Consider the following 45,600-nt stretch of genomic DNA (forward strand, 5'->3'; position numbering starts at 1 on the left):
GAGCACTGGCAGCTGGAAGGCCGCCGCATGTTCTCCGCCGAAAGCATGGCTGCCATCCCGGAACTGGAGGCACTCCCCGCCCTGCAGACCTTCAGCACCTGAGAAGGGCACACGCAGGCCCCAGGTGATCGAGGTTGCAGCGCCCCCCCACAGGGCGCAGCAACCTCGATCGCCGCCCGGGGGCCGGTGCTGTAACCCCAGCGCTGTAAAGACCCCTCACGCTCACAACACACAGCGGCAATCAGATGAGAGGCTTGACAAGTCAATCCTCCCGATTCATCATGGAACAACGAGGTGCATCTGCGCCTCCGGGATGACAGCTCGTCATTCCACCCTGTTCACCCTCTGATCAGGGCATTCGGGCCTCGGGTTTTACACCACGCAAAGGGACTCGGCCTTGCAATGGCTCGGCCTCCCAGACGGTGGCATCGGAAGCGATGCAATCAAACACGGCAGGCTCCAGCACGAAGAAGCCACCGTTGATCCAGCCGCCATCACCCTGAGGTTTTTCCTGAAAGCCAGCGACTCGATCGTCGGCCTCGAGGTTCAACGCGCGCCGTAGCGGCCAGGAGGCTGGACCGCCGTGAGGGTGGCCAACAGGCCGGAGGCGCGATGGGTGGCGATGGCGGCGGCGATGTCCACATCAGAGACACCGTCGCCATAGGTGAAGCAGAAGGTTTCATCGCCCACATAGGGCTGCACCCGCTTCAGGCGGCCGCCAGTCATGGTGGTTTCACCGGTATCCACCAGGGTGACCTCCCAGGGCTCGGCATTTTTTTTCATGCACCTCCATCGAATTGGTGCGCATGTGCAAGTTCACATCACTCATATGCAAGAAGTAATTGGCGAAATGCTCCTTGATCAGATAGCCCTTATAGCCGCAACAAAATACAAACTCGCTGATGCTGGACCCAGCCCCCCCCCCTACAGGATCACGGCTTTCATGGAAGGGCCTACAGGCGTGAGAATTCAGGGGGTAAAGGCTTCAGCCCGTCCTGTTGCGAGGGAAGATTAAGACCAAACTCCCCGCCCAGGCTGAGTGCAGTCGTTGCCCACGATCAGGTGCACGTCCAGGTCATTGGGAACGCCCTTCCGGATCGAGCGGCCCCTCGGCCGCACGGGGTCCTGTCGCACCTTCCTGCTCAAGGATCCGCAACGCCATCGCCATGCGGTCTTGAAGCTGTTTCCAGGTCACCCAGAGAACTATCTGCCATTGAGGTGGAGGTGGCCTGCCTGGACCGCCTGAGCAATCCGTGAATCCCGCGCATTCTCGATGGCTATGTGCGCCATGGTCAGTACTGCCTGTTTCAGGAATGGATCCCTGGGCCTTCGCTGGAGGGGATCCTTCGACTATCTGCGCAAGAAGCAGCGCCTATCCGAATTGCTGCGCCAGGTGCTTGACCTTCTCTCGCTGATTCATCACGCCGGCATCGTTCACGGTGACATCCATCCGGGCAACCTGATCGTGGGGAAGGACAGCGGTCAGCTGTTCCTGGTGGATTTCGCGATGGTCCGCTCCCTGGCCGGTCCCTGTGCCGCCAAGAAGGGGGCCGGCAGGGACAGTGCCTTCCCGACACGGCACCTGGAGACCACCCAGGCGGTGGGTGGTGTGGCGCGCCTGTTCTTCAGTCCCCAGGAGCGGACCAGGTTCGGACACATCTGGCCGGGTGTGGATCTTTACGCTCTCGGAGTCACGGCCCTCTGCCTGCATACGGGGCGTCAGGCTGGAGAGCTTTACAACCAGCTCGACGGCGGTTGGGACCTGGGTGACCTCAGGGCTGATTGAAAGTCCGTCACAAGTGCCCTCGGCAGGGCTGCGACCATTGGGTTTGGTCGGCGGGAATGGATCACTTCTTTGCCAGAACCCTCTCCTGTCCATGGCTCTGCCGACCTGATCAGCTTTCTGCAGGCGATCCCGGAGGGTCGGATGCGCCGAGGGGTGCGCTTCCCTCAATGGTTTCTGCTCCTGGTGGCGGTGCTCGGGATCTTGAGTGGCTGCCAGAGCCTGCGGGACTTGGAGCGCTTTGCCATCCGCCATCACGCGGCGCTGAACCAGGCGTTGGGGCTTGAGCTCAGGCGGCCTCCTACGGATTCCACCTTCCGCTATCTGTTCTTGCAGGTGGATGTGGCCGAGATATGCCGGCAGCTACAGGTCTGGATGCTCGCCCAGATCCCAGGTGGCGCAACGGGTCTTGATCAACTCGTATGCGACGGCAAGACACTTCGCGGTTCGATTGTCCGAACCGACGGCGGTGGCGGTGCCTTCATTGCTCAGGTGACGCTCTACTCCAAGGCTCTCGGAGCGGCGATTGCCCAGGCCACCTATGAAACCCGCGAGAACCACGAGCGTGCGGTTCTGCGGGAGCTGCTCTCCACCATGGATCTCGAGGGCGTCTTGATCCAGGCCGACGCGCTCCACACGCAGAAACCGTTTTTCGGCAGCTCACGGAGCAGGGGGCCGACTTTCTCCTGACGGTAAAAGCGAACCAACGGACCCTGCACCGCCAGATCAGCGAGCACTTCCTCTATTCCCGCAAGATCCCTTTCACTGCAACGGTTTCAGAGCGAGGTCACGGACGAGATACCACTTGGACCCTCAGGGCCAAACAGGCGCCCGAGTTCATTGTCAGCGCCTGGCCTGGTAGCAGCTGGATCGTCGAACTGGTCGTCAGCGGCAAGCGTGACGGCAAGCCCTCCCTCCAGCGGCACCTCTTTCTCACGAGCCTGCGCACCACGCCCAAAGCTCTGCTGCAATTGGTGAGGGACCGCTGGTGCATTGAAAGCTGGCACTGGCTCCGTGACACCCAGCTTCATGAGGATGGCCACCGCTATGGCGGCCCCGGTGCAGCGGTGCTGGCCACGCTGCGCACTCTGGCCTTGAACCTGCTCGCGCTGCACGGCCACCAATCGGTGAGAGCTGGTCTGGCCGCCGTGGCCCACGACATCGCCAAGCTGCTCGCCATGGCAGGGATCAGGCCGGGTTGGGAGGCTTGAGGAGACTTTTAATCAGCCCTGTGGGTGACCTTGACCCGGAGGTGGTCAGCTGGCTGTCGCCCCTGTTGATGGAGTCCCCAGGCCGTAGCCCCGACGCCGGTTGCTGCCAGCCCCACGGATTCCACGGACCAGGCTGCGCTCCTGGCGGGGTGGCGTCGCGCGATCGGGCCTGTCGCCGATCTGCTGCTCACACCCGAACGGGTCGGTGCCCTGATGCGAGACGCCCCTTCCGCTGCCGCGGCCCTCTCCGCCCTGGATCTCCCCGACGCGGTCGTGCGGGAGCTCCTGGCCCAGGCCAGACAACGGCGTGCAGAGCCAAAGGCGCCCAGGGATCCTGCCGCTGAGAGGGCACCTGGCACCGCTCCTTGCACCGAGGATGCCGATCGGCAACTGCGCTCGGCCCTGGTGGCCGTGGTCGGCCCGATCGGCGAACGGATCTACGCCGATGTGGAAGCCGTGGCCGCGCCAATGCGGTTGGAGGCGGCCGTGAAGGTTCTCAGGGGGTACGCGGTGCCCGAGGATCTGATTGAGGAGCTGCGCCGGAGCCACTGTCCAATCGGGCCCCGTCCAAACAGAAGAGCCGCTGCGGTCAGGCAGCGGCTCTTGGATCTATGGGCCGTGAAACGCCGGCGCGTGGGGACCTCTCAAAGCAGGGGCTGGGTGGCGACCAGCCAGGGGGTGGTCGGTGTGGCGCCGAAGCCGGCGGCCGGGAACGGCGAGGTCAGGGGGTCGGCGGCGATGAGATGGATCTCGCCCAGGGAGGTGAGCTCAGCCAGGGCCAGGATCGGCTCGCTGCTGAAGATCAGATCTTCGGGACGGGCCTCTGCCAGGACCATACGGTCGTAGGCGAAGGCGTCGTTGGCGGCCGGAGCGAAGCTCGTGCCACCGCCGATGATCGGGTCGACCACCTCTGGGGCGGCGTTCAGTGGCGCGGAGGCCAGCGGCGTGCCGTTGGCATCAACCATGAACTGCTGCTGGAGGAGCAGGCCCGCGCTGCTGGAGGGAGTGACGGTGGCACCGGCGGAGATGAAGTTCCAGCTGCTGTCGACGGACCAGGTGTGGAGGCTGCCGGTGGAGAGTTCCTTCCAGAGAATCTGGTTCTGGTTGCTGGCGACGGTTTCAGCCGCGAGGATCTTCCAACCGTTGTACTGGGAGGCCTTGATCTGGGCGCCGCTGACGCGGACCGCTGTGGTGACGCCGTTGACCTGAACGGAGACCAGATCGGTGCTGGTGTCGCGCAGGAGTTGAACGATGCCGTTGGGATCGAGCACCTGGAGGGTGCTGGTGGGCGGCGGTGGGGTGGCGGCGTCGTCGTTGAGGATGGTGCCGGTGACAACACCGGCGGTGCCGATGCTGTAGGCGGCGTTGGGCTGGAGAGTGAGGGAAACGGTCTCATCAGGCTCGAGGTCCGAATCACCAGTGGGATCGACCGTGACGGTGGCGGTGGCGGAGCCGGCCGCGAAGGTGACGGAGGCGGGGATCAGGCCGTAATCGCTGCCGTTGGTGGCGGTGCCGCCGATGGAATAGCTGACGGCGAGGGGATTGGTGGTGGCGCCGGTGCGGGAGAAGGTGTAGATGAGGTTGGCGGCACCGTTCTCAAGAACAGTGGCTGGCGAGACGGCCAGGGAGATGAGGGGCAGGGTGGTGGTGGAAGTGAGGGGTGTGCCGTTGGCATCAACCATGAACTGCTGCTGGAGGAGCAGGCCCGCGCTGCTGGAGGGAGTGACGGTGGCACCGGCGGAGATGAAGTTCCAGCTGCTGTCGACGGACCAGGTGTGGAGGCTGCCGGTGGAGAGTTCCTTCCAGAGAATCTGGTTCTGGTTGCTGGCGACGGTTTCAGCCGCGAGGATCTGCCAACCGTTGTACTGGGAGGCCTTGATCTGGGCGCCGCTGGCGCGGACCGCTGTGGTGACGCCGTTGCTGCGCACCGAGACCAGATCGGTGTTGGGGTCACGAAGCAGCTCAACGGCACCGTTGGGGTCCAGCACCTGGAGGATCGGCGGCGGTTGGCTGGTGGATGGCAGCGTGCCGCTCACCATGTACTGGCCGAGGCTGCCGTAGTCGGTGTACCCGGTGGGGGTGCTGGCGAGAGGGGTGCCGAAGCCCACGCCGTCGATGCCGAGGTAGTAGGTGCCGGCGTCGAGGTAGGTGGAGAAGCTGGCCGTGGTGAGATCGGCGGGGTTGAAGGTCTGGACGATGCTCTGGTCGGCCCGGTAGAGGGTCGCGGCGATGTCCAGGTTGGGGCCGCGGGAGGTGAGGTATTCGGTGACGTAGCTGCCGGCGGAACCGATGAAGGCCCGCGAGGCGTTGACGATGTTGAAGGACACCTGACCGGCCAGGGTCTCGAAGCGGAACATGTCGATGTCGGTGTTGCGCTCGATGACACCGAAGCTGCTGAAGCTCAGGCCGGTCAGAGCCGTTGCCGTGGCAAAGCTGTTGCCGTGGTCATCGGCGGCGTAGCCGAAGCCGTTGCTTCCGGTGATGACGGCGAGGTCGTCCTGAAAGTAGTCGGCGCCGAAGTACTCCCCTTTGCTCCACTGGGTGAGGTTTTCGTCGGGACCCAGGAAGGGAGCACCCATGATGGTGCCCCAGCTGGTGGGGCCGGTGCCGCCATGGCCGGCGTAGTACGCGGTGCCGACTCCCCCGTCATGGCCGAGGCCAAGCGTGTGGCCAACTTCGTGGCTGGCCGTTTCCGCAGCGGAGTATTCGCCCCTGTTGAACACAAGGGCCACATCGTCGGTTTGCCAGTTGAAGCTGCCGTAGTAGGCCGTACCACCACCACCGGCATAGATGATGGGATTGCCGGTGAGCAGGTTGAGGTTACTGGTGAAGGCCACCCGGATGCCCCAGCGGTCGTCGCCAGTGCCCAATTTGCGCAGGCTTTCTGTGCCGGGATCCTGGGTGGTGACGTTGACATTGAAGGGTGCATAGTCCTCGGCCACCCTCTGCCAGATTCGCTGAATCTCCGTGAGGGCGGTGCTGTCAAAGGTGCTGTAGAAGCTCTTCAGGCTGAGGCTGCCGCCTTTTTCCCAGGGGGTCTTGTCGATGGCATAGCCGTCGAAGTCGAGGAAGATCGTCTTCGTGGCTGTTGGGTTGCTGTGCAATTGGAATACGCTGCTCAGATTCACCCCCGTACCGAGTGTGACCAGGCCGTTCATCACTAGGGGGGCCTGGTCGTTGGTGATGTCCCAGGCGGCGGCGCCATCACCGTTGCTGACCGCCAGCACGCTGCAGGCACGGCAACCGCAGCTGGTGGCCATCGACGCCGAGCCCGCAGCCGTTGCCGCCCCAGGCAGGGAATCGCTCAGGACCTGATGGCTGTCCATCGCCACATCTGGGGTGGCGGAGATCACGACACCTTTCTGGAAGATGGCCCCCTGGCTGGTCTGGGCCAGGTCACTGGACTCCAGCGTCTCCAGGGCGGCGTCGGCCGGCAGAGGCGTTGAGGCCTTGGTGGTGGCCCGAACAGTGGTGATCAGCGGGCTGGTGACTTCCGCCACCGCAGGAGCGTCGGTGAACAGGGAGAGGGTCGTATCGCTTGAACGTTTTGCTTGGTTGGAGAGCTCAGGGAAGAGGCTGGAAAGCCATTGTTGGCGCCCTGCATGAGTGGTATAGGCCATGGCGAATTGAGGGAGTGCAGAAAACACCACCCATCGACCTCCGTAGCCTCCAACTCTCAACAGTTGGATGCTCTAGGGAATCATCAAAGTCATGAAGCCCAGGGCACTGGGGGAGGTTGACTTTGCTTTCGGGGAAACTGATGGATGGGAGCTTTTCCCCTGCATTCATCATCGTTCAGCAGCAGCCCTGCAGCCTTTGTGTCCAGGCCAATTCGCAGGGAGAGTTCTATCGCCAAAGCTGAAAACTGGCTTAGGTTTTCACCGGCCGTTCTGTGCGTAAAGACTCAATAAAGTTTGCAACGGTCTCCGCCCCCCTGTCCCAGGCGATCGCGCTGAGCCCGATTCCGCACCATTCCTGGCTCCAGAAAGGGTGCGCCAAGGGGGATGGAGGAGGGAGGAGCGTAGTTGTGCCAAGGGATTTGCCGTATCCGACCGGCCCCAGATGGCCCTTTGTAAAGCCTGTTTGAAGGCTGAGGGGCAGGGCATCAGCGGGCTAAGCACCATTAAGCCGTTCGGCTGATCTGCGCCGCCTCTGCAGCCCGGGTGCTGTCGTCTGCTTCGGTCAGCGACTGGCGCGGAGGAGGCCAACCAGAGTGCCCGCCGGCAAGGTCTCAAGCGGCTGCTGGCCATCAGAACGTGCCGGGGCCCGTGTTGCCTGCGTGGATGGGGATGGGATGAAACACGAGCGCCGCGAAATCGTACGCATACAAGCCGCCAGCAAGGCTTCCGGGATGGTGCGGATGCTGGTGATGAACAAATGGCGTGCCGTTCCCTGCCCGTGTGTGCCCGTCGCGCACCCAGTCTTGCCGCCACAGACCAGCTGCAGCCCAGTGACAAGATCCGGTGCACTCGGGAGGACGCGGACAAACCAGTGTCAGGTTCACAACGCGCTGCCAGGCCCAGCTCGCGGCACGCCATTGGTTGCGGGCTCCGGTGGCGAATGGCTTCTCCTGGCGGCGGCAGCCACAGGCCGACGCACGCCAACTCTTGCTTCTGTACAGGCTGTACAGGAGCCGGAATCTAGCCAATCAGTGCGGCAGTGCACATCAGACCACGCAACGGGAGCGCCTCAGACCCCTGCGTCCACAGCCCACGCCCAGCTGACCATCGGTCGCCATGCGGCCGCTATCCATCCGGGGTGGCTGAACAATCGGAGGCCGTCTCACCCCGCCCAGATATCAGCAAGCTGTATCTGCAGAGCATGGAATTCAGGTCCCGCCTCCAGCACAGCGATCCGCTCGAGCCGTCGTGCGTTGGCTTGGTAAGCGGCCATCTTTTGGCGCAGAGCGCTCAGGCCGCGTGGGCCTTCGTCGCTGGGGCTGGCGAGTTCCACCTCAAGATCGGGGCAGAGGGGAGCGAAGCCGCGGCGCTCCTCAGGGCTGAGCACCGAGCCAACTCCTGCGGAGAAGCCTTGCGGCTACGGGCAGGCGACGAAACCCTGTTGAGCTGTCAAACACAAACACCTTCCAGCCGCCCTGAACTCTGGCGTAGCTCTGCAGCGCAAGCATCAGCGCCGAATGACGCGAACCTGTCTCGCCACCGGTGAGGGTCATGCTGCTCAGGCGGCCGTTGGCATGGAGCTCGAGATCGCACACCAGGGCAAACGGCTCCGCGCTCAGGCCTGTGTCCGGCGATGCCGGGGACATGGCAGGCAACACAGCGACACATTCAATTTAGGCTCAGCCCGTTCCATGACGCTCTCCGCAGCGGCCGGTCCCGCACGAGCGACATCCAGTGACTGTCTGCCAAGCAGCTGAATGCGCCGCGGCTGTTGAACGGGCGACAGAACGGGGTGGCGGTGCTGATGACACCCGCAGAAAAAACGCTGTACGTCGATCGAGCCAGCAGCCCTGGGCTGGGTCTGTCCCGGGCCTTCAGCTTCTGGGGGCTGCGGAGCTTGCTGCCTGCTCAGGTCCGTCATGGGCGGCCAGCCAGACCGCCAGGTCGGCCGGGCCCTGAAAATCCAGCAGCGCTTCCGCCAGGGCCTCCAGCCGCTCCAGCGGCAGGGCGTCGATCCGGCTGCTGGTTTCCGGGTTCAGCGGGCCGCAGCGACGGTTCAGCAGACGCATCGTCACACTGCCGCCGCTTCCTGGCGGCCTTCCTGACGGCCCTCCTGACAGCCTTCTCGGCGGCCTTCCTGGCGACCCTCCGCCAGCCACTCCTGCACGGCGCGCGTCTGGCGGATCTCTTCCCGCGGAATGCCGGCGATCACCATGATCTCCTCCTCGTTTAACTCGGGAAACCGTTGGATCAGCATAGGCAGCACCACCGTGCCCAGATCGGGCCGGCAGCTCAGAATCTGACGGCTGCTGACCGCCAGCTCACCCTCTGGGCGCACTGGCAGGGTCAGCAGGTTCAGCAGGGGATCCAGCCGGGGCCGACGGCTCAGCTCCTCCAGGCTCAGCCGCTGCTGCGGCGTGATCACCAGCACCGCCCAGTGCCTCACCGCGGGATGCTGCTGCAGAAACCGGTACGTCTGCGCCGCCAGGCGGTGGTGACAGCCTGCGTCGCTCTGCATCTGCACCTCCAGCACCACCACCGGCAGCTCCGGGCTGCCCGTTTTTCCCCAGCCCGTGCTCTCCCGCGGCCACTGCATACCGTCGAGCCGGTGGCTGAGCTCCTTGAGTTCCAGCGCCGCAAAGCGATACAGCCGGTCACCCGGTTCGGCCGCATCCAGCCCCAGCCCAGCAGGAATCACCGCAGCGCCCGGCAGCAGCGCCCGGATCAGGTCGGGGACGCCCTTGAACACCTGGTAGTACCAGCGGTCGGTGTTCACGCAGGGGCGCTCCGGGGCCGCTCGAAAAGTAGCCGCCTGCCACGCCGCCAGGGCGGCAGGGCAGAGCAGGAGATGGCGATGAGGCAAGCGGAGCCAACCCGAACTGAGGCACGCATTGCCCCAAGCGTCCAACCGCTTCTGGCTCCTGACCTAAACTGCGCGAAGAGAATGGGTTTTTTGGGCCAGAATGTACGCATCAAGAGAGTCAATCAAGGCCACCCTGCTGCAACTGATCAGCAAGCCCGTTTCTGGCAAGACGCTCCACAAGTTGCGCGAGGCCCATGCGGCGATTCTTGACTCTAGAGGGGCAAGGTTGTACGCAGTAGGGGCTCAATATCAACGTTCACGTCACGGAGAAGGCTTGCATGAACAGCTCGTCACGGAGAAAATAGCCTACGCCATTCCGGCCAACCGAATTCTCGCAGAAGATTCCACCCTTTTGACAGTCTGCCGCTACACGCGCGAGCAACTGGGCCTGCCTCTCTTTGCATGCCTCTACTGGATGGAGACCCCAAGCCTTCAGCTGCGTTTCCCGTTGCCACTGCGAACCAAGAGCTTCAACAGATGGTGGATCGCAAACGGACTGGAGCATTACAAAGAAGCCGATCGCGTTCTGCATGCAATAGCAGACACTGACCTGCATCAGCCAGCCGTCCGCTTTGCCGAAAAGCCTTTTGGCGTCAATCTGATCGGGCATGCATACAGCGTATTCGGCCTTGGTGAGTATCTCCGCATGATGGCCAAGGCGCTGGAAGCCGCTGACATTCCCTTCGTGGTCGTCGATATTCCCGTAAAAAATGGATCGCCCTCCACAGATTTCACACTTAGGCCAAAGATTGCTCCCGCCCCCGAGCATCAGCTTTATGCATTTTCCCTCTATTGCATGACAGCATTAACGCACCTTCATACTGTCATCAAGGAAGGTTGCTCAGATCAAACCTACGAAATCGCAGTTTGGTTTTGGGAGTTTGATCGCTGGCCAAAGCGACTGACCGGCGCCTTAGCTCTTGCAGACGAATACTGGCCCTGCACGGATCTGATCCATACAGCTCTCACAACAGCCAGGGACTCGGTGGCTCAAGGAGATCCTGCGTTGAGTGCCTGCCAACCGATCATCACGATTCCACCCGTCGTTGATCTGGGAGGATTCGAAGGCTTCACTACTCCAGCGGCCCGGGCCAACGCACGCAAAATGTTTGAACTGAATAGCAACGACGTTCTATTCACGTTTTCATTTGACCTCAATTCCATGATCTCACGCAAGAATCCTGAAGCCGTGATCGATGCCTTTCAGATCGCTTTCCCCAAGCCTTGCCCCTCCAGCCCTTCCGCTCCTTCCGTTGGCCTGGTCGTCAAGTCGTTTCCCCCCAGAAAGCCTGAACCCAGGTGGGAAGCACTCAAACAGCTTGCTGCGGCGGACCCAAGAATCACCATCATTGAAAAAGACCTGGATCGCCGGAGCATCCTCACGCTCTATGGCTGCTGCGATGCGTTTGTTTCTCTCCATCGAACCGAAGGACTGGGCATGGGATTGGCAGAAGCGTTTCAGCTCGGCTTGGACGTAATAGCAACGGATTACGGGGGCAACGTGGATTTTTGTGAGGGTCCTCTCGCCCATCCAATTCCCTACCGATTGGTACCCGTCAAAGAAGGCGAATATCCAGACCATGAAGGAATGATTTGGGCCGAGCCCGATATGGGCCGAGCAGTTGAGGCCATGAGGGTCGTCGCAGAAAAACGAATGAAGCAGCCATTCTGCTCACCTGCGCAAATCGCCAATTACAGGGAACGATTCTCAGCCAAGAACGTTGGTTTGGCCATGAAAGAACGCCTTCATCAAGTTTGGGCAAGACGCCCAGAGATTCAGAAGACTATGGACTGCAGCCATGTAGTCAATCTGTGAATGCCCAGCTTAAACTGCCAAGCGAATCTTAATAAGCATCCTGCATCTCATAAAAATCAGGCTGCACATAATCCTTCCTCAGCGGATACCCCTTCCAGTCCTCCGGCATCAACAGCCGCTTGGGATGGGGATGGCCTTCGTATGTGATGCCGAACATGTCGAAGGTTTCACGCTCCTGCCAATCGGCACCGCGGAACAGGCCGTAGAGGCTGGGGATGGTGAGGGCGCCGTCGCGGGCTAGGAACACCTTCAGGCGCACTTCCTCCGGGCGCACATCAGCGGGCAGTGGGCCGCTGCCACCGGCCAGGGCCTCCAGCTGATCCAGCATCGCCGCCATCTTCACCAGGTGATAGAAGCTCACCAACCGGCCACCCGGCCCCTCGTCGTAGCCGCCCTGGCACTGGAGGTAGTCGAAACCGGAGGCCTTCAGGGCCGTGGCCACCAAGGGCAGCGCCACCGGCTCCACGCCCAACATCTCCACACCGTCATGGTCGGGGCCCAGGGCCTCAGCATCGAAACCCTGGCCACCCAGCCAGGTGCCGACCGCTCCGGCGGCTGGGGGCGTGAGCGAAGACTCCTCAGGCATCGGTGGTAGGGGCGTTGGTGGTGGCGGAGACGGTGGCAGCCATCGGCAGGCCCGCAGCGGCGGCAAAGGCCGCCTGCTGGGTTTCGGCCCGCAGGTAGGCGCCGGTGACAATCGGATCGATCCGCTTCATCTGGTGGGGGATCGTGCAGTAACGGTGGGTGGGCCGCAGGTTGCCGCGTTCGGCGAAGGTTTCGTTGCCCACCTTCTTGCGCAGCTTGATCACCGCATCGAAGATCGCCTCGGGCCGTGGCGGACAGCCCGGCAGGTAGAGATCCACGGGGATCAGCTTGTCGACACCGCGCACCGCCGTGGTGGAGTCGGCGGAGAACATGCCGCCGGTGATCGTGCAGGCCCCCATGGCGATCACGTACTTGGGCTCCGGCATCTGCTCATACAGCCGCACCAGCGCCGGGCCCATCTTCATCGTGACGGTGCCGGCCACGATCAGCAAGTCGGCCTGGCGCGGGCTGGAGCGGGGCACCAGGCCGAAGCGGTCGAAGTCGAAGCGGGAGCCGATCAGGGCGGCGAACTCGATGAAGCAGCAGGCGGTTCCGTACAGCAGCGGCCAGAGGCTGCTGAGCCGGGCCCAGTTGTGCAGATCGTCGAGGCTGGTGAGGATGATGTTCTCGGACAGGTCGGCGGTGACACCGGGGGCGCCCACGGGGCCGCAGCTGGCTTCTCGCAGATCGCGAAGCGCATCGACGGCCAGGGAGCCTGCAGGGGGAGTGAGGGTCATGGTGGGGGTGTGCTCAGCTCCACTCCAGGGCGCCCTTGCGCCAGGCGTACGCCAGGGCCAGCACCAGGATGGAGATGAAGATCAGGGCTTCTATGAAGGCCAGCAGCCCCAGCCGGTGAAACGCCACCGCCCAGGGATAGAGGAAGACGGTCTCGACATCGAAGATGACGAAGACCAGGGCAAACATGTAGTAGCGGATGTTGAACTGGATCCAGGCCCCGCCGATCGGCTCCATCCCCGACTCGTAGGTGAGCTGGCGCTCCCCCGCTCGGCTCTTGGGAGCCAGCAGCTTGTTGGCCACCAGCGCCAGCACCGGGACCGCCGCCGAAATCAGCAGGAAGCCCAGAAAGGCGTCGTAGCCGGAAAGCACGAACATCGGCAGACCCAACCTGGCGCGCATTCTGCCACCTGCCTCCGGGAGCGGGGGTAGCCGTCGATAGAGTCGTCAGGTATGGCCAGGCACGGGATGAGCACGGAACCGCCCACCGAGACATCCGAAGCCGTCGTGGACGACCCCGCCAGCCACCGCTTCGAGTGCCGCAGCTGCGGCTTCGTCTACGACCCGGGCGAGGGCGTCAGGAAGCTGGCGATCCCCGCTGGCACCTCCTTCCTCGACCTCGACCCGGTGGGGTTCCGCTGCCCCGTCTGCCGCAGCCGGGTGGGTGCCTTCAAGGACATCGGCCCCCGCAACAAGCCCAGTGGCTTTGAGGAGAACCTCAACTTCGGCCTGGGGGTCAACCGCCTCACCCCCGGCCAGAAGAACGTGCTGATCTTCGGCGGTTTCGCCCTGGCGTTCGCCTTCTTCCTCTCCCTCTACTCCCTGCGTTGATGTCTGCGCCCCTTCCTCCTCTGCCGGCCGTCCTGCGCCCGCTGCGCCCCCTGATCAGCCTGGCGCTGTCGCTGGTGCTCGCCTTCGGTCTCACGGGCTGCGTCACCACCGGACTGCCGATGGCGGCAGCCAGCCCCTGGCAGGCGGTTCCCCTGGACACCCGCTCCAACCCCCTCGATGTGGCCTTCACCAGCGCCGACCACGGCTTCCTGGTGGGCAGCAACCGGCTGATCATGGAAACCGACGATGGCGGCGCCAGCTGGCAGGAGCGGGCGCTGGATCTGCCCGAGGAGGAGAACTTCCGCCTGATCAGCATCGATTTCAGAGGCAACGAGGGCTGGATCGTGGGCCAGCCCGGCCTGCTGCTGCACAGCGACGATGCCGGCAAGAGCTGGAGCCGGCTGCTGCTGGACACCAAGCTCCCGGGTGAGCCCTACCTGGTCACGGCCCAGGGGCCCAAGAGTGCCGAGCTGGCCACCAGCGTGGGCGCCGTGTACCGCACCGACAACGCCGGCTCCAGCTGGCAGGCCCTGGTGGGTGACGCGGCCGGCGCCATCCGCGACCTGCGCCGCAGCCCCGAGGGCGACTACGTGAGCGTCAGCAGCCTGGGCAACTTCTTCGCCACCTGGGAACCGGGCCTGCCCGCCTGGCAGGTGCACCAGCGGGTCAGCAGCCAGCGGCTGCAGTCGATGGGCTTCCAGCCCGATGGCCATCTCTGGATGGTGGCCCGCGGGGCCCAGCTGCGCTTCGACGGTGACCCGAGCACCGCCGAAACCACCGAGAGCGGCGACTGGAGCAAGCCCGTGATCCCGATCACCAATGGCTACGGCTACCTCGACATGGCCTGGGATCCCCGCGGCGCCATCTGGACCGGCGGCGGCAACGGCACCCTGCTGGTGAGCAACGATGCCGGCGCCAGCTGGCAACGGGATCCGGTGGGCACCCAGCAGCCCACCAACTTCTCCCGGATCGTCTTTGCTCCCGGCGACAAGGGCTTCGTCCTGGGCGAGCGGGGCGTGCTGCTGCGCTGGATCGGCTGAACTGCGTCCCTCTGTAACCAACCCCCCGCCGCGCCGGCGGCTCCCCCCGGTCGACCCCTAGGATTTCCAGGCTGAACGCTTGTCGCTATGGCTGCCGGCTCCACAGGGGAACGCCCGTTCTTCGAGATCATCACAAGCATCCGCTACTGGGTCATCCATGCGGTGACACTGCCGGCCATCTTCCTGGCCGGTTTCATGTTCGTGTCCACCGGCCTGGCCTATGACGCCTTCGGCACGCCCCGTCCGGATGCCTACTTCCAGGCCCAGGAAACCAAGGCTCCCGTTGTGAGCCAGCGTTACGAGGGCAAGAGCAGCCTTGATCTGCGTCTCCAGGAACCATGACCCAGTCCACTGCCCCCACCACGCCACGCAATTACCCGATCTTCACGGTGCGCTGGCTTTCCGTCCACGCCCTCGGCATTCCCACGGTTTTCTTCCTGGGTGCCCTGGCCGCCATGCAGTTCGTCCGTCGCTGAGACATCCATGCAGCGCAATTCCAACCCCAACAACCTGCCGGTCGAACTGAACCGCACCAGCCTTTACCTGGGCCTGCTGTTCGTCTTCGTCATCGGCATCCTCTTCTCCAGCTACTTCTTCAACTGATCGGGAGGCACCCCATCCATGAGCGGCAAGAAATCCTCACTTCCTGACGGTCGTATTCCCGACCGCCTTCCCGATGGCCGTCCAGCCGTGGCCTGGAAAAGTCGCTGGACCGAAGGGGTTCTGCCCCTCTGGATGGTCGCCACCGCCGGCGGCATGGCCGTCATCTTCGTGGTCGGCCTGTTCTTCTACGGCGCCTACGTGGGCGTCGGTTCGGCCTGAGTTCCCTTGATGGTCACGGATCGCCGTGCCGTCTTCACCAGGGCGTGGGGAATGTTGGGGCTGCGTGGATCAGGTTCCAACCGTTGACGTGCCGGGTGCACGATCAGGTCCATGTCTTCCATCGGCACCGCGCCCAGCAGCACTGAATCCCCCAGCACCAGCGCCCCGACGAAACAGGAGCGTCCCTGGTAGGCCACCCTCACGGGTCCCACGTAGGGAACCTGCATCACACGGCCATCGGCCACGGTGACTTCCCGCAGGGATTCCTGCTCCAGCTGGAGCTGGAGTACCACGTGTTCTGGAATGCAGAGCATCAGAGCACCGGTGTCGGCCAGGGCTGACACCTCCAGGGGATGGAGTTCGGGCTGGCGCGGATTGCTCAGCTCGATCATGGCTTGCACGTAGCCCATGTCTTGCTGGAGCAGGTTTTTGAATGTTAGTCATTGAGGCGATCGGAGTCTGTGCAGTCAGCTCCCTTCAGGCGGCGCCCAGAACCCCTGCTACGGCGTCAGGCGTCAGGCGACGGTCCTCCGTGGCTTCGCCCCGCAGATCCCGGAGGATCACCACCCCTTCGGCGGTCTCGGCGTCGCCGAGGATCGCTGCCCAGCGAGCGCCGCTGCGGTCGGCCCGTTTGAACTGCTTGCCGTAGGCGGAGCCGCTGAGATCGAGCGCCACCACCAGGCCCTGTCGCCGCCAACCACGGGCCAGGGCCAGGGCCTGCGCTTCGGCCATCTCGCCGCGGCTGATCAGATAGACATCCGGGGCGGGAGCGCTCCCCCCCTCACCACCGCCCGCCTGCAGCAGCAGCACCAGCCGCTCCATCCCGAGCGCCCAGCCCACAGCCGCCGTGGGCGGGCCGCCCAGCTGCTCCACCAGGCCGTCGTAGCGGCCGCCGCCGCAGACCGTGGCCTGGGCCCCCAGCTGGCTGCTGGTGATCTCGAAGGCGGTGTGGCCGTAGTAATCCAGGCCGCGCACCAGGCGGGGATTGAGCCGGAAGGGAATGGCAAGGGCCTCGAGGCCCTGCCGCACCCGCAGGAAGCGCTCGCGGCTCTCACCATTGAGGGCGTCAGCCAGGGTGGGGGCCCCGGCCAGCAGGGCCTGGGTCTGGGGGTTCTTGGAATCGAGCACCCTCAGGGGGTTGGTGCTGATGCGCTGCTGGGAATCGGGATCCAGATCTTCGCGGTGGGCCTCCAGCCAGGTCACCAGGTCGGCGCGGTAGCGCAGGCGGTCGTCGGCACTGCCGAGGGAATTGAGCTCCAGCGACAGGCCGCCCACCCCCAGATCCATCAGCAGATCCCAGGCGATGGCGATCGCCTCCACGTCGCTGCGCGGATCGGCGTGGCCGAGAAACTCCAGACCGATCTGGTGAAACTGCCTCTGCCGGCCCGCCTGGGGCCGCTCGTAGCGGAACATCGGCCCGCCGTACCAGAGCCGCTGGGGCCCCTGGGCCACCAGGCCATGCTGGATCGCGGCCCGCACCACCGAGGCCGTGCCCTCCGGCCGCAGGGTGCAGTGGCGCTCGCCCCGATCCTCAAAGCTGTACATCTCCTTGCCCACCACGTCCGTGGCCTCACCGATGCCCCTAGCAAAGAGTTCAGTCACCTCCAGTAGCGGCGTGCGGATCTCCTCGACGGCGGCCCGGCGGAAGTGGTCCCGGGCGGTGGCTTCGATCCGCTGCCAGAAGGGGGTCTGACCGGGCAGCAGGTCGACCATGCCCCGCAGGCTCTGGAGCGGTTTCAAGACGGTGCAGATCAGCGGAGTTTCATTGTGCCCGAAGGGGTCGGCTCAGGGGCCGTGGAACTCCTTGTACCAAGCCGCAAAGCGCTCGATCCCCGCCTCGATCGGAGTGGCAGGGCGGAACCCCACCCAGGCCGCCAGGGCCGTGGTGTCGGCGGCGGTGGCCGGCACATCGCCTGGCTGCATCGGCTGCAGATCCCTGATCGCGGCGCGTCCCAGGGCCTGCTCCAGCAGGTCGATGAACTGCAGCAGCGGCACCGGCTGGGCATTGCCGATGTTGAACAGCCGGTGCGGGGCGGCTGCCGTAGCCGGATCAGGATGCAGCGGGTCGAAGCCAGGATCGGCTGTGGCGGGCTTGTCGAGGCAGCGGATCACCCCTTCGACGATGTCATCGATGTAGGTAAAATCCCTCTCCATGCGGCCGTGGTTGAACACCCGGATCGGTTCGCCCGCCAGGATCGCCTTGGCGAACAGCATCGGGGCCATGTCGGGCCGGCCCCAGGGGCCATAGACGGTGAAGAAGCGCAGGCCGGTGGCCGGCAGGCCATAGAGATGGCTGTAGGTGTGGGCCATCAGTTCATTGGCCTTCTTGGTGGCCGCATAGAGGCTCACCGGATGGTTCACCGGATCCTGCTCAGAGAAGGGCCTATGAAGGTTGCCGCCGTAGATCGAGCTGCTTGACGCATACACCAGATGGTCCACGGCCCCATGGCGGCAGGCTTCGAGGATCGTGGCGAAGCCCACCAGGTTGCTCTGGATGTAAAGCGAGGGATTATCAATTGAATGGCGCACACCGGCCTGGGCGGCCAGATGCAGCACCCGGGCGGGACGTTCGGCGGCGAACAGCGCGGCCACCGCTTCGGCGTCGACCAGATCGAGCTGATGGAAGCGGAAAGCCCCTGTCTGGGCCATGGCCTCCAGCCGCTCCAGCCGGGCCCGCTTCAGGGCCGGGTCGTAGTAGGCGTTGAGATTGTCGAGCCCCACCACCCGCTCGCCACGGGCGAGCAAGCGCTCAGCCGCCACGGCCCCAATGAAGCCGGCGACCCCAGTGACCAGGATCGGCCCATTCGCCGTCAACGTCCTTCCCGTACCCGTTCCCGGAAGTAGGCAATGGTGGGCTCCAGCCCCTCCTCCAGGCTCACCGTCGGCTCCCAGCCCAGCAGCTCACGGGCCAGGTCGATCACGGGCTGGCGCTGCAGGGGATCGTCCTGGGGCAGGGGCTGGGTGGTGAGCTCCAGGCCAGGCTGGATGCGGTCCCGCACCCGTTCCGCCAACTGGCGGATGGTGAACTCGCCGGGATTGCCGATGTTGATCGGACCGGTGTGCTCGCCATTCATCAACCGGATCATGCCCTCGATCAGGTCATCCACGTAGCAGAAGGAGCGGGTCTGGCTGCCATCGCCGTAGAGGGTGAGGGGCTGACCCTGCAGGGCCTGCACGATGAAGTTGCTCACCACCCGGCCGTCGTCGGGGAGCATGCGGGGGCCGTAGGTGTTGAAGATGCGCATCACACGGATTTCGGTGCCGTGCATGCGCTGGTAGTCGAAACAGAGCGTCTCGGCGATCCGTTTGCCTTCGTCGTAGCAGGAGCGGATGCCGATGGTGTTGACGCAGCCCCGGTAGCTCTCGGGCTGGGGGTGCACCTCAGGATCGCCATACACTTCGCTGGTGCTGGCCAACAGCAGCCGGGCCCCGACGCGACGCGCCAGGCCGAGCATGTTGTAGGTGCCGAGGAAGCTGGTCTTGGCCGTCTTGATCGGGTTGAACTGGTAATGCACCGGGGAAGCCGGGCAGGCGAGGTGCCAGATCCGATCCACCTCGAGCCGGATCGGTTCGGTGACGTCATGGCGAATCAGTTCGAAGTTGGGGTGGCCCAACCAGTGGCGGATGTTGTCCTTGCGGCCGGTGTAGAAGTTGTCGAGGCAGATCACCTCTTCCCCGGCCTGCATCAGCCGGTCGACCAGGTGGGAGCCCAGGAAACCGGCACCGCCGGTGATCAGATTGCGGTGCATCGCTCAGCCCTCGCCTACGCGCCAGACGTTAAGGCCAGCAGCCCGGGCGGCAGAAGCATCGGCGATGGCGCGGGCGTCGAACAGCCAGGCCGGGCGGCGCATCACCGCCGCGATCGCTCCCCAGTCGAGCTGGGCGTAATCGCGCCATTCGGTGAGGATCAGCACGGCGTCGGCGCCGCTGGCCGCCTCCTCGGGGGAAGCCGCAGCCTGCCAGCCGCCGTCGGCCGCCGAAGCGGGCTGGCCCAGATCGGCGCCGATCTGGCCGGGTGACACCTTGGGATCCACGATCACCAGCCGGGCCCCCTCCTCAATCAGGTTCTGGCAGATGCGGATGGCGGGCGCCTCCCGGGTGTCGTTGGTGTCGGCCTTGAAGGCGAAGCCCAGCACCGCCAGCCGCTTGCCGGTGACCGTGCCGAACAGCCGTTGCACCACCATGCGGGCGATGCGATCCTGCTGCCAGGTGTTGAGCGTCACCACCTGCTCCCAGTAATCCGCCACCTCCTCAAGGCCGTAATGGCGGCAGAGGTAAACCAGATTGAGGATGTCCTTCTGGAAGCAGCTGCCGCCAAAACCGGGACCAGCCTTCAGGAACTTGGAACCGATCCTGGAATCGGTGCCGATCGCCCGGCCCACCTCCCGCACATCGGCGCCGGTGGCTTCGCACAGGGCGGCGATGCTGTTGATCGAGGAAATCCGCTGGGCCAGATAGGCATTGGCCGTGAGCTTGGAGAGCTCGCTGCTCCAGAGATTGGTACGCAGGATCCGGTCGTCCGGAACCCAGGTGGCGTAGATGCTGGCCAGGGACTCGATCGCCGCGGTATCTTCTCCGCCGATCAGTACCCGATCCGGCGCTTCGAGGTCGCCGATGGCGGTGCCCTCGGCCAGGAACTCGGGATTGGAGAGCACCGAGAAGGTCTTGGTCTCGCCATCGGCAGGGCCCGAGCCGTTCTGCTGGGCAGCCCCGAGGATGGCCTTCACCGCTTCGGCGGTGCGCACCGGCAGGGTGCTCTTCTCCACCACGATCGTGTGGCCATGGGCGGAGGCAGCCACCTGGCGGGCCGAGGCCTCGATCCAGCGCAGGTCGCTGGCCTGGCCGGCCCCCACCCCCCTGGTCTTGGTAGGGGTGTTCACCGAGAGGAACACCATGTCGGACTCAGCGATGGCCGCCTCCACCTCAGTGGTGAAGTGGAGATTGCGCCCCCTGGCCCTGCCCACCACCGCATCCAGCCCGGGCTCGTACACCGGCAGGCGCGTCAGATCGGGATCGTTCCAGGCCGCGATGCGCTCGGCATTGAGGTCGACCACCGTGACCTGGATGCCGGGGCAGCGATCGGCGATCACCGCCATCGTGGGCCCTCCCACATACCCGGCACCGATGCAACAGATGGTGCGAATCGGCGAAGGGGCCAGATCCATGGAAACAAGCGGAAGCTCTATGGACCTTACCCCCAACGGCGATGTTTGACTCTCAAAGCACCCATCGACAAGCATTCTCCTGGCTGCGGACTTGGATGGTGTCCAAAGGGAGACCTGATGAGAATGCGCGTGAAAGAAGACATCTGGGGAAGGCCGGCCATCTGCCAGAAAGCCGATCCAGCAGTGATGGATAAGCTGCGATCAAGGCAGGAGACACGCTGGTGGCGAATGGCATCAGTGGGCGGCGCTCGCCTGGATGCGTTAGCGGCGACGCTCATTGATTGAGGTAATGGATGGATGGATGAATGGATGAATGGATGCTAAACGTCTTCGGCGGCAAGCCGCTCGGCTCGCAGGCGCCGCAGGGCCTCACCCAGTTCCGGTCCCGGGTGCATGCCCTGGGCGATCAGGTCGGCGGCTCGGACAGGCGAACGGATATGGCGCCAGCGAAACCACCAACGGAGGAGGGGCCGGCGGGGTAGCGCCCCGCAAATCAGAGCCAGCGCAACGGCATCGGAGCTCCAACCCGGCTGCTCAAGAAACAGGCACCAATCCAATGGATTCCAGACTGCACTGCAGACCTGGCGACCAAGCCTCTTCGCCTCACCACGTTCCTGCCAGGCCCTGCGGAGTCGGCCCAACTGGGCCAAGAGCTGTTGCTCGCGGTGGTTGAGCTGCAACCTTCCTGCGGGAATCTCAGGATCCACGGCACCCGCCAACAGCGCCGTGAGCTTTGAAAGCCCGAAGCGATCAGTCCAGCGCAGGCGCCTGAGCCAGCCGGTATCCATCTGCAGGGAATGATCAATCAGAACCATCCCCCCCCACTGCTGCAGCAGCGACAGGGCGCGGGGCCATGGCTCCCTCTCCAGCATCAGCTCCAACTCCTTTCTCAGGCGGGTTCCCAACGCCGGCGGGACAGCTCTTAAAGTCGGCACGGACAGCGAACCGCGTCCATCTGCCCAAGGCCAGCGAGCGATTGTGACCTCAAACTGCCCCAAACTGTCGGCAGCCAGAGCGAAACCCAAACGAGCCGCATAGCGCGCAGCGCGCACGATCCGGGTGGGATCATCTTCAAGACTGCGATGGTGCAACAGCTGGAGCTGGCGTTGTTTCAGATCCGTGAGGCCGCCGTGGGTATTCAGTAGACAAAGCCTCTCGCCTGAGGGATGAAACTCCAGGGCCATCGCATTGATGCTGAAATCCCTTCGGGCCAGATCCTCCTCAAGGGTGCCAAAACTGACGCTTGGATTCTGCCCCGGGGCTGCATAGACCTCCCGGCGGGCGGTGGCCAAGTCGAAAAGCACCTCATCGATCTCAAGCTCAACCGTACCAAAGGCCTCATGGACATGGCAGAAGCCCACCCGCCAACCGTTCCGCTCGGCCTGATCCAGCAGGGTGGCTGCAAGCCGGCAGGCAGCAGGGGAACCGCCATCAAGGGCGGTGGGCCGCAGATCCTGTACGACAAGATCAAGGTCGAGGACCCCAAGCCAGGGATCCCGATGCAGTCGGTGACAGAGAAGATCGCGGACGGCTCCTCCCACCAGCGCCAGGCGGAACAGCCCCAGGCAACTGATCAGTCCGCGGCGCAGCGACAACGGCAGCGGCAGCTCGTCGAAGACGACCATGGCTTCCAGCGCTCCTGCACCTGACTCAGGACCAGCCAGAGAGGCGGCGTCAGCCGCACATGCCTGGATGTCCGGACTCTCTGCTCCTGGATGAGGCTGTGGCATGAGTCGAAAGTGGCTGGGACGCAGCGGAGGTGAGCGTTGATGGGGGTACACTGATCAAACGGCTGAAAAAAAGCATGGAGAGTTTCAGTTTAAGCAGAGTTCCAGCCGTCAATCTGGAGGCAAATTCCTCCATAGAGGCTTGAACCATGAAGACACGAATCATCAACCGTGTTCGAAGTGCATGGTGCAGGTTGAGACGCAAAACATACATTTGCCTTGACTTCACGGCGGCGTTCACAGACTACCTTCTAAGCCCCTATGGTCGCACAGGAAGCCCTTCGACAAGACTCACTGAGCTGGCGACATCGTCCAACGATCTGGCAAATCCTCAGGAACCTCCCTCGCCAGGGGCAGAAACTCCCGAGTCAATCGCTATCTTTGTTGCCTATTCCAATCAATTAACCCATTCTAATCGAGCCTATCTCCAGGCTCTCAAGCAAGCAGGATTTTCCACCTTTTTTATCAATAATTGCACCACTGACTCAGAAGATATAGCAGAGATATCAAGCCTTGTCTGGCGAATGTTTGATCGCGAGAACATTGGACGCGACTTCGGAGCCTTCAAAGACGGCGTCTTGATGCTGAACGACGAAGGGCACCTAAAACGCTGCCTGTACCTGGCAATCGCTAACGATTCCATGCAGTTCATTCCAGGCAGAAATGCTGATGAGCTGATCAAACGAATACAACGATTCAAGGAAAGTCCTGCCAAGGGACTTTTCAGCCACATCAGCCATCAAATACAGACTCACTATCAATCTTATTTTCAGATTCTCAAACCTGAAATCTTCCGATCCAATCGCTTTCTTGACTTCTGGCAAAACTATCAGCACCTTTCCCACCGAGGCCACTGCATCTACCAAGGTGAGATTGCCCTTTCAAGTGAAGTCTACAGACACTTTTATCCAGTTGAAGTCCTCTATACGAGCGATGACTTGATTGAAGTGCTGCTGGCTACATACAAACACGAGGGAGGGGTCCCAGGCGGGGATCTCTTGAGACTGATGCCGTCGCCATCGCGAACGGCTGAAAATGGCTTGATAGGCTATTCACTTGGGCAATTGCTTGAAAGCGTCAGCAAGGGCAAGCCACTCACCACTTTTCAGGCATTTACCATAGCAGACCTGATTGAAAACAGCAATCCAAGCCATATTGCCGCATTTCTCTATCCATTTTTTCTGCATTGCCCACTGGTCAAACACGATCTCTGCATTGCAGGAAGCTTTACCATCGGCCAGGCAGTTAATCTGTTCAAAGAGTTGCTAGAGTATTCAGCAACTTCTCCTGAAACAGGGATTCAAATCCAACCATTCCTGGAAGAGTTCAAGCAACTTATTTATGCGAAGGGAGTTCCCATGAGCTATTCAGGCAAAACGAGAGAAGCCGCGATCAGGGGAATTACCAATGGGTTTGTCTATCCCTTCACCTATGACGGATAGACGTCCTGTCATGCTTGACTTAGAAGCATGGATGTCTGTATGTTTTCAACCGTGGCAGAGATTTTCACATGCACTTTATCTCACATGATGGTGATGGCAATTCTTCACACGCCTTACGTTGCCGAGCCTGTGGCAGCAGCAACCTCACCCCCTATGTGTGTGCCAGCTCCAAGGGAATGACGGCCGCATTCGAAGACTGCGAATACCTATTCCATCGCTGTGAGGATTGCAGATCCCTGAATGAGTTTTCAGAGGAGGGAAGTTTTTATGAAAAGGAGCAAGACACACCATTTATGAATTACTATATCGATATCATTGCAGGCCTCGATGAGATGCTTGCTCCTATCGGCAGTTATGTCGATGCCAGTCGTTCCACGGAGGGTAAAACCTTTCTGGAACTGGGATGCGGGTTCGGCTTCGTTGTGGACTATGCGGCAAAATGCCGGGGCTTCCAAGCTGCAGGCATCGAACCGGGGGGCTACGGCCGACTTGGTCAGCAATATCTCGGGGCAGACATTTCAGCCACCCTGCTTGGCGAGGGCAGCCATCACGATCAGGAACAGTTCGACATCATCTTCAGCTCCGAAGTGATCGAGCACATTCCTACCCCGAAGCAGTTTGCCGCCACGGTCTCCCGGCACATCAAATCTGAGGGAGTTGCAATCTTCACAACTCCCAACGCCGAGTTCATTACGCCGGAATCCCCTGCAGCAGAAGCCTACAGCGCCCTGTTTCCTGGAGAACACAAGATTCTTTTCAGCGCCAAAGGCCTGAGCCTGCTTCTGAGCAAAGCAGGCTTCAGCCATCTCGCCGTGAAGCAACGCCGAAGCTCGAATCTGATCGCTTACGCCGCCAGCTCTCCAGGCCCGATTGCGTTGGCGGAGGCGGCCCAGAGCGGCAACGCCACCACCTACACCCGGGAGTACCTGGCCACCTACCGCCACAGCGCCTTGTCCAGAACAGAGAAGATCTCTCGTCTGGGGCTGGCCATGCACTACCGCCTGTTCAAGGATTTTGTCAACAACGGCTGGGCGGACCAAGCAATCGACCTTCTTTTAGAGATGCGGCCAAGTTTTCGATGCGAAGTCGATCCGGGCATGAGCTTCACAATCCCCACTCAGTCCGGAGAAAGGACGGAAATCCTTCATGAAATGCTCTGCCTCTGCGGCATCTGCCTGCTGAAGGAGTCGATCCTTTCCCAAGATCATCACCTTCCCTATCCGGCCGGAAGCATTGCCTTCGGTAAGACCATGGGATTTTACATCACCACGGTCATCCACCAAGTCTTCAAGCCTGAGCCTTCAACCATCATCGATTCGGCCATCAACTACCTGAACACATTCATCGACTACGGGATGTGGCTGCGCAGTTCTCGTCGCGCCGATTATCACCTGGAGGCCATCTCACTGATCGGCCCTGCGGTGGCCTCCCTGTTCCTGTTCCTGCTCAAGGCCGGAGCTGCAATCGACAAGAAGCGATATTCCTTCGTCGAAGAACCCTGGTTCAGGGTTGATCATCCCGTGTCCTATGACGAGATTCAGACGCACCTGAACATCAACAGGAAACGCCAGGAGCAGATCCAGCCCCAACATCCTTCCCCCAAATCACCTCAACCGCATCCCAACAATCCATTCCGTCGCGTCATTGAGCGCCTGAGGAAGTGAATCCATGCCAAAGCCCTATCAGGCATCTGGCGGACGACGCCTCTTCTTCATCACGGTCAACTATTTCTGCAGTAACCTGATCGGCGAGCTGATCGCTTCCACCACTTCCTACGGAGAGGCGGACTGTGAATTCATTGTTGTCAACAACTCCCCCGGCGACACTGCCATTGATGCCGTCGCCAATCAGCACGGGGTGACCCTGCTTCAGGCCTCGCACAATCTGGGCTTCGGCAGCGGCTGCAACCTGGCCCTGGATCACGTCCACCAACGCGATCCCCAGGCGCTGGCCTGGTTGATCAATCCCGATGCCCATCTGCTGCCCGAAGCGATCAGCTACGTGCGCAGCTGCATCAGCAACGATCCGTCGATCGCGATCCTGGGAACCCGGATCATGGACATGGATGGAAGGCTGTGGTTCAGCCAGGGCAGCTTCAACCCATGGCTGGGCACCCTCAAACACCGATTCGACGACGTGGTGGCATCCCCTCGGCCAATCACCACCCACCCGACCCGCTGGCTCTCCGGCTGCAGCATGGTGTTCAACCTGGCGGCCTTCGACTCCTGCCCCCGGTTCGATCCTCAGTACTTTCTCGATTACGAGGATGCCGATATCTGCCTGCGCTACGAACGACTCGGCCATCGAGTTCGTGTCACCCAGGCGGTGCTGGTGGAGCATCAGGTGTCGGCCATCACCCAGCGGGTTCCCGGTGCCAAGTTCCGCCATGCCACCTTCAGCAAGCTCTACCTGCTCCATCGCCATGCCACCCCCCTGGCTCTGGGGCTGAATCTTCTTTACTTTGCGCTGCGTCCCGTCACTTTCCTCGCCAAGGATCCGGACCGGGCCAAGGGGCGCTGGGCCGGATTGCTGGATTACCTGCGCTGGGTCGGCCGGCGCCTGCGGGGCGACAGGTCGCCGCGCCATCCCCGTACCCGGTTCACGATCGCATCCTGAGGAATCGGCTGGCCAGAGCCCTTAAGGTCCGCCACTTCTGGCGCCGGGGGCAGTAGCGCCAGAAGATGGTGAGCACCGGCAACAGGTACAGGTGCGAGCGGCGGTGGCCCAGGGCATAGATCAGCCCCCCCAAGCTTTCGAGTGGCAACTGCTTCTGCGCGGGGGTGAAGTCATTCAGCAGGATCACCCGCGGCGTGACCCACGCCTTGATCCCCCGACGAACCGCCCGCATCACCCATTCCGAATCCGCGTGGTAATGGGGCAGGAACAGCGCGTCATACAGGCCGATGCGGCGGAAGGCCTCGGCCTGAATCAGCACCCCGTTGCCAGGGAGGGCATCGACAGGAAGCACCTCGGCCGTGGCCACTTCCAATTCGAGATCCTGCTGTCGTTGCCCCGTGTGAGCCAACCTCAGAAAATCAGAGCTGCCCCAGACCGTGACGGTTCCCAGGGACCAGATCCGATCCTGCTCCCCCAGGAGGTTGATCTGATTACCCAGGATGGCGCAGCCATGCTGCTGAGCCAGGGCCACCATCCTGGCCACGTAATCGGCGGAAACCACAGCATCGTCGTTGATGGTGAGCACATAGTCGGTTCCGGCCGCCAGGGCCTGCCGTACGCCCCGGTTGGTGGCACCGGCCCAGAAATCCCGATCCCCGGCCTCCAGCACGGTCACGTGCGGATGCTGCTGGCGGATCGCCGCCACGGTGCCGTCGCTGGAGTTGGCATCGACCACCACGATCCTCAGGGCCGGATAGGTCTGGGCGGCCATGCGCGCCAGGAAGCGCAGGCTGAGCTCACAGCGGTTGCGGGTCGGCACCACGGCGGTGACCAGCGGCGGGGTCATGCCGGTTCGATCGGCGCCAGGCGTGGATCAAGGATCTTCGGCCCCATGCCCTCGAACTTCACAGCGATGGAGGTCTTCTCGCCGCTGCCGAACAGATGGGTGACGTGGCCCTCGCCGAAGCTGCTGTGCCGCACCCGATCCCCCACGGCCCAGGCACGGGCCGCGCTGCGCCGTCGCACCGCATTGGCTGGATCGCCGGCCGCCCCACCGGCCGCGACCCGCTGGCTGTCGTCGCGATCCACCCGGGTGAGCCGCTCCAGCCGCTGCTCCCGCCGCAGGGCCGCACCGCCACTGCGGGGGATGTCTCCCTGCAGCAACGCTTCGGGCAGTTCGGAGAGAAACACCGAGGGCACCGCCGGCTCCCGCATGCCGCCCCACAGCCGCCGTTCGCTGGCGTGGGAGAGGAACAGCCGTTCCTTGGCCCGGGTGATGCCCACATAGCAAAGCCTGCGCTCCTCCTCAAGGGCGGCCGGGTCCTCCAGGGAGCGATAGCTGGGGAACAGGCCCTGCTCCAGCCCCACCAGGAACACCACCGGAAACTCCAGCCCCTTGCTCGCGTGCAGGGTCATCAACGTGACCCGGTCGGCCTCGGTGTCCTTGCTGTCGGCATCGCTGGCCAGGGCGGCGGAGGCCAGGAACCCCTCCAGGGAGCCCTCCTCGTTCTCCTCCTGGTACTGGAGGGACGCATTCACCAGTTCCTGCAGGTTGCGGCGCCGCTCCTCCGATTCATCGGTGGCTTCGGCCAGCAGCTCGGCCAGATAGCCGCTCTGCTCCATCACCCGCTGCACCAGCTCGGAGGGGGGAGCGTCCTGCAGACGGCGGCCTAGGTCGGCGATCAGTTCCTGGAACTGCAGCACCCCCCGTGCCGAACGGCCAGCAAGGGAGCGCACCGCCTCCGGATCGCTCACCACTTCCCACAGGGGCAAGCCCAGCTGGTTGGCCGCATCGGTGAGCCGCTCGATGGTGGTCTTGCCGATGCCCCGCCGGGGCACGTTCAGCACCCGCAACAGGCTGACGGTGTCGGCCGGATTGACCAGCAGGCGCAGATAGGCGAGCACATCCTTGATCTCGCGGCGGTCGTAGAAGCGCAGGCCCCCCACGACGATGTAGGGAAGGCCCCAACGCACCAGCGACTCCTCCATGGCGCGGGACTGGGCGTTGGTCCGATACAGCACGGCCATGTCCCCCCAGCGCAGGTCGGGGTGGGCCGCCTCCAGCATCCGCATGCGGTGCACCACGGCCTCGGCCTCGGCGATCTCGTCGTCGCAGCGGGTGAGGCTGATGGGCTCGCCTTCGCCGCGGGTGGGGCGCAGCACCTTGTCGATGCGCTCGCTGTTGTGGGCGATCAGGGCGTTGGCCGCCTCCAGGATCGTGGCCGTGGAGCGGTAGTTCTCCTCCAGCTTCACCATCGTGCCGGTGTCCGCGTCGAGGGAGCCGTCGCCGAATTCCTTCTGGAAGCCCATCAGGATCGTGAAATCGGCGGCCCGGAAGCTGTAGATGCTCTGGTCGGCATCGCCCACCACGAACACCGAGCGCCCCTCCCAGTCATCGAAGCTCTCGGGCGCCTGGCCGTTGGCGACCAGCAGCTTGATCAGGTCGTACTGGGTGCGGTTGGTGTCCTGGTATTCATCCACCAGCACATGGCGGAAGCGGCGGTGCCAGTAGTGGCGGATCTGCTCGTTCTGCTGCAGCAACTGCACCGGCAGCAGCAGCAGGTCGTCGAAATCGAGGGCGTTGTTGGCCGCAAGAGCCCGGCGGTAGCGGCGGTAGGCCTCGGCTTCATGCTTGCCGCGGGGGCCGGCATGCTCCTCCTCAAGGCGCTCCGGCAGCCAGCCCTGGTTCTTGGCGCTGCTGATCGCCCAGCGCACTTTTTTGGGCTCGAAGCGCTTCGGATCGAGCTGCATCTCCTGGGTGACGATCTCCTTGACCAGGCTCTGGGCATCGCTCTCGTCGTAGATGGAGAACTGGCGCGTCCAGGTGAGCCCCTCTGGATCGCGGAACTTGTCGATGTCGAAGCGCAGCAGCCGGGCGAACAGGGCGTGGAAGGTGCCGATCCAGAGATCCTTGATCACCTCCCGGTAGATGCGGCTGCGCAGCTGCTTCTGCTCACGGGCCGGAAGGGTGCTCCAGGGCTGGCCGAACTGGCTCTGGGCCAGCCGCTGGGCCAGCAGCACCTCCAGCCGCTCCTTCATCTCCCGGGCGGCCTTGTTGGTGAAGGTGACGGCCAGCACCTGGGCCGGATCGACGCCGTGGTGGCCGATCAGGTGGGCGATGCGGTGGGTGAGGGCCCGGGTCTTGCCGCTGCCGGCCCCAGCCACCACCAGCAGCGGACCGGTGTGGTGATCGACCGCCCGTCGCTGGGCTTCGTTCAGACCGGCCAGAAAACTCACAGGCTCCGGCGGAGACGATTGATTTTTGACGTTAGCAGCCCCGCCCCGTTCAACGTGTTGACAGGATCAGATGCACGACATTTGAATAAAACAAATCAGCCCCACGACCGCCCCTAAGCCTCAACGAAAGATCCCTGCGTTGTGCTCCCAACTGATCAGCCAAGGGGACTGGAAAGACGCCGCTCGAAAGAGGCCAGATCATTGAAGGTATCGGAGCGCTGCCTCAGTTGCTCGAAGCTGCCGAAGGCCTTGATCCTGCCGGCCTCGAACTCGAAGATGCAATCGGAGCGCATCACGGTGGAGAGGCGGTGGGCGATCACCACCAGGGTGCAGCGGCGGCCGATCACCTCAATGGCATCCATCACCTCGGATTCGGTGCGGTTATCGAGGGCGCTGGTGGCCTCATCCAGCACCAGAAACTTGGAATTGCGGTAGAAAGCGCGTGCCAGGGCCAGCCGTTGCCGCTGCCCCCCCGACAGCCGGATACCGTTATCGCCGATCGGCGTGAACAGGCCCAGGGGAAGTTCGGCGACGATATCGGCCAGCTGGGCGGCCTGGAGAGCCTCCCAGACCCGCATCTGATCGACCTCATCCACTTCCTCGGCAAAGGCGATGTTCTCAATGATGTTGCTGTTGAGCAGGTTGATCGCCTGGGGCACATAGGCGCAGTTCGCCTGCCAGGCCGGCACATCGGCGTCATCCACATCGATTCCATCCAGCTGCAGGGTGCCTGTGGTGGGACGCAGCAGGCAAAGCAGTTGGTTCGCGGTGGTGGTCTTGCCACTGCCGGTGGCCCCAACGAAGGCCACGCGGGAGCCCACCGGGATCGACATAGAGATGTCACAGAGGACATCGGAATCCGTTCCTGGATAGCGATAACTGATGTTCTTGAGGCGGATCACCCGCTTGGGCATCACCCCATCGGGGGAGGGGACCCCTTCAGAGCGAATCGTGAGCCGAGTCTCGGGAAGTTCGATCAGCTTGAGAGTTTCCTCCAGGTCAGGCAGGCCGGCCCGCAAGGAAGTGATAGCCCTGAAACTGTCCTGCAGTGGCGGCGTGAGTTTCAAGGAGGTGACGGCAACGGTGGCCAGGAACGGAATGATCTTGAGCAGGGCGCCCGGATCAGGATTGGCCAGAAGGGGCAGCATTCCGGCCGCGAAGATCATCGTGATGCCGAGCGGTTCAATCAGAGCTCGTGGTGTCTCCGGGAGAACATCAGCCTTCCAGATGAATGGAATAGTCTCCCGACCAGCCTGTTGATAATGGCGCTCAAAGTAGGGTTCGGAGCCTGTGAGCTGAACATCCAGAACCGTTCGCATCGATTCAGAAAGAATGGTATTGGTTCGCATCTCAAGCAGGATGCGTTGCCGAGCCGCAAAGCGCAGGAAAGGGGTGATGGCGGTGGAGATCAGCAAATAACCGGCCAAGAGTCCAAGGATCAACCCCACGGCCAGCAACTTGCCGACGAACAGCATGCCTGCGGAGAGCAGGGCGATCACGAACACACCACTGGCCAGCTGGAGAAGGGGCAGCACAACGATGTCCGCGACGCGCGACACGTTGATCAGCACCATTGAAGAGATATCTGACTTTGATTCGCCCAGAAAATAGACATAGGGCTGGGCGATCAGCTTGCGCTGGGCCATGTCGGAAAGATCACGCCAGATCGACGCCTTGAGCCGCAGCTGGAAGGCCCGCAGCAGAAGCTTTGAAAGCGAAGAAAACCAGGCAGCCGAGACAAAGGCCAGCACCAGCACCACCACCTTGACGCGCGGATCTTCCGGAACCACACCTTCCCAGGGGATGGAAGGGCGATTCTCACCGCCAACGACCACCGTGAACAGGCGGGCCACCAGAGCCACCACGACCAGGTCAGCGACACCGGCGAGAATCGCCAGGGGGATCAGCCGGATCAACGCGCGCTTACGGCGTGTCGGCAACTGGGCCAGAAGCCGCACCAAACTCGTGAAGGTTTGGCTTTTGCGAAACATCTGGTCTGACTTTTGTGAAAATCGTACCCGTGCGCTCAGGAGGGCCGCCCCGACGCCAGCCAGTCAGTTCAGTGATCGCCACAGGGTCCAAAAGCGTCGCCGCCACTGGTCGATCCGCAGGGCCAACCGGGGAGGCGCACGCAGCGGCGACGCCCCCTCCAGCAACAGGTGGCTCCAATGGGCGTCGATGGCCGCCAGGGCCGTGTGCCAGCGCTCCTGAAGCACCGGCTCGCTGCAGGCCTCCAGCAGGTTGGAGAGCCGCGCGGCTGGCGGCAGCCACGCCATCGGATCGGCCACGGCCGCCTGGATCCGCTCGAGGTCGTTCTCCAGGCTGCCGCAACCGATCTGGTGGCCCACCACCCCGGGATCGAGGCTGTCGGCCAGGGCGTGGTTGAGGCTGCTGAACACCACGCAGCCGCAGGCCAGGGCCTCGAGCGGCGGCAGGCCGAACCCCTCGCTCACCCCCCGGCCGCGCCAGTAGTCGGCGGAGTCGTACAACACCACCGCCGCGCTGTTGAACAGATCGACAAGATCGTCCACCCAGCCGCTTTGCACCTCCACCCGCAGCCCCCGGCGGCGCAATGCCGGCACGAGATGCTGCAGGACATAGCGACTGCTCTTGCGCTGCTGGACCAGCACGTCGATGGGCCGGCCGCAGCCGAGGGGTGCTGCCCGGTTGCCCCGTTCCAGCCACTTGGGCTGCAACGCATTGGGCACCAGGAACAGGGGGTTGCGGGAAGCCCGGTCGCCCCAGTAGCCGAGGGTGTTGCGGCTGACGGCCAGCACCGGCACCCCGGGGGGCAGGGAAAACCCATAGCCGCTGCTGTGGGCGTGATACGCCACCGGCCGCCCCCGCAAGCGGCGCAACTGGCCGGGCACATCGAAGCCCCAGCTGACGATCCAGAGGGCCTCCCCCGGTGCCGGCTCCCTGGCCAGGAGGTCGTCCAGGAAGGGGTGGTCGGTCTCACGCTTCCGGTAGGTGACCACCTCGGTGGGCGCCAGCTGGGCGGTCAGCCGGGCCGTCTGCAGCTCCACCAGCAACCCACCGCAACGGAAGCGGCCGGTGGTGCCGGGAAGCAGGAAACGGATCGGGCGCACGCGAATCGGGGTGGCAGCGGCCGCCGAAGGCCTGGGAAACCTAGGCGGGCACGGCCTCGGTGCTGCCGCTGCGGCTGCGGCGGGTGAGGAAGCCGAACAGCACCTTGCCGATCGCGGCCACCAGGTTGCCTTCCAGTTCCTGGAACATCTTCATGTTGCAGTGGAAGGCTTCGTTGGCCTCGGCAACGATCCGGTCCGCCATGGCCTGATCGATGGGCAGGCTGTCGAGGGTGAGCCGGTACGTGGCCTTGAAGGCCTTCTCGTCATCGATGGCATCGAATTCGTAGAAGCGCAGGCCATCGTGCTCACCCAGGTTCATCGCTTTCTGGGCGATGTTCTTGAGGATCTGGCCACCGGACAGGTCGCCGATGTAGCGGGTGTAGTGGTGACCGACGAGCAACTCCGGGCACTCCCGGGCCACCTGGTGCAGGCGGGCCACATACTCCTGGGCACCGGGGGTGGCGCGGATCTGCTGCCGCCAGTCGCCACCGAAATAGAAGACCAGATCCTGCTCGAGGGACTCGCGGCGATTCAGGGCCGGTGAGGCGACCGGACCGACGATGGGGTGGTCTGTCAGCTTGCCGATCTCCTCTTCCATGGCGCTGTAGACGAACCACAGGTCGGCCACCAGGGTGCGGTAGCTGGCCTTGTCGACGACTCCCTTGAGGAAGCAGCTCACGAAACCGGTGTTCTCGGCCATCGTGTGGGCTTTCTTCGTTCCCTCACGGAGTTGGGAAGCAAGGGGGACGGGCATGGGATCGAAAGGCTGCGCGGGCAGAGGATCCAACGTAGGTGGGGCCTTGAAGACGAGGCGCCAAGGTTGCGAAGGATTACGCGGCCCGCGTCCCACGGGCCACCACATCGCCGAAGAGATCGAACAACTCACGGCAGATCTGCTGGAGCGAGGACACAACCTCCTCCGAAGGGAGATGGGATCCCGAGGGCTGCCAGTCCCCCACCGTGGCCAGACGCCAGCGTTCCGATTCGTAGGTGAGGCCCCGGATCAGCACCCCCAGCAGCCGCGGCCGTTCGCCGGATCCGGCCGGGGCCCGCTCCAGCCGCAACTGCACCAGCAGCGAGCGGCACTGCAGGCGGGGACTCCAGCCGGGGAAGTGGAAGGAGAGATCCAGCGTTTCCCGCTCATCGAAGGCACGGGTGAGGGGATCGTCGCGCCAGGGGGTGAGGTTGGCCCGGGCGGCGGGGAAATGCAGCCGGAAGTGACCCACCACCGCGGCGATGGCGGCGGCCAGTTCCACCGATCGGGCCTGGTCGGCCGCATTCATGCCGTTTCCCCTGAGCAGAAAGCCAATGTGTCCGAAACCTAGGCTCATCAGCGCGTTCCGTGCCGACTCCATGGCCACATACGAGAAGCTCACCGTCCCAGCCAGCGGCACGGCGATCCGGTTCGAGGGCGGCCAGCCGATCGTTCCCAACGACCCGATCATTCCCTTCATCCGCGGCGATGGCACCGGCGTGGACATCTGGCCCGCCACCCAGCGGGTGCTGGATGCGGCCGTGGCCAAGGCCTACGGCGGCGAGCGCCGCATCGAGTGGTTCAAGGTCTATGCCGGCGATGAGGCCTGCGAGCTCTACGGCACCTACCAGTACCTCCCCCAGGACACCCTGACGGCGATCGAGCAGTTCGGCGTGGCCATCAAGGGCCCCCTCACCACCCCGATCGGCGGCGGCATCCGCTCCCTCAACGTGGCCCTGCGCCAGATCTTCGATCTGTACTGCTGCGTGCGGCCCTGCCGCTATTACGCCGGCACCCCCAGCCCCCACAAGCGGCCCCAGGACCTGGACGTGGTGGTGTATCGGGAGAACACCGAGGACATCTACATGGGGATCGAATGGGAGGCCAGTGATCCTGTCTGCATCGAGCTGATCGCCCACCTCAACGACACGGTGATCCCCGCCAACGGCAAGCTGGGCAAGCGCCGCATCCCCGAGGGTGCCGGCATCGGCATCAAGCCGGTGAGCAAGGCCGGCACCCAGCGCCACGTGCGCAAGGCGATCCGCCATGCCCTGGGCCTGGAGGGCGCCAAGCGTCACGTGACCCTGGTGCACAAGGGCAACATCATGAAGTTCACCGAAGGGGCCTTCCGTGACTGGGGCTATGAGCTGGCCACCAGCGAATTCCGTGACCAGTGCATCACCGAGCGGGAGAGCTGGATCCTGGGGAACCTGGAGGAGAAGCCGGGGCTGAGCATCGAGGACAACGCCCGCCTGATCGAGCCCGGCTACGACAGCCTCACCCCCGAGAAGAAGGCGGCAGTGGACGCGGAGGTGACGGCGGTTCTCAAGGCCATCGGCACCAGCCATGGCGGCGGCCAGTGGAAGCAGATGGTGATGGTCGACGACCGCATCGCCGACAGCATCTTCCAGCAGATCCAGACCCGGCCGCAGGAGTATTCGGTGCTCTGCACCCTCAACCTCAACGGCGATTACATCTCCGATGCGGCGGCGGCGGTGGTGGGCGGCCTCGGCATGGCGCCGGGGGCCAACATCGGCGACAGCGCGGCGATCTTCGAGGCCACCCACGGCACCGCCCCCAAGCACGCCGGCCTCGACCGCATCAACCCGGGATCGGTGATCCTCTCCGGTGTGATGATGCTCGAATACATGGGCTGGCAGGAGGCGGCCGACCTGATCACCGCCGGGATCAGTGCCGCGATCGCCAACAAGGAGGTCACCTACGACCTGGCCCGGCTGATGGAACCCCGCGCCGAGGCCGTGAGCTGCTCGGGCTTCGCTGAAGCGGTGGTGCGCCACTTCGGGGGGTGAAGCCAGGCCATGGGGCCGGGGCGAGCGCCCACAATGGATCGCATGAGCCTTCCGTCCACCGCCGCCAGCGGGTCCCCGGGTGCCGCAGCCCCCGGCGCCGGCTTCATCGCCGCTGACCCCTGCGTGCATTGCGGCTTCTGCCTGCCCACCTGCGCCAGCTACCGGGTGCTGGCGACAGAAATGGACTCCCCCCGGGGGCGCATCCATGCGCTCAAGGCGATCGACGCCGGGGAGCTGGCACTGGATGCCACGGTGGCGAAGCACTTCGACAGCTGCCTGGGCTGCTTCGCCTGCGTCACCGCCTGCCCGGCGGGCGTGCGCTACGACCAACTCATCGAGACCATGCGGCCGCGGCTGAACGCGCCCGAGCTGCGCAGCCCCGCGCAGCGGGCCTTCCGGCGGCTGATCTTCGCCCTGCTCCCCTACCCCGGGCGACTGCGGGCCCTGCTGGCGCCCCTGCGGTTCTACGCCGGCACACCCCTGCAGGCCCTGGCACGCCGCAGCGGCCTCACCCGCTTGTTCGGGCCCCAGATCGAGGCCCTCGACAGCCTGCTGCCGCCCCTCGCCCCCGAAGCCTTCCGCGACGGGCTGCCGGTGCTGGTACCGGCCCGTGGGGAACGGCGCTACCGGGTGGGGCTGGTGCTGGGCTGCGTGCAGCGCCTGTTCGATCCGGCCGTGAACGCGGCGGCCATTGAGGTGCTCAGCGCCAACGGCATTGAGGTGGTGATCCCGCCGGACCAGGGCTGCTGTGGTGCGGTGACCCACCACCAGGGCGAGCTGGAGCAGACCTGTGAGCTCGCCACCGACCTGATGGAACGGTTTGAAGCGGTGATCGGTCCAGGCAAGGCGGCGGGGCCCGAGCCCCTCGACGCGATCCTGGTGGCGGCCTCGGGCTGCGGCCACACGCTCAAGCACTACGGCGACATACTGCCCGCCGCCAGCGGCCCGGCCGCCTTCGCCGCCCGGGTGGCCGACATCCAGGAGTTCCTCGATCGGGTGGGACCCAGCGAGGACTTCCGCGCCGGCCTGAAACCCCTGAACCACGCCGACGGCACCCCCGCCACGGCGGAACGGCCGCTGCGGCTGGCCTACCACGATGCCTGCCACATGCTCCACGGCCAGGGCCTGCGGGAGCAACCACGCTCCCTGCTGCGACACATCCCCCATGTGCTCATCGTCGAGGCCACCGAAGCGGGCGTCTGCTGCGGCAGCGCCGGCATTTACAACCTGGTACAACCCGTGGAGGCCGCCGAACTCGGCCGGATCAAGGCAGCTGACCTGGCCGCCACAGGGGCCGAACTGGCGGTGAGCGCCAACATCGGCTGCACCCTGCAGATCCGGCGTCACATGGAGGATGACGCCAGGCCCATCCGGGTGATGCACCCGGTCGAGCTCCTGGCGGCGAGCTTCCATCAGGAGACCTCAGCGACGCCGCTGGTCAGGGCGGTGCCCTGATGTGGGCCGGGCCCGCAAAGGAGCACTCAGGGACCGCCTCAGACGCGATCCGAGACGCCGCCACCATGGGCGAGCAACCGGTTCACTGTTGACTTGAAAGTGCCAGGGCCAATGACGACTTGCCTGGTAACCATGGCGGGTGAGAGCAGCCCGGTAAGCCCGAAAGATCTCGGCCGCGGGGCCAATGGATTCCAGGGTCAGGGATCGTCGATAGCGACTGGTCTCCGAAGGCTGATCATAGTCGAAGCCGCTCAGCCGGAAGAAGCTGCACAACCCACTCGAATGGGAAAAGCATCCATCGCGAAGATCAATAGCCAACTCCGGAAGGTTCCAATGACCGATATTAAATCCCCTGTCCCTGACGAAGTCAACATCCTCAAAGTAGCAAGGCACCAAGTCGAGCCAACGCTGCTCAAAGTGGGCACCTTTCTCAACATTTCTGCGGCAATACTGATGAACGCGGTCTCTCCACCACTCCAAAAATTCCCTACCCTGCTCGGTATCTCGGACGCCTATAAATCCAACATTGTAAATTCCTGACTGGAGGATGTTTGCCTCACGGCTAAAGCCGACCTCGCCACTCAAAGCAGCTGGCAGATGGGGAGTCAGAAGAATGGAGCAGCCAGCCAGTTGATTCACGACCTCCAGCATGCTGGCCACCACCAGGCTCTCTTGCTTAAGAAAACAGGCCCTACCGAAACCTTTTCGATGGATGGCCAGGAGGAGGTCTGGGGTCAGGGCGTAGGTGAATTCCATCCTGTCCATCGATCGGACGAGTTCCGCCTTGTCGTCTAACTCCAGGTCATCCAGGCGCAGCACCTCAAAGGGCTCCTGCTCTGGGTCGAACAACCCATCGGGCTCATCGGTCAGGAGAGCGAAGAAGGGGATACCTGGATGATGGCGATGGAATGATTCCCAGAGTGTTCGCACCAGCGCCCACTCAGACTTGGCCGCCGCAGTGACGAAGGCGGTGCGCCCCGGATCATCCGGTGACGCCTGCGGGGAAGCCCGCCAGGCCAATGGAGCGAGTTGCGCCGGCGGCGATAAAGCGCTGGAGTTTGCCTGGTTCTGGAGAAGTCGGCCATAACGACTGAACAACGCTCGGTAGTCTTCCGGCAGCTCCCGCAAGTCGGTGTGCAGGGTGTAGCGAGAGATCGTCACCGGCTCCTGGGGTTCGAAGCCGCTCATATGAAGCAATCGGCACTGTCCTACCGGAGGAGCCTCCGGCAGACGCCAATGGCCGAGATTAATTCCCGGATCGCGGATGATCCATGTCGCCGCCACATGAACAGGTGCGAAGTCAAGCCATTTCTGATCCCAGAACAAGCCGGCAGCCTGATCATGACAATTCAACTCCTGCACCCGTCCAGCCCACCACTGCACGAACGCGACGACGGCGGGGGTCGGCCTGCCAGCAATCAGACCAGCATTAAATGTTCCTGAGACGAGGATATTCAGCTCCCTCTCTACGCGATTCGGCGTGACCATAGGACTCATTAAATGGGGCGTGAGCAGCAACTCCCCCCTTTCCAACCAGGAGGGCCATTCCCTCTCTCCAGCCAGTGAGAACAATTCGGGAATCGCGCCTGTGAGCCACAAATCAGGGTCAAGGAAGATCACGGGCTCCAGGCTCTTCAGCAGGAGATGCCGCAAGACCATGGGCTTGAAGTAAGAGCCCCTGGCGAGGCCTTCGAGATCGACGAGTCGGCTGGCAAGAGCCGGATCATTCTTGACCCATTCTTCCTCTGGAAGAGATCGGACCTCCAGATGCGCATTCGGGCCGTAAGCCTCTGCGCCATGGCCATCAGTCGCGAAGCATATCAACCGAATTTCCGGATGCCAGAAGTTCAGGCTTTCGGCAAGTACTGAAACTTTGGCGGCATACTGAGAGTCAGCAATTGTGAAGCACAGCATCCAGTCCCAGTCGAATCTTCTGGGACAGTTTAAACATTACCCGCTTGGATCTTGAAGTTGCCTGGCCCCAGGCCCACTCCGCTGGCCCACAGGGCTGGCTTTTTCCATCGCATGCCAGGCAAGGACCAGTGTCTCTTTGTCCCCAAGATTGCCCGGAAAGGTGATAATTGGTAGCCGTGCCACCGCAGCTCCCGGCCGCTCCCCGCAGCCTGCTGCCAAGGGCACCACCAGGGAAAGTCCAGGCAGGATCTGGCCCATCAGGCTCACAGAACCGAGACGGAAGCCATCGGCCAGCAGGGTTTGGGTGGTGATGCCCCCCTTACTGATCAGGTAACCCAGCCCAGGGGCAAGGGCCGCCGCCAGGCGCGCCATCAGCCCCGCCAGGGCCAGACCCAGCGCCCGGCGCTCGCCGGCATGCCGGCAGCGCGCCTCACCGCGGCTGGTGAACAGCACCGGCGTGCGGCCCCCGGCCAGCACGTCCGCCAGCCGCCGCCCCCAGGCCAGCTCCAGCGAGGCCAGCAACAAAGCAGGTTCCGGGCCCTCCAGCAGTCGCTGCACCTTGGCCACCTCCAATTCCACCCCGACGCAACCGGGTTCGGCCAGCAACCGCTCCAGCTGGCGGTCGGCCAGGGGCACATGGGAGCCCACCAGCACCAGCCCCGGCAGGGGCCGTTCCCCGCGGCGGCGGCGCAGGGCCGCCAGAGCTGCCGGCGCAAGCGGCTGGGGGGGCAAGCCCGCCAGGGCCTGGATCAGGCTGGCGGCGCTCTGGAACAGGAAGCGGCGGGGCCTTGCCTTCAGCGGAGCGCCACCGGAGACTATGAGCGTGTGCACCGCAGCGGCCAGGGCCGCCAGCTGCTGGACCGAAGCCCCATCCACCGCCACGCAGACGTTGCCCTGCAGGCGCGCCAGGTGGCGCAGCAGGGGCGATCCGCCCTGCTCCAGCTCCCGCCAGCCGATGCGGTCCACCGCGCTGGCGGGCAGGCGGCCTGCGCTCTTCTGCTCCACCCAGTCCGGCAGAAAGCTGGTGGCGTAGGCGAACAGGCCGTCCCGAGCGAAGGGGCTCTCGTGCACCGGCTGGCCATGGAGCCGGTGCACCCCGTCCACGGTGGTGCGCCCCCCCTCCAGGAAGGCCGGCACCAGCAAGGTGGCGTCGAAGGGGCCAAGCTCCTCGTTGATCACCTCCACCTCCAGCGGGAAGTGGCCCCGCAGGGTGGAATCGCCCCGGCTCACCACCAGCCAGCCGCCGATGCGGCCGGAGGCCAGCGCCTGGCCGAGGGCGGGCCGCAGGGCGCGGCAGATCTCACGCACCCGCTCGGCCGCCGCCGCCGGCGCCAGGGCCCGGGTGTTGGCCAGTACGAACAGCAGCGGCGACGGGTGGGCCAGGCCGGCGGCGAGGGTCTCGGTGTCCCAGCGCAACAGCAGGGGGCAGCCGTGCACGGTCTGGGAGCCGGTGGGGTCGTCATCGATGACGACGATCTTGAGATCGGGCCCGGTGTCGACGGTCGCCTGCGCCATGGCACCATCGTGCCGTGATGCGACCTGAGCCCAGCGAGCTGCAGGAGCTGGTGCGGGACCTGCACCGGCAGGGTTCGGCCTGGCTGCCGGCCGGCCTGGGCAGCCGCCTCGACTGGGGCCCTCCCCTCATGGGGCCCTGCACGGTGCTCAGCTGTGCCGCACTGAAGGGCGTGCGGGACTTCAACCCCGGCGATTTCACCATCACGGTGGCGGCCGGCACGCCACTGGTGGAGGTGCAGGAGGCCCTTGGACACCACGGGCAGTGGTTGTCCGTGGATGCCCCCTGGGGGGACGGCGATGGCACCGCCGCCGGCAGCATCGGCGGCCTGGTGGCCCGGGGCCTGGCGGGCGGCTACCGCCAGCGCTACCTGGGGGTGCGCGACCAGCTGATCGGCCTTGAGGTGATGCGGGCCGATGGGGTGACGGCCAGGGCCGGCGGCAAGGTGGTGAAGAACGTGGCCGGCTACGACCTGATGCGGTTGTTCAGTGGCAGCTGGGGCTCCCTGGGCCTGATCACCGAACTGACCCTGCGCACCTTGCCCCAGCCGCCCTTGCGCCGCAGTGTCTGCTTCCAGGGCGAGACCGGCGATCTGGCACTGCTGAGCCGCTGGTTGCTGAACTCCAGCCTCAGCCCGGAGCGGATCGACTGGTGGAACGGCCGTCTCGCCGGCAGCGCTGGCCTGGCGCCGCAGCCCCTGCTGCTGATCGGCCTGGCCAGCGTCGATGCCGCCACCCTCGAGGAGCAGGTGCGCTGCCTGCAGGAGCGCAGCACCCTGCCGGCCCGGGTGCTGGATGCCACCACCACCGGCGCCTGGCTGGCCCGGGCCCGGGGGGGAACCGCCGCCGCCGCCGCGCCTACGGACGCCGCCGCCACCGCTCCTGCCTGGCTGCTGCGCCTGGGCGTCAGCCCCGACCGACTCGAGACCCTGATGCAGGCTCCTGCCCTGGCCGGACTGGCCGTGGACATGGCGGCCGGCAGCGGCCTCGGCCTGGCCTGGCCGGCCCCGGCGGAACCCCAGGCGGCTCTGACATCAGGCCAGGTGAGCACGTTGCGCAGTCTCTGCGCTGAGCTGGGGGGCCATCTCACCGTGCTGCGCCAGCCCCCGGGGGCCTCCCTGCCGGCCTGGCTGGATGCCCCCTCCCGGCCGCTGATCGAGGCCATCAAGCGCCGCTTCGATCCGGCCGGGCAGCTGGCGCCCGGCCGGCTGCCCGGCGTTGCTCAGAGCGTTTCGACGCTGTAGCGGCAACCCAGCTCAAGGGACTCCCCAGCAGGAACCAGCAGACGCCGCTCCCCCGTGCTCAGGGCCCCCCGCGGACCACTCCAGGGCTCCAGGCAGAGCATCGGCCGGGGAGGGTCGCTCCACACCACCACCAGATCCATCGGCGCCGAAGGGTGCAGGGTCACCACCCGGCCCCCCGCTGGATCCACCAGGCGCACCGGACCTTCGCCGGTGCAGAGGAAGTCCACGCCCCGCTCCAGCTGGGACAGCTGCTCCGCTGTGGCGGCTGGAGCCATGGTGAGATGGTCGAAGCAGCTCTCCGGCAAGCCTTCGAGACGCACGTGGGCAAGATCGGCGACGGCGACGTAGGGGTGCAGACCCAGGCTGAAGGGAAGGGGGGCTGTGCCGGCCGCACCCCGGTGGCTGATCCGTGCCGTGATCGCCAGGGCCGAGGGCTGCAGCCGCAGCTCCAGTTCCAGGCCGAAGGCGAAGGGAAAATGAGAGCGGCTCTCAGGGCCATCGTCGAGGCGCAGGACCACCCCATCCCCGTCCGCCAGTGGGGCCATGGACCAGGGCAGATCGCGGGCGAAGCCATGCTGCGCCAGCGGAAAGCTCCCCTGGGGCAGCACGAGCTCATCGCCCGGCAGGTTGCCGCAGATCGGGAAGAGCACGGGGATCCCGCCCCGCACCGACTTGGCGGGGTCGGCGAAACGCTCCGCATCGAAGTAGAGGATCTCCTCTCCGCCGCAGCACCAGCCGGTGACCAGCCCGCCGCGCTCGGGGACGACCGTGAGGGAATCGCCGCTGGCCGGATCGGTGAAGCGCCAGTGGCGGGAAGCCCCGGAGGGGGGTTGCAGGGTCATGGGGTCGGGGAGGCGGTGGGCCGGGGGCTGGTGAGTCCCTGCTGTTGCAGGAAACGCTCGAACGGGGTTGCCAGCGAGAGGCTCCCCGACACACTCAGGTGGTGGTCATCGGAGAAGAGCAGTGTTCCGTCTGGCCGCATGGGGGTTACGCGACCCTCAGCGTCAAGGAAGAAAGAACTGGGATCAAACAGATGCACATTGGACAATCCAGCCGCTGCCTCTGTGAGGGTCTCCCTGATGGTCTGCTGCATGCGGGCGGTGATCTGCGCCTCTGGTGCACATTGCTGCCATTGGCCAGGCTTCGGCCTGCATTCCATGGGCTTGACCAACAGCATGGGTGTATCCACCGTGAGCACCAAATGAAGATTCCTGGCCGCCAACTGCTTGGCAAAGCGTCGAAGGTTGGCGACATGGATAGCCCTGGCCTCAGGGGGGCTGATCCGCCTGCCATCCTGCTCCACCACCATGGGCGAAGGCTTACCACTGGAGGACAACCCCGAAAGATAGGAATTAAGCCAACTTGATATCATCACAATATCACCGGGCTTCAAACGCTCAAGGGACCGATCCATCTCGCCTCGAGCGAGATCCTGACAAACGGGAAACTCCACACCGCCAAGAGTCGCCACCATGGACGTATCCAGGAAACAGGCCATCTGGAAAGCGAATGTCATCCTTTTCCCCGTGTTGCTCGTTACCACGTCAAGCATCGGCACCAAGTGCAACGCATGGGAGTCGCCCAGCAGAAAGATTTCTCGCGCCCCAGGCCTGCCAGGCTTCTGGCACAGGTCATAGTTCGGTCGCGTCGTCAGGCCATAGGGCTTACCGACGGGAACGGTGCAATTCTTCTCACTGATACCGCTGTTCAAGATGTAGGGATTGTAGGTATGAATGCGTTCTCGAAATGGCACCGGATCTGGATCGGGACCGATGAACAACTTTCCCTTCATCGGATGGTGCAACGCATCGATCCCCAGCCACAGGCCCACCACCGCCAGCAGTGCCAGCAGCGTCTCCCACCACCACTGCAGCGGATACCGGCGTACCGGCTGCTCCACCAGCCCATAGGCCGCCACCGCCAGAACCACACTCCCCACCACCGCCAACCCGTACTGCCACCACGTCTCCATCCCCCACGTCCAGCGCAGCAGCACGATCACTGGCCAGTGCCACAGGTACAGCGAGTACGACAGCAATCCGGCCGTCAGCAGCCCCCGCTCCAGCCAGCGACCCGGCAGAAATCTCCCCCCCTCTCCTGGTCCCGCCTGCAGCACCAGCAGCGTCCCCAGCACCGCCGGCAGCACACCAGGCAACGGGAAGCCTTCACGCTCCGATGTCGCCACCACCGCCCACAACAGCAGCACTCCACCCGCCAGACGCAGCCACCGGCCCTTCATCCAGCTCGCCCCCAGCAGCCCACGCCGTTGCGCCACCAGCAGCAACGAGCCGATCGTCAGTTCCCACAACCGGCTCGGCATCAGGAAAAACGCCGCCATCGGTGCGTTCTGCGTCCACCACCAGCTCGCCCCCAGCGACAGCACGATCAGCGCCGTCAGCAGCGGCACGCTCCGCCGCACCCCATAGCCGATCCCCAGCATCAGCAGCGGAAACACCAGGTAGAACTGCTGCTCCACACCAAGCGACCAGGTGTGCAGAAACGGGTTCAGATCCGCATCCGGGTTGAAGTAATCGATCTGACCCATCAGGTAGTTGTTCGACCACCCGAACAGCGCCTTCAAGGCCGCATTGAAATAGGGGCCGCTCTCCAGCGGCGGAATCAACATCGCCACCGCCAGGCTTGTCACCAACAGGCACGCCAGCAGGTTCGGCAGCAAGCGCCGCACACGCCGCAGGTAGAACGTCCCCAGACGCGGCCACAGCGGCTTGCTGGCCTGGCCCAGCAACGAGCCCATCACCACATAGCCCGAAATCACAAAAAACACGTCCACTCCCGTGAACCCGCCCGGCAACCACCCCTTGTTCAGGTGGAACACCAGCACCGCCAGCATCGCCGCGCCACGCAGCGCATCGATGTCCGGCCGGTAGGCAAAGCGCCCAGACGCCGAGCCCTTGTCTGGGGAGGCGACGGGGTTGCTGCTGGCGATCGCGGCCACCATCAGCGGGCTGACGCCGGGATCAGACCGGACGCCACCAGGAAGCGCTCAAACGGCTCCGCCAGGGAGCGACTGCCCGTCATGCTCAGGTGGTTGGAGTCTGCGAACAGCGGAGTTCCGTCCGCCTTTCGATAAATGACCCGACCCATCGAGTCGAGGAAGGTGGGGGTGGGGTCAAAGACGTGCACATTGGGCAATCCAGAAGCTGCAGCATTCAAGGTTTGCCGAATGGTCTGCTGCATGCGGAGGGTTTTTTCAGCATCTGGAGAGCAGGTCCTGCTGAAGTCTCGGGGGCAGAACATCATTTCCCTGGCCAGAACTGGCGTGTCAACGAAAAGTAGTAATTGGATCTTACGCGTGGCAAGCCGTTTGGCGAAGCGTCGCAGGCTGGCTACATGCATCTCACGCACCTGGGATGGGGAGAGACGACGACCGCCCGACTCCATCAGCGCACCATTCGGCTGCCCCCTCGGGTCAATATCGGCGATGTAATGGTTAAGCCAACTAGACAACATCACAATGTCGCCTGGCTTCAGGCGTTCCGCGGCTCGCTCCATCTCGCCGCTGACAAACTCCTTGCAGGGGCCATACTCCTGCATCCCCCAATTGATCTGCACCAGCGGATCAGGGAAGCAGCCGCCCATGGCGGCGAAGGTGAGTCTTTGGCCACTGCGGCTTGTCACCAGATCGAGCATCGGCAGCAGATGCTGGGCATGGGAATCACCCAGAAGAAAGATCTCTCCAGCACCAGGCTTGCCTAGTTTCTGGCACAGGTCATAATTCGGTCGCGTCGTCACGTCGTAGCGCTTGCCGACCGGCACGGTGCACAAAGGAGTGATGCCGGTGCCGGGAATCATGGGATTGAAGTTATTGATCCGCTCATGGAGTGGGACAGGATTGGGATCACTGCCGATGAACAATTTCCCCTTCAGCTGGTAGTGCAGCGCATCGATCCCCAGCCACAGGCCCACCACCGCCAGCAGTGCCAGCAGCGTCTCCCACCACCACTGCAGCGGATACCGCCGCACCGGCTGCTCCACCAGCCCATAGGCCGCCACCGCCAGAACCACACTCCCCACCACCGCCAACCCGTACTGCCACCACGTCTCCATCCCCCACGTCCAGCGCAGCAGCACGATCACTGGCCAGTGCC

Annotated in this window: 38 protein-coding genes and 2 pseudogenes; 15 read left to right on the top strand and 25 right to left on the bottom strand. The window is 64.1% G+C overall.

The genetic code is table 11. From position 1 onward, the window contains the following. Positions 1-400 precede the first annotated feature (400 nt). Positions 401-904: pseudogene (locus KBZ33_RS14965) on the bottom strand (sugar phosphate nucleotidyltransferase); the annotation flags it as partial. A 384-nt stretch (positions 905-1,288) separates the two neighbouring features. Between KBZ33_RS14965 and KBZ33_RS14970 the strand changes: the two are divergent. Next, positions 1,289-1,786: a protein kinase domain-containing protein gene (locus tag KBZ33_RS14970; protein WP_255011827.1), complete on the top strand. Its 498-nt coding sequence runs from the start codon at positions 1,289-1,291 to the stop codon at positions 1,784-1,786. 69 nt (positions 1,787-1,855) lie between these two features. After that, positions 1,856-2,994, top strand: a pseudogene (locus tag KBZ33_RS14975) (ISAs1 family transposase). A 644-nt stretch (positions 2,995-3,638) separates the two neighbouring features. On the opposite strand, the gene KBZ33_RS21505 reads toward KBZ33_RS14975, so the two are convergent. The 4 genes from KBZ33_RS21505 to KBZ33_RS15000 all read right to left on the bottom strand — a co-directional run bounded on the left by KBZ33_RS21505 (position 3,639) and on the right by KBZ33_RS15000 (position 9,477). Further along, on the bottom strand, positions 3,639-6,614 hold the full coding sequence (locus KBZ33_RS21505) for a zinc-dependent metalloprotease family protein (RefSeq protein ID WP_261362466.1): 2,976 nt from the start codon (positions 6,612-6,614) through the stop codon (positions 3,639-3,641). Between the two features lie 1,162 nt (positions 6,615-7,776). Then, complete coding sequence (locus KBZ33_RS14990; RefSeq protein ID WP_254954141.1) at positions 7,777-8,001, bottom strand: Uma2 family endonuclease; 225 nt, start codon at positions 7,999-8,001, stop codon at positions 7,777-7,779. A 487-nt stretch (positions 8,002-8,488) separates the two neighbouring features. Beyond that, the gene (locus tag KBZ33_RS14995; RefSeq protein WP_254954143.1) at positions 8,489-8,683 is read right to left on the bottom strand and encodes a DUF4351 domain-containing protein; all 195 of its coding nucleotides are present in this window, start codon (positions 8,681-8,683) and stop codon (positions 8,489-8,491) included. A 2-nt stretch (positions 8,684-8,685) separates the two neighbouring features. Continuing rightward, on the bottom strand, positions 8,686-9,477 hold the full coding sequence (locus KBZ33_RS15000) for a DUF2887 domain-containing protein (protein ID WP_254954144.1): 792 nt from the start codon (positions 9,475-9,477) through the stop codon (positions 8,686-8,688). A gap of 100 nt (positions 9,478-9,577) precedes the next feature. Here KBZ33_RS15000 and KBZ33_RS15005 point away from each other — a divergent pair, with 100 nt between their 5' ends. Continuing rightward, entirely contained in the window at positions 9,578-11,293 is a 1,716-nt protein-coding gene (locus tag KBZ33_RS15005) for a glycosyltransferase (protein ID WP_254954145.1), read from the top strand. A gap of 28 nt (positions 11,294-11,321) precedes the next feature. Here the strand turns inward: KBZ33_RS15005 and KBZ33_RS15010 are convergent, their stop codons facing one another. From KBZ33_RS15010 to ndhC, 3 genes are read right to left on the bottom strand one after another with little or no spacing between them, the layout of a single operon-like run. After that, entirely contained in the window at positions 11,322-11,879 is a 558-nt protein-coding gene (locus tag KBZ33_RS15010) for an NAD(P)H-quinone oxidoreductase subunit J (protein WP_254954146.1), read from the bottom strand. Next, entirely contained in the window at positions 11,872-12,615 is a 744-nt protein-coding gene (gene nuoB / locus KBZ33_RS15015; protein ID WP_254954147.1) for an NADH-quinone oxidoreductase subunit NuoB, read from the bottom strand. Before nuoB ends, KBZ33_RS15010 begins: the two co-directional genes overlap by 8 nt. A 13-nt stretch (positions 12,616-12,628) precedes the next feature. Continuing rightward, on the bottom strand, positions 12,629-12,991 hold the full coding sequence (gene ndhC / locus KBZ33_RS15020; protein WP_254954148.1) for a photosynthetic/respiratory NAD(P)H-quinone oxidoreductase subunit C: 363 nt from the start codon (positions 12,989-12,991) through the stop codon (positions 12,629-12,631). A 90-nt stretch (positions 12,992-13,081) separates the two neighbouring features. On the opposite strand from ndhC, the gene KBZ33_RS15025 reads away from it, so the two are divergent. From KBZ33_RS15025 to KBZ33_RS15050, 6 genes are all read left to right on the top strand, one after another. After that, the gene (locus KBZ33_RS15025; RefSeq protein WP_254954149.1) at positions 13,082-13,444 is read left to right on the top strand and encodes a rubredoxin; all 363 of its coding nucleotides are present in this window, start codon (positions 13,082-13,084) and stop codon (positions 13,442-13,444) included. Beyond that, the gene (locus KBZ33_RS15030; protein ID WP_254954151.1) at positions 13,444-14,484 is read left to right on the top strand and encodes a photosynthesis system II assembly factor Ycf48; all 1,041 of its coding nucleotides are present in this window, start codon (positions 13,444-13,446) and stop codon (positions 14,482-14,484) included. Before KBZ33_RS15025 ends, KBZ33_RS15030 begins: the two co-directional genes overlap by 1 nt. 87 nt (positions 14,485-14,571) lie before the next feature. Further along, positions 14,572-14,826 carry a cytochrome b559 subunit alpha gene (psbE, locus tag KBZ33_RS15035; RefSeq protein ID WP_216907496.1) on the top strand — a complete coding sequence of 85 codons (255 nt, stop codon included), beginning with the start codon at positions 14,572-14,574 and terminating at the stop codon, positions 14,824-14,826. Continuing rightward, positions 14,823-14,960 (top strand): cytochrome b559 subunit beta, encoded by a 138-nt coding sequence (gene psbF / locus KBZ33_RS15040; RefSeq protein WP_015109701.1) that lies wholly within the window; start codon positions 14,823-14,825, stop codon positions 14,958-14,960. Before psbE ends, psbF begins: the two co-directional genes overlap by 4 nt. A gap of 7 nt (positions 14,961-14,967) precedes the next feature. After that, entirely contained in the window at positions 14,968-15,087 is a 120-nt protein-coding gene (locus KBZ33_RS15045; protein ID WP_254954152.1) for a photosystem II reaction center protein L, read from the top strand. Between the two features lie 18 nt (positions 15,088-15,105). Then, on the top strand, positions 15,106-15,306 hold the full coding sequence (locus KBZ33_RS15050) for a photosystem II reaction center protein J (protein ID WP_254954153.1): 201 nt from the start codon (positions 15,106-15,108) through the stop codon (positions 15,304-15,306). Here the strand turns inward: KBZ33_RS15050 and KBZ33_RS15055 are convergent. The 6 genes from KBZ33_RS15055 to KBZ33_RS15080 all read right to left on the bottom strand — a co-directional run bounded on the left by KBZ33_RS15055 (position 15,282) and on the right by KBZ33_RS15080 (position 22,201). Beyond that, positions 15,282-15,716, bottom strand: coding sequence for a clan AA aspartic protease (locus tag KBZ33_RS15055; protein ID WP_255011828.1), 435 nt, complete (start codon positions 15,714-15,716; stop codon positions 15,282-15,284). The genes KBZ33_RS15050 and KBZ33_RS15055 overlap by 25 nt on opposite strands. A 67-nt stretch (positions 15,717-15,783) precedes the next feature. Then, positions 15,784-17,046 carry a histidine--tRNA ligase gene (gene hisS / locus KBZ33_RS15060; RefSeq protein ID WP_254954155.1) on the bottom strand — a complete coding sequence of 421 codons (1,263 nt, stop codon included), beginning with the start codon at positions 17,044-17,046 and terminating at the stop codon, positions 15,784-15,786. A gap of 45 nt (positions 17,047-17,091) precedes the next feature. After that, positions 17,092-18,120, bottom strand: coding sequence for an NAD-dependent epimerase/dehydratase family protein (locus tag KBZ33_RS15065; RefSeq protein ID WP_261362467.1), 1,029 nt, complete (start codon positions 18,118-18,120; stop codon positions 17,092-17,094). Beyond that, the gene (locus tag KBZ33_RS15070; protein WP_254954156.1) at positions 18,117-19,055 is read right to left on the bottom strand and encodes a UDP-glucuronic acid decarboxylase family protein; all 939 of its coding nucleotides are present in this window, start codon (positions 19,053-19,055) and stop codon (positions 18,117-18,119) included. The genes KBZ33_RS15065 and KBZ33_RS15070 overlap by 4 nt, the downstream gene beginning before the upstream one ends. Positions 19,056-19,058: 3 nt before the next feature. Continuing rightward, the gene (locus tag KBZ33_RS15075; RefSeq protein WP_254954158.1) at positions 19,059-20,471 is read right to left on the bottom strand and encodes a nucleotide sugar dehydrogenase; all 1,413 of its coding nucleotides are present in this window, start codon (positions 20,469-20,471) and stop codon (positions 19,059-19,061) included. Between the two features lie 320 nt (positions 20,472-20,791). Next, positions 20,792-22,201 (bottom strand): CCA tRNA nucleotidyltransferase, encoded by a 1,410-nt coding sequence (locus KBZ33_RS15080; RefSeq protein ID WP_315859211.1) that lies wholly within the window; start codon positions 22,199-22,201, stop codon positions 20,792-20,794. A gap of 146 nt (positions 22,202-22,347) precedes the next feature. On the opposite strand from KBZ33_RS15080, the gene KBZ33_RS15085 reads away from it, so the two are divergent. From KBZ33_RS15085 to KBZ33_RS15095, 3 genes are all read left to right on the top strand, one after another. Then, a complete protein-coding gene (locus KBZ33_RS15085; RefSeq protein ID WP_254954160.1) occupies positions 22,348-23,640 on the top strand; it encodes a rhamnan synthesis F family protein in 1,293 nt (430 codons plus the stop codon). Between the two features lie 176 nt (positions 23,641-23,816). Further along, positions 23,817-25,304 (top strand): bifunctional 2-polyprenyl-6-hydroxyphenol methylase/3-demethylubiquinol 3-O-methyltransferase UbiG, encoded by a 1,488-nt coding sequence (locus KBZ33_RS15090; protein WP_254954161.1) that lies wholly within the window; start codon positions 23,817-23,819, stop codon positions 25,302-25,304. Positions 25,305-25,308: 4 nt separating this feature from the next. After that, complete coding sequence (locus KBZ33_RS15095) at positions 25,309-26,256, top strand: glycosyltransferase (RefSeq protein WP_254954162.1); 948 nt, start codon at positions 25,309-25,311, stop codon at positions 26,254-26,256. Here the strand turns inward: KBZ33_RS15095 and KBZ33_RS15100 are convergent. From KBZ33_RS15100 to KBZ33_RS15125, 6 genes are all read right to left on the bottom strand, one after another. Beyond that, positions 26,240-27,103, bottom strand: a complete 864-nt coding sequence (locus KBZ33_RS15100; protein WP_254954164.1) for a glycosyltransferase family 2 protein — start codon at positions 27,101-27,103, stop codon at positions 26,240-26,242. The two genes, KBZ33_RS15095 and KBZ33_RS15100, sit on opposite strands and share 17 nt — an antisense overlap. Beyond that, entirely contained in the window at positions 27,100-29,493 is a 2,394-nt protein-coding gene (locus tag KBZ33_RS15105) for a UvrD-helicase domain-containing protein (RefSeq protein ID WP_254954165.1), read from the bottom strand. The genes KBZ33_RS15100 and KBZ33_RS15105 overlap by 4 nt, the downstream gene beginning before the upstream one ends. Positions 29,494-29,648: 155 nt before the next feature. Then, the gene (locus KBZ33_RS15110) at positions 29,649-31,433 is read right to left on the bottom strand and encodes an ATP-binding cassette domain-containing protein (RefSeq protein ID WP_315859212.1); all 1,785 of its coding nucleotides are present in this window, start codon (positions 31,431-31,433) and stop codon (positions 29,649-29,651) included. A gap of 114 nt (positions 31,434-31,547) precedes the next feature. Further along, positions 31,548-32,582 (bottom strand): glycosyltransferase, encoded by a 1,035-nt coding sequence (locus KBZ33_RS15115; protein ID WP_254954167.1) that lies wholly within the window; start codon positions 32,580-32,582, stop codon positions 31,548-31,550. 40 nt (positions 32,583-32,622) lie between these two features. Then, positions 32,623-33,336: a heme oxygenase (biliverdin-producing) gene (locus KBZ33_RS15120; RefSeq protein ID WP_254954168.1), complete on the bottom strand. Its 714-nt coding sequence runs from the start codon at positions 33,334-33,336 to the stop codon at positions 32,623-32,625. Positions 33,337-33,412: 76 nt separating this feature from the next. After that, positions 33,413-33,865, bottom strand: a complete 453-nt coding sequence (locus KBZ33_RS15125; protein ID WP_254954188.1) for a hypothetical protein — start codon at positions 33,863-33,865, stop codon at positions 33,413-33,415. A gap of 70 nt (positions 33,866-33,935) precedes the next feature. Here KBZ33_RS15125 and KBZ33_RS15130 point away from each other — a divergent pair, with 70 nt between their 5' ends. Together KBZ33_RS15130 and KBZ33_RS15135 are read left to right on the top strand one after the other, a co-directional pair. Then, complete coding sequence (locus KBZ33_RS15130) at positions 33,936-35,366, top strand: NADP-dependent isocitrate dehydrogenase (protein ID WP_254954170.1); 1,431 nt, start codon at positions 33,936-33,938, stop codon at positions 35,364-35,366. Between the two features lie 42 nt (positions 35,367-35,408). Beyond that, a complete protein-coding gene (locus KBZ33_RS15135) occupies positions 35,409-36,821 on the top strand; it encodes a (Fe-S)-binding protein (RefSeq protein WP_254954171.1) in 1,413 nt (470 codons plus the stop codon). Here KBZ33_RS15135 and KBZ33_RS15140 read toward each other — a convergent pair. Together KBZ33_RS15140 and KBZ33_RS15145 are read right to left on the bottom strand one after the other, a co-directional pair. Beyond that, on the bottom strand, positions 36,789-38,735 hold the full coding sequence (locus KBZ33_RS15140; protein WP_254954173.1) for a hypothetical protein: 1,947 nt from the start codon (positions 38,733-38,735) through the stop codon (positions 36,789-36,791). The genes KBZ33_RS15135 and KBZ33_RS15140 overlap by 33 nt on opposite strands. Before the next feature lie 36 nt (positions 38,736-38,771). Next, entirely contained in the window at positions 38,772-40,250 is a 1,479-nt protein-coding gene (locus KBZ33_RS15145; protein WP_254954175.1) for a four-carbon acid sugar kinase family protein, read from the bottom strand. Positions 40,251-40,267: 17 nt separating this feature from the next. Here KBZ33_RS15145 and KBZ33_RS15150 point away from each other — a divergent pair, with 17 nt between their 5' ends. Beyond that, positions 40,268-41,491, top strand: coding sequence for an FAD-binding oxidoreductase (locus tag KBZ33_RS15150; RefSeq protein WP_254954177.1), 1,224 nt, complete (start codon positions 40,268-40,270; stop codon positions 41,489-41,491). Here the strand turns inward: KBZ33_RS15150 and KBZ33_RS15155 are convergent. Genes KBZ33_RS15155 through KBZ33_RS15165 form a run of 3 tightly spaced genes read right to left on the bottom strand, consistent with a single transcriptional unit; the run spans position 41,470 to position 45,589 of the window. Then, entirely contained in the window at positions 41,470-42,333 is an 864-nt protein-coding gene (locus tag KBZ33_RS15155; RefSeq protein WP_254954179.1) for a galactose mutarotase, read from the bottom strand. The genes KBZ33_RS15150 and KBZ33_RS15155 overlap by 22 nt on opposite strands. Then, positions 42,330-44,450, bottom strand: coding sequence for an acyltransferase family protein (locus tag KBZ33_RS15160; protein WP_254954181.1), 2,121 nt, complete (start codon positions 44,448-44,450; stop codon positions 42,330-42,332). Before KBZ33_RS15160 ends, KBZ33_RS15155 begins: the two co-directional genes overlap by 4 nt. Continuing rightward, the gene (locus tag KBZ33_RS15165; protein WP_254954184.1) at positions 44,450-45,589 is read right to left on the bottom strand and encodes an SGNH hydrolase domain-containing protein; all 1,140 of its coding nucleotides are present in this window, start codon (positions 45,587-45,589) and stop codon (positions 44,450-44,452) included. The genes KBZ33_RS15160 and KBZ33_RS15165 overlap by 1 nt, the downstream gene beginning before the upstream one ends. Positions 45,590-45,600 lie beyond the last annotated feature (11 nt).

Origin of the sequence: Cyanobium sp. Cruz-8D1 (assembly GCF_024345975.1) — a bacterium.
Classification (GTDB): Bacteria; Cyanobacteriota; Cyanobacteriia; order PCC-6307; family Cyanobiaceae; genus Cyanobium.

Coding starts and splice junctions, on each gene's coding strand:
- KBZ33_RS15050 (WP_254954153.1), top strand. CDS start 15,106: ATGAGCGGCAAGAAATCCTCACTTCCTGACGGTCGTATTCCCGACCGC.
- KBZ33_RS15005 (WP_254954145.1), top strand. CDS start 9,578: ATGTACGCATCAAGAGAGTCAATCAAGGCCACCCTGCTGCAACTGATC.
- psbE (WP_216907496.1), top strand. CDS start 14,572: ATGGCTGCCGGCTCCACAGGGGAACGCCCGTTCTTCGAGATCATCACA.
- KBZ33_RS15140 (WP_254954173.1), bottom strand. CDS start 38,735: ATGCTGTGCTTCACAATTGCTGACTCTCAGTATGCCGCCAAAGTTTCA.
- KBZ33_RS15095 (WP_254954162.1), top strand. CDS start 25,309: ATGCCAAAGCCCTATCAGGCATCTGGCGGACGACGCCTCTTCTTCATC.
- KBZ33_RS15135 (WP_254954171.1), top strand. CDS start 35,409: ATGAGCCTTCCGTCCACCGCCGCCAGCGGGTCCCCGGGTGCCGCAGCC.
- KBZ33_RS15090 (WP_254954161.1), top strand. CDS start 23,817: ATGACGGCCGCATTCGAAGACTGCGAATACCTATTCCATCGCTGTGAG.
- KBZ33_RS15155 (WP_254954179.1), bottom strand. CDS start 42,333: ATGACCCTGCAACCCCCCTCCGGGGCTTCCCGCCACTGGCGCTTCACC.
- nuoB (WP_254954147.1), bottom strand. CDS start 12,615: ATGACCCTCACTCCCCCTGCAGGCTCCCTGGCCGTCGATGCGCTTCGC.
- KBZ33_RS14995 (WP_254954143.1), bottom strand. CDS start 8,683: ATGCGTCTGCTGAACCGTCGCTGCGGCCCGCTGAACCCGGAAACCAGC.
- KBZ33_RS15125 (WP_254954188.1), bottom strand. CDS start 33,865: ATGAATGCGGCCGACCAGGCCCGATCGGTGGAACTGGCCGCCGCCATC.
- KBZ33_RS15070 (WP_254954156.1), bottom strand. CDS start 19,055: ATGCACCGCAATCTGATCACCGGCGGTGCCGGTTTCCTGGGCTCCCAC.
- psbF (WP_015109701.1), top strand. CDS start 14,823: ATGACCCAGTCCACTGCCCCCACCACGCCACGCAATTACCCGATCTTC.
- KBZ33_RS15130 (WP_254954170.1), top strand. CDS start 33,936: ATGGCCACATACGAGAAGCTCACCGTCCCAGCCAGCGGCACGGCGATC.
- KBZ33_RS15075 (WP_254954158.1), bottom strand. CDS start 20,471: ATGGATCTGGCCCCTTCGCCGATTCGCACCATCTGTTGCATCGGTGCC.
- KBZ33_RS15150 (WP_254954177.1), top strand. CDS start 40,268: ATGCGACCTGAGCCCAGCGAGCTGCAGGAGCTGGTGCGGGACCTGCAC.
- KBZ33_RS15010 (WP_254954146.1), bottom strand. CDS start 11,879: ATGCCTGAGGAGTCTTCGCTCACGCCCCCAGCCGCCGGAGCGGTCGGC.
- KBZ33_RS15120 (WP_254954168.1), bottom strand. CDS start 33,336: ATGCCCGTCCCCCTTGCTTCCCAACTCCGTGAGGGAACGAAGAAAGCC.
- KBZ33_RS15055 (WP_255011828.1), bottom strand. CDS start 15,716: ATGGGCTACGTGCAAGCCATGATCGAGCTGAGCAATCCGCGCCAGCCC.
- ndhC (WP_254954148.1), bottom strand. CDS start 12,991: ATGTTCGTGCTTTCCGGCTACGACGCCTTTCTGGGCTTCCTGCTGATT.
- KBZ33_RS15080 (WP_315859211.1), bottom strand. CDS start 22,201: ATGCCACAGCCTCATCCAGGAGCAGAGAGTCCGGACATCCAGGCATGT.
- KBZ33_RS21505 (WP_261362466.1), bottom strand. CDS start 6,614: ATGGCCTATACCACTCATGCAGGGCGCCAACAATGGCTTTCCAGCCTC.
- KBZ33_RS15030 (WP_254954151.1), top strand. CDS start 13,444: ATGTCTGCGCCCCTTCCTCCTCTGCCGGCCGTCCTGCGCCCGCTGCGC.
- KBZ33_RS15045 (WP_254954152.1), top strand. CDS start 14,968: ATGCAGCGCAATTCCAACCCCAACAACCTGCCGGTCGAACTGAACCGC.
- KBZ33_RS15085 (WP_254954160.1), top strand. CDS start 22,348: ATGAAGACACGAATCATCAACCGTGTTCGAAGTGCATGGTGCAGGTTG.
- KBZ33_RS15025 (WP_254954149.1), top strand. CDS start 13,082: ATGAGCACGGAACCGCCCACCGAGACATCCGAAGCCGTCGTGGACGAC.
- KBZ33_RS15160 (WP_254954181.1), bottom strand. CDS start 44,450: ATGGTGGCCGCGATCGCCAGCAGCAACCCCGTCGCCTCCCCAGACAAG.
- KBZ33_RS15145 (WP_254954175.1), bottom strand. CDS start 40,250: ATGGCGCAGGCGACCGTCGACACCGGGCCCGATCTCAAGATCGTCGTC.
- KBZ33_RS14970 (WP_255011827.1), top strand. CDS start 1,289: ATGGTCAGTACTGCCTGTTTCAGGAATGGATCCCTGGGCCTTCGCTGG.
- KBZ33_RS15100 (WP_254954164.1), bottom strand. CDS start 27,103: ATGACCCCGCCGCTGGTCACCGCCGTGGTGCCGACCCGCAACCGCTGT.